Source organism: Leptolyngbya sp. FACHB-541, assembly GCF_014695875.1.
GTDB lineage: Bacteria > Cyanobacteriota > Cyanobacteriia > Elainellales > Elainellaceae > JAAUTN01.
In genome coordinates this window covers 57,672-99,944 of the sequence record NZ_JACJPC010000149.1, presented here as the reverse complement: position 1 = coordinate 99,944, position 42,273 = coordinate 57,672, and the positions used below count along the sequence as shown (strand labels likewise).

Annotated in this window: 42 protein-coding genes, 1 tRNA gene and 1 other RNA gene (1 of these 44 cut by a window edge); 25 read left to right on the top strand and 19 right to left on the bottom strand. The window is 49.5% G+C overall.

Features of this window, described 5'->3' with window-relative positions; all coding sequences use genetic code 11:
* From H6G00_RS33965 to H6G00_RS33955, 3 genes are all read left to right on the top strand, one after another.
* Positions 1–531: FAD-dependent monooxygenase (locus H6G00_RS33965; RefSeq protein ID WP_190800101.1), on the top strand; the 531-nt coding region annotated here is incomplete at its 5' end.
* A 62-nt stretch (positions 532–593) separates the two neighbouring features.
* Positions 594–1,667, top strand: coding sequence for a phosphate ABC transporter substrate-binding protein PstS (gene pstS, locus H6G00_RS33960; protein ID WP_190800100.1), 1,074 nt, complete (start codon positions 594–596; stop codon positions 1,665–1,667).
* 95 nt (positions 1,668–1,762) lie between these two features.
* On the top strand, positions 1,763–2,698 hold the full coding sequence (locus H6G00_RS33955; RefSeq protein WP_190800099.1) for an IS5 family transposase: 936 nt from the start codon (positions 1,763–1,765) through the stop codon (positions 2,696–2,698).
* 81 nt (positions 2,699–2,779) lie between these two features.
* On the opposite strand, the gene H6G00_RS33950 is transcribed toward H6G00_RS33955, so the two are convergent.
* Positions 2,780–3,937, bottom strand: a complete 1,158-nt coding sequence (locus H6G00_RS33950) for a hypothetical protein (protein ID WP_190800098.1) — start codon at positions 3,935–3,937, stop codon at positions 2,780–2,782.
* A gap of 208 nt (positions 3,938–4,145) precedes the next feature.
* On the opposite strand from H6G00_RS33950, the gene H6G00_RS33945 reads away from it, so the two are divergent.
* The gene (locus H6G00_RS33945) at positions 4,146–4,484 is read left to right on the top strand and encodes a thioredoxin domain-containing protein (RefSeq protein ID WP_190642913.1); all 339 of its coding nucleotides are present in this window, start codon (positions 4,146–4,148) and stop codon (positions 4,482–4,484) included.
* Positions 4,485–4,556: 72 nt separating this feature from the next.
* Positions 4,557–5,738, top strand: coding sequence for an LL-diaminopimelate aminotransferase (locus tag H6G00_RS33940; protein ID WP_190800097.1), 1,182 nt, complete (start codon positions 4,557–4,559; stop codon positions 5,736–5,738).
* Positions 5,739–5,742: 4 nt separating this feature from the next.
* Here the strand turns inward: H6G00_RS33940 and H6G00_RS33935 are convergent, their stop codons facing one another.
* The 3 genes from H6G00_RS33935 to H6G00_RS33925 form a co-directional block, all read right to left on the bottom strand.
* The gene (locus H6G00_RS33935) at positions 5,743–6,624 is read right to left on the bottom strand and encodes an aspartoacylase (protein WP_190800096.1); all 882 of its coding nucleotides are present in this window, start codon (positions 6,622–6,624) and stop codon (positions 5,743–5,745) included.
* Between the two features lie 243 nt (positions 6,625–6,867).
* Positions 6,868–7,497 carry a protoporphyrinogen oxidase HemJ gene (gene hemJ, locus H6G00_RS33930; RefSeq protein WP_190686413.1) on the bottom strand — a complete coding sequence of 210 codons (630 nt, stop codon included), beginning with the start codon at positions 7,495–7,497 and terminating at the stop codon, positions 6,868–6,870.
* A 147-nt stretch (positions 7,498–7,644) separates the two neighbouring features.
* Positions 7,645–7,869, bottom strand: a complete 225-nt coding sequence (locus H6G00_RS33925) for a DUF2811 domain-containing protein (protein WP_190642909.1) — start codon at positions 7,867–7,869, stop codon at positions 7,645–7,647.
* A gap of 1,036 nt (positions 7,870–8,905) precedes the next feature.
* Here H6G00_RS33925 and H6G00_RS33920 point away from each other — a divergent pair.
* Positions 8,906–9,232: an MgPME-cyclase complex family protein gene (locus H6G00_RS33920; RefSeq protein ID WP_190800095.1), complete on the top strand. Its 327-nt coding sequence runs from the start codon at positions 8,906–8,908 to the stop codon at positions 9,230–9,232.
* Between the two features lie 6 nt (positions 9,233–9,238).
* Positions 9,239–9,976: a hypothetical protein gene (locus H6G00_RS33915; RefSeq protein ID WP_199318871.1), complete on the top strand. Its 738-nt coding sequence runs from the start codon at positions 9,239–9,241 to the stop codon at positions 9,974–9,976.
* 146 nt (positions 9,977–10,122) lie between these two features.
* On the opposite strand, the gene H6G00_RS33910 is transcribed toward H6G00_RS33915, so the two are convergent.
* The 3 genes from H6G00_RS33910 to folD all read right to left on the bottom strand — a co-directional run bounded on the left by H6G00_RS33910 (position 10,123) and on the right by folD (position 12,654).
* Entirely contained in the window at positions 10,123–10,575 is a 453-nt protein-coding gene (locus H6G00_RS33910; protein ID WP_190642907.1) for a divergent PAP2 family protein, read from the bottom strand.
* Between the two features lie 26 nt (positions 10,576–10,601).
* On the bottom strand, positions 10,602–11,504 hold the full coding sequence (gene crtE / locus H6G00_RS33905; RefSeq protein WP_190800094.1) for a geranylgeranyl diphosphate synthase CrtE: 903 nt from the start codon (positions 11,502–11,504) through the stop codon (positions 10,602–10,604).
* A 274-nt stretch (positions 11,505–11,778) separates the two neighbouring features.
* Positions 11,779–12,654, bottom strand: coding sequence for a bifunctional methylenetetrahydrofolate dehydrogenase/methenyltetrahydrofolate cyclohydrolase FolD (gene folD, locus H6G00_RS33900; RefSeq protein WP_190800093.1), 876 nt, complete (start codon positions 12,652–12,654; stop codon positions 11,779–11,781).
* A gap of 365 nt (positions 12,655–13,019) precedes the next feature.
* Here folD and H6G00_RS33895 point away from each other — a divergent pair, with 365 nt between their 5' ends.
* The 4 genes from H6G00_RS33895 (at position 13,020) to H6G00_RS33880 (ending at position 14,785) form a co-directional block, all read left to right on the top strand.
* Entirely contained in the window at positions 13,020–13,457 is a 438-nt protein-coding gene (locus H6G00_RS33895; protein ID WP_190800092.1) for a hypothetical protein, read from the top strand.
* Positions 13,454–13,891: an NUDIX hydrolase gene (locus H6G00_RS33890; RefSeq protein ID WP_190800091.1), complete on the top strand. Its 438-nt coding sequence runs from the start codon at positions 13,454–13,456 to the stop codon at positions 13,889–13,891. Before H6G00_RS33895 ends, H6G00_RS33890 begins: the two co-directional genes overlap by 4 nt.
* A 21-nt stretch (positions 13,892–13,912) precedes the next feature.
* Entirely contained in the window at positions 13,913–14,635 is a 723-nt protein-coding gene (locus H6G00_RS33885; RefSeq protein ID WP_347278263.1) for a SprT family zinc-dependent metalloprotease, read from the top strand.
* A gap of 58 nt (positions 14,636–14,693) precedes the next feature.
* Positions 14,694–14,785, top strand: a tRNA-Ser gene (locus H6G00_RS33880).
* 90 nt (positions 14,786–14,875) lie between these two features.
* Here the strand turns inward: H6G00_RS33880 and H6G00_RS33875 are convergent.
* The 3 genes from H6G00_RS33875 to H6G00_RS33865 form a co-directional block, all read right to left on the bottom strand.
* A complete protein-coding gene (locus tag H6G00_RS33875; protein ID WP_242042659.1) occupies positions 14,876–15,976 on the bottom strand; it encodes a polysaccharide biosynthesis/export family protein in 1,101 nt (366 codons plus the stop codon).
* A gap of 16 nt (positions 15,977–15,992) precedes the next feature.
* A complete protein-coding gene (locus H6G00_RS33870) occupies positions 15,993–16,193 on the bottom strand; it encodes a hypothetical protein (RefSeq protein WP_190800090.1) in 201 nt (66 codons plus the stop codon).
* Between the two features lie 239 nt (positions 16,194–16,432).
* Positions 16,433–17,836 carry an undecaprenyl-phosphate glucose phosphotransferase gene (locus H6G00_RS33865; protein WP_190800089.1) on the bottom strand — a complete coding sequence of 468 codons (1,404 nt, stop codon included), beginning with the start codon at positions 17,834–17,836 and terminating at the stop codon, positions 16,433–16,435.
* A 768-nt stretch (positions 17,837–18,604) separates the two neighbouring features.
* Here H6G00_RS33865 and H6G00_RS33860 point away from each other — a divergent pair.
* Positions 18,605–19,195 (top strand): VOC family protein, encoded by a 591-nt coding sequence (locus H6G00_RS33860; protein ID WP_190686430.1) that lies wholly within the window; start codon positions 18,605–18,607, stop codon positions 19,193–19,195.
* Positions 19,196–19,287: 92 nt separating this feature from the next.
* Here the strand turns inward: H6G00_RS33860 and H6G00_RS33855 are convergent, their stop codons facing one another.
* The gene (locus tag H6G00_RS33855; RefSeq protein WP_190800088.1) at positions 19,288–20,631 is read right to left on the bottom strand and encodes an ATP-binding protein; all 1,344 of its coding nucleotides are present in this window, start codon (positions 20,629–20,631) and stop codon (positions 19,288–19,290) included.
* 357 nt (positions 20,632–20,988) lie between these two features.
* Here H6G00_RS33855 and H6G00_RS33850 point away from each other — a divergent pair, with 357 nt between their 5' ends.
* Both H6G00_RS33850 and rpsU read left to right on the top strand, forming a co-directional pair.
* Positions 20,989–21,297: an RNA-binding protein gene (locus H6G00_RS33850; protein WP_190642898.1), complete on the top strand. Its 309-nt coding sequence runs from the start codon at positions 20,989–20,991 to the stop codon at positions 21,295–21,297.
* Positions 21,298–21,487: 190 nt separating this feature from the next.
* Positions 21,488–21,670, top strand: coding sequence for a 30S ribosomal protein S21 (rpsU, locus tag H6G00_RS33845; protein WP_190642980.1), 183 nt, complete (start codon positions 21,488–21,490; stop codon positions 21,668–21,670).
* A gap of 94 nt (positions 21,671–21,764) precedes the next feature.
* Here the strand turns inward: rpsU and H6G00_RS33840 are convergent, their stop codons facing one another.
* Together H6G00_RS33840 and H6G00_RS33835 are read right to left on the bottom strand one after the other, a co-directional pair.
* Entirely contained in the window at positions 21,765–25,019 is a 3,255-nt protein-coding gene (locus H6G00_RS33840) for a glycoside hydrolase family 15 protein (protein ID WP_190800087.1), read from the bottom strand.
* Positions 25,020–25,054: 35 nt separating this feature from the next.
* On the bottom strand, positions 25,055–25,204 hold the full coding sequence (locus tag H6G00_RS33835) for a hypothetical protein (RefSeq protein WP_190642896.1): 150 nt from the start codon (positions 25,202–25,204) through the stop codon (positions 25,055–25,057).
* Positions 25,205–25,479: 275 nt separating this feature from the next.
* Here H6G00_RS33835 and H6G00_RS36440 point away from each other — a divergent pair, with 275 nt between their 5' ends.
* The 3 genes from H6G00_RS36440 (at position 25,480) to rpsN (ending at position 27,041) form a co-directional block, all read left to right on the top strand.
* Positions 25,480–25,611, top strand: a complete 132-nt coding sequence (locus H6G00_RS36440; protein WP_277882027.1) for a hypothetical protein — start codon at positions 25,480–25,482, stop codon at positions 25,609–25,611.
* A 219-nt stretch (positions 25,612–25,830) separates the two neighbouring features.
* On the top strand, positions 25,831–26,595 hold the full coding sequence (locus H6G00_RS33830; protein ID WP_190800086.1) for a WecB/TagA/CpsF family glycosyltransferase: 765 nt from the start codon (positions 25,831–25,833) through the stop codon (positions 26,593–26,595).
* 143 nt (positions 26,596–26,738) lie between these two features.
* Complete coding sequence (rpsN, locus tag H6G00_RS33825) at positions 26,739–27,041, top strand: 30S ribosomal protein S14 (protein ID WP_190642894.1); 303 nt, start codon at positions 26,739–26,741, stop codon at positions 27,039–27,041.
* 162 nt (positions 27,042–27,203) lie between these two features.
* On the opposite strand, the gene H6G00_RS33820 is transcribed toward rpsN, so the two are convergent.
* Positions 27,204–29,417 carry an AAA family ATPase gene (locus H6G00_RS33820; RefSeq protein WP_190800085.1) on the bottom strand — a complete coding sequence of 738 codons (2,214 nt, stop codon included), beginning with the start codon at positions 29,415–29,417 and terminating at the stop codon, positions 27,204–27,206.
* A gap of 282 nt (positions 29,418–29,699) precedes the next feature.
* Between H6G00_RS33820 and H6G00_RS33815 the strand changes: the two genes are divergently transcribed.
* Together H6G00_RS33815 and H6G00_RS33810 are read left to right on the top strand one after the other, a co-directional pair.
* A complete protein-coding gene (locus H6G00_RS33815; RefSeq protein WP_190686446.1) occupies positions 29,700–30,389 on the top strand; it encodes a Bax inhibitor-1 family protein in 690 nt (229 codons plus the stop codon).
* Positions 30,390–30,859: 470 nt separating this feature from the next.
* Complete coding sequence (locus H6G00_RS33810; RefSeq protein WP_190800084.1) at positions 30,860–32,008, top strand: WD40 repeat domain-containing protein; 1,149 nt, start codon at positions 30,860–30,862, stop codon at positions 32,006–32,008.
* 15 nt (positions 32,009–32,023) lie between these two features.
* On the opposite strand, the gene H6G00_RS33805 is transcribed toward H6G00_RS33810, so the two are convergent.
* Complete coding sequence (locus H6G00_RS33805; RefSeq protein ID WP_199318870.1) at positions 32,024–32,509, bottom strand: NUDIX domain-containing protein; 486 nt, start codon at positions 32,507–32,509, stop codon at positions 32,024–32,026.
* 223 nt (positions 32,510–32,732) lie between these two features.
* On the opposite strand from H6G00_RS33805, the gene mgtE reads away from it, so the two are divergent.
* A complete protein-coding gene (gene mgtE / locus H6G00_RS33800; RefSeq protein ID WP_190800083.1) occupies positions 32,733–34,076 on the top strand; it encodes a magnesium transporter in 1,344 nt (447 codons plus the stop codon).
* An 81-nt stretch (positions 34,077–34,157) separates the two neighbouring features.
* On the opposite strand, the gene H6G00_RS33795 is transcribed toward mgtE, so the two are convergent.
* Both H6G00_RS33795 and H6G00_RS33790 read right to left on the bottom strand, forming a co-directional pair.
* Positions 34,158–35,651, bottom strand: coding sequence for an ATP-binding protein (locus H6G00_RS33795; RefSeq protein WP_190800082.1), 1,494 nt, complete (start codon positions 35,649–35,651; stop codon positions 34,158–34,160).
* Positions 35,648–36,331, bottom strand: a complete 684-nt coding sequence (locus H6G00_RS33790) for a response regulator transcription factor (protein ID WP_190642888.1) — start codon at positions 36,329–36,331, stop codon at positions 35,648–35,650. Before H6G00_RS33790 ends, H6G00_RS33795 begins: the two co-directional genes overlap by 4 nt.
* Before the next feature lie 172 nt (positions 36,332–36,503).
* Between H6G00_RS33790 and H6G00_RS33785 the strand changes: the two genes are divergently transcribed.
* Positions 36,504–37,115 (top strand): hypothetical protein, encoded by a 612-nt coding sequence (locus H6G00_RS33785; protein WP_190800081.1) that lies wholly within the window; start codon positions 36,504–36,506, stop codon positions 37,113–37,115.
* Between the two features lie 164 nt (positions 37,116–37,279).
* Here the strand turns inward: H6G00_RS33785 and H6G00_RS33780 are convergent, their stop codons facing one another.
* Positions 37,280–37,645 (bottom strand): helix-turn-helix domain-containing protein, encoded by a 366-nt coding sequence (locus H6G00_RS33780; protein ID WP_190642886.1) that lies wholly within the window; start codon positions 37,643–37,645, stop codon positions 37,280–37,282.
* A gap of 113 nt (positions 37,646–37,758) precedes the next feature.
* On the opposite strand from H6G00_RS33780, the gene H6G00_RS33775 reads away from it, so the two are divergent.
* Together H6G00_RS33775 and H6G00_RS33770 are read left to right on the top strand one after the other, a co-directional pair.
* Positions 37,759–38,784, top strand: coding sequence for a zinc-binding alcohol dehydrogenase family protein (locus tag H6G00_RS33775; RefSeq protein WP_190642885.1), 1,026 nt, complete (start codon positions 37,759–37,761; stop codon positions 38,782–38,784).
* Positions 38,785–38,924: 140 nt separating this feature from the next.
* Entirely contained in the window at positions 38,925–39,347 is a 423-nt protein-coding gene (locus H6G00_RS33770; protein WP_190800107.1) for a response regulator, read from the top strand.
* A gap of 24 nt (positions 39,348–39,371) precedes the next feature.
* Here H6G00_RS33770 and ssrA read toward each other — a convergent pair.
* Positions 39,372–39,759: a transfer-messenger RNA gene (ssrA, locus tag H6G00_RS33765) on the bottom strand.
* A 191-nt stretch (positions 39,760–39,950) separates the two neighbouring features.
* On the opposite strand from ssrA, the gene purC reads away from it, so the two are divergent.
* Together purC and H6G00_RS33755 are read left to right on the top strand one after the other, a co-directional pair.
* On the top strand, positions 39,951–40,685 hold the full coding sequence (gene purC / locus H6G00_RS33760; RefSeq protein ID WP_190800106.1) for a phosphoribosylaminoimidazolesuccinocarboxamide synthase: 735 nt from the start codon (positions 39,951–39,953) through the stop codon (positions 40,683–40,685).
* Between the two features lie 181 nt (positions 40,686–40,866).
* On the top strand, positions 40,867–42,273 hold the 5' portion of the coding sequence (locus tag H6G00_RS33755; protein ID WP_190800080.1) for a BamA/TamA family outer membrane protein. The gene runs 894 nt beyond the window's last position; only the first 1,407 of its 2,301 coding nucleotides appear in the window; the start codon lies at positions 40,867–40,869; its stop codon lies off the right edge, out of view.

Genomic DNA, 42,273 nt, shown 5'->3' with positions numbered 1-42,273 from the left:
CAAGAGAACTTTCCTGTGATTGGGCAGTTGATGTCACCAGAGGAAGCAGAAGCGTTCTGGCAGCGTCCAGTGGGGCAGGCGTTAACGGTACAGTGCGATCGCTTCCATGAGGGAGACAGTATTTTGCTGATTGGAGATGCCGCTCATGCTGTCTCACCTTCGCTGGGGCAGGGGTGCAATGCTTCACTAGAGGATGTCCTGATTCTTGAGCGGTTGTTGGAGCAGTATGAGGATGATTGGGCGCTAGTTTTACCTGCCTTTTCTGAGCAAAGAGTCCCCGATGCTCATGCACTCAGAGAATTGTCAAATTACTCGTTTCCGCGCAAGAAGCGGTTGTTCATTGAGTTTTTGTTGCGATCGCAGCTCAGTCGATTTCTACATCAACGGTTTCCACGGTGGGTGAAGCCATTTGTGTTTGATTTGGTGGTTGATTACGATTTGCCCTACTCCCAGGTGTTGAGCTTGCACCGAGGCTGGATTAACAAGGTGAAGCGATCGTCACCTCATCCTCATGAAACACAACTGTCGTAGGTTGATACAGCCAGGCCTTACGCAAATGCGACAAATTCAACTCATTTACCCCGAAATTTACTATGTTGACGCAATCTAAACTGTTTCGCCTAATAGCTCCAATTCCATTGATTTCACTTATCACAGCTTTAGCCTCCTGCTCTACCCAACCGACTCCTTCTGTTTCTCTTGAGGGTGCAGGAGCTAGCTTTCCGGCTCCCCTCTATGAGTTGTGGTTTGACCGATATCACCAGCAAAATCCCCAGGTTGAAGTGAGTTATGAAGCGGTGGGGAGCGGTGCAGGAATTGAACAGTTTCTCAATCAAGAGGTTGATTTTGGCAGCACTGATGTACCTTTGACAGCCGAAGAAATTGCTCAATTTCCAGATGAGCGAGGTAAACCAATTCAAGTGCCGCTTGCCAGCAGCGCTATTGTATTAGCGTATAACCTGCCAGGTGTAGAAGAATTTCGGCTCTCGCGTGAGACATACTGCGGCATTACAACAGGTGAAATCACAAACTGGAATGACTCTGCGATCGCCCAAGATAACCTGGAAGTATCACTTCCTAATTTACCGATCACATTTGTGCATCGTTCAGATAACAGCGGCACTACATTCAATTTCACCAATCACCTGGATCAGGTTTGTCCTGACTGGACAGCAGGTGTAGGGCAGATAGTCGAATGGACGGTAGGCAATGCGGCTCCTGGTAATGTAGGCGTCGCAGCCACCATTCAGCAAACCCAGGGGGCGATCGGTTACACCGGATTTGCTTACGCTGAACGTACTCATCTGCCAATGGCAACGCTAGAAAATAAAGCAGGTTTCTTCATTGAACCTTTGCCTAATGCAGCCGAAGATGCCACAGAAAATGTTGAAACAACCGATGATCTGGTGACTCTTTCGCCCGATCCAGAAAGTGCAGATGCTTACCCCATTATTGGTTTAACGTATCTGTTGCTCTATGAGAATTATCCTGATCCAGCCCAAAAAGCGGCACTGCAAGACCTGATTGAATGGGCACTCATGGAAGATGGCAGAGCGCTTGCTGATGCAGCAGGATATGCGCCGCTGTCCCGCCCTGTTGCTGCTAGGGTGCTTGACCTGGTTAATACAATGCAAACGGTTATATCGCAAACATCTTTTAGAGATTAACGATTGTGCATCAAAGGAAATGGCGTTGTTGCACAAAAGAGGGGTTGCGGGCGGGAGAGACATGGTAAGTTTCAATTACCACACCAAAACCTGCCATGCAAGCTCAATACCGCATCCGCAACTGGTCTGAGTATAACGCTGGACTCAAAGGGAGGGGAAGCCTGACCTTGTGGATCGATGAATCGGTTCTGGCGCAATGGGTCGATCCAGACTTGAGTGGCAAGCCAGGTGCGTCGAACTACTATAGTGAGTTAGCCATTGTGACGATGGCGACGGTGAAAGCGGTCTATCGTTTGGCGGGGCGGCAATGCCAAGGATTTCTAGAGTCTATCTTCAAGTTGATGGGCATCGAGTTGCAGGTTCCCGACCACAGCACGTTATCTCGACGGATGGGCAAGCTAGAGGTTGACATTCCTGTACGACCGAAAACAGGAGCACGGCATGTCGTTGTCGATTCAACCGGGGTGAAAGTGTATGGAGAAGGAGAATGGAAAACCCGTCAGCATGGAATCAGTAAACGTCGTACTTGGCGTAAGCTGCACTTGGGCGTTGATGAATCAACTGGAGAAATCTTAGCGGCGGTTGTGACGACCAACAACTATCAGGATGGCGAAGTTTTGAGTAACCTACTCGACCAGATTGAGGACGAGATTGAGCAAGTTTCAGCCGATGGAGCCTACGACCACCGCCACTGTTACGATGAGATTGCCGAACGTGATGCAAAAGCGGTCATTCCGCCTCGTAAGGCTGCGGTGATTTGGCAGCATGGCAATTGCAAAGCGCCGCCTCATCCCAGAGACGAGAATCTCAGATATATTCGCAAACATGGGCGTAAGAAGTGGAAGCGCGATGCCAATTACCATCGACGCTCTTTATCCGAAACCACGATGTTTCGCTTCAAGACGATCTTTGGCAGCAGGCTGAGTTCGCGCACCTTTGACAATCAGGCAGTCGAATTGTTCATCAAGTGTGCTGCACTTAATCGCATGATCCAAATCGCTAAACCTAATAGCTACGAAGTCAAAGCTTAATCGCAAGTTTCCACAAGGAGGGATCTGTGCCTCTTCTCAATCATGCAACAAAGCCCTTTGCTTCACCTAACCTACGGCTGTTTACACCAGTGTTTTCTCATAGATTCGGTAGGTTTTGTAGACTTTTGCTCCGGTCGCTTCAACGACTTTACGAGAAGGAGAATTATCTTCGTAGACGTATCCTAGTTCTGCTTGCTTGTAAGGTTTGCCTTTTTGCACGCCACTCTGCATTCCCAGATGGATCAGAGCTAGAGGCACCATTCTGCGGCGGTGTTCAGGTAGGGCGCAAATGACGATGACCCGTGCTTGGTTGATCTGACGGCGATACCAGAGCAGTTTGAGAATGCCTAGCCAGTTGAGCTTGCCGCCAACGTGCTTGAGCGCAATGTTGTAGTCAGGCAGCGCCATGAAGAAGCCGACCATTTCCCCTTCGTATTCAGCAATCCAAAAGATGTCGGGATCAACTACGGTTTTGAGGTCTTCTGCCTCTTCCCTGAATTCTTCTAATGTCCGGGGCGTGGAACTGTAGTTGTTGGCAAAGGCTTTGTTGAACAGATAATAAATTCCCTCGACATCCTGATCGAACGCTTCGCCTTTAAGATTGACCCGACGAAAGCTCACTCCTGACTTAGCAGCAATACGATAGCCTTTTTCATACTCAGTTGGAAGGGGGCGATCGAGGGGCAAGTGATAGGAATAGGCATCGATCGCTTTTTGCCAACCATCCTGCTCAATGAATTGGGGGTAGTAGGGCGGGTTGTAGGGCATCATGATCGTCGGCGGTGAGTCAAAGCCATCTACCAGCAGCAGGCAATTGTTGTGGGTGGAGAGGTCGATCGGTCCTCTCGCTTTGGTCATCCCTTGCTCTCGGAGCCATTGGCAGGCAGCTCGCAAAAGAGCCTGGGCAACTGCCGAATCTTCTACGCACTCAAAAAAGCCAAACAGTCCAACGTTCTTGCCTTCCCGCTCGATCAAACGCTGGTTTACGGATGCCACGATGCGGCCAACGACTTCCTCACCGGATTCGCCCTTCACTGCAATAAAAGCTTGCAGTTTGCCGTACTGAAGAAACGGATTGTCTGGCGCAAGCTGCTTGGCAACGCTACTGCGGAGGGGGGGCACCCAGTTTGTGTCGTGAGCATAGATCTTTGCAGGAACGTCTAAAAACTGCTCGATTTCTTCTGGGGTGGCGATCGCTCGAACTTGAACAGCCTTGGATGAAGTACTAGTTTGAGTCACGTCAGTTACCAATAGTTTCTATAGTGTTTTGAACATTCAGCAGGAGAGCTTCCAGTCTGGGTGAGGGGATGTAATAAAGATGCCTTAGTGTACGGGTAAAAGCGGTACAACGTAGAAGTTTTTTATCGATTTAGTCCCAGTTTTGACCCGAAACGACGGTCTGACGGTTAACCTAGATCAGGTGGTGATTGAATTATTGTGACCTAGCATGAGCAACACTGTCCTTTCGATCACAGATCCTGAGTTTGACGCAGAAGTTTTAAGCGCCACACAGCCTGTGTTGGTTTACTTCTGGGCTTCGTGGTGTGGCCCTTGCCGCTTGATGTCGCCAGTAGCAGATTGGGCGGCCCAAACCTATGGCGATCGCCTCAAGGTCGTCAAGATGGAAGTCGATCCCAACCCGGAAACTGTAGCAAAGTACCAGGTTCAGGGAGTTCCTTTTCTGGTTCTGCTAAAGCAGGGCGAAGTCCTCACTTCGACAGAAGGGGCAATGAGTAAGCAAAAACTAGAAGCGTTTCTCACGCCTTACTTACCCACAGCGGCTTAAGTAATAAGCCAGTCCGTGTAGGTCCGGACTTGCCCATCCTCCTACGCTATCAATCTGGGCTACAACAAGACCATGCAATTTGCCAAACGTTTGGAACCGCTGCAAGCCAATGTGTTTGCAGACATGGATCGGGCTAAAGCCAGAGCTAAGTCTGCAGGTCAGGATTTGATTGATCTGTCGTTAGGGTCTTCTGACTTGCCTGCATCAGAGCATGTATTGGAGGCGATCGCCACTTCCCTGCGCGATCCTGACACTCATGGCTATCTGTTGTTTCATGGGACTCGGTCGTTTCGGCAAGCTGCGGCACAGTGGTATACCCAAAAATTTGGCATCGCCGTAGATCCAGAAACCGAAGTTTTGCCGCTCATAGGTTCCCAAGAAGGGACAGCACACCTGCCGCTAGCGATCCTAAACCCGAGAGACTTTGCGTTGCTGCAAGATCCTGGCTATCCTTCCCATGTCGGGGGCGTATATTTGGCAAGCGGTCAAATTTATACGATGCCACTGCTGGCAGAAAACGGATTTCTGCCCATCCTGGAAGACATTCCTGAACCTGTGTTAAGCCAGTCGCGGATGATGGTGTTGAGCTACCCGCATAATCCGACGACGGCGATCGCTCCCCTCTCATTTTTCCAAAAAGCCGTTGCCTTTTGTCAGCAGCACAACCTGGTACTGGTTCACGACTTTCCTTATGTTGACCTGTACTTCAACGGCAGTGCTCCCCCCTCCGTTCTCCAGGCTGACCCGAATAAGACTTGCTCAATCGAATTTTTCACCCTGTCAAAGTCCTATAACATGGGGGGCTTTCGAGTGGGCTATGCGATCGGCAATAAGGAATTAATTCTGGCGCTACGGCAGGTAAAAGCCGCTGTGGATTTCAATCAGTATCGCGGCATTTTGAATGGGGCGATCGCTGCTCTCACTGGACCGCAAGCCGGGGTGAATGTCGCAGTTGAAACTTTCCGTCAGCGTCGGAATGCCTTCATCGCTGCCCTGCACCAAATTGGCTGGCAGGTGCCCTGTCCTGACGCGACGATGTACATCTGGGCAAGACTGCCAGAACCCTGGGTGCAAGACTCCATCCAATTCTGCACCCGTTTAGTGGAAGAAACAGGCGTTGCCGCTTCTCCTGGGGCAGGTTTTGGTAAGTCGGGTGAGGGGTATGTCCGATTTGCCCTGGTGCATGAACCAGCGATTTTAGAATCTGCTGTGGAGCGCATGGCAAGGTTTTTTAACCAATATAAATACCACTAACTGCTTAGCTAACTTGGAATTGCTGTTTTTGGGTTAGGTACATTGCAATTCCCTTCTCGTAATAAGCAGCTTCGTTGATGAAAATAGGGTAGACGGTTGTGCTGCCTTGATAGGCGATCGCATCTCCGTCAAATGTTAAAAACATTGGGTCACCAGGATTCAAGGCCTCATAGTCTTTGAACTGAAGCCGAGGATGAATCATCGCTTGAATCTCACCGTTTTTGCCCTTAGGATAATCGACTGCATTGGCATGTTGGTAAACCGTTAATGATGTTTCTTCTAGTGAAACTGTGTTGCTGTTGTACTGTTCTAAGTAATCCAAAATTGCACAAACTAATACTTCAGTTTTTTGAAACAGTTCTGCGTGTAGTGTTCCGTGGGCAACGGGTCCGACTTCAATCCCGACTCCATATCTAGCAATTGATCGCAGTGAATCTTGACTGCGACCCGAAGCAGCAGAACTGTAAACTTTGAGCTCAGGCTGTCTGTAGCTCAGGTAAGCTGCCAGCTTTAAAGTGAAGCAGTCAAGATTATCTAAAATCAGCATCAACCCTGCATTAGAGTCAGTGCCGTGCTGATCAATGGCAAAGTCCACAGGCGTTTGTCCTGCTTGTCCAAACTGGTTCTTGATCTCTCTGGCTCGTCGAACCTCATAGTCAAGATCCGTTTCCTTCCCCTCTGGAATATCAAAACATCGATTCAAATCTTTATCGATGTAGCGTACCCCTGCTTCTATAGCTCTGGGATTGCCTAATACAGTTAATGTCTCAAAGCTTGGTCTATGGATCAGTTCGGGACGTCGCTCGTACTTTCTAACTGCATAAATCCCATTTAGCTCGTTGCCGTGCGTTCCACCTGCAATTAACACCCGTTTGATTTTGTTCATTTCTATCCTTACTGTCCTAGCAAGTGTGATGAAGAGTTTTGCTTAGCTAGACAACAGGATATGGGGAAACACACATGACGGAATAACCTGTAGAGCCTCAGTAGCCTCACTCCAGATCAAAGATTTAAGGGGGAAATGGTAAAACCATTTCCCCCTTAAATCTTTTGATTGGGTTTAATTAACTGCCTCAGCTTTTTCAGCGATTTGAGTGTTGGTAGATGCGCTCTAGCTCATCGTAAAAGGTTAGCCAGCCTGCACTTCTGATGCATGACCGTTGTTTGCGCTGACGTTAGCCATGCTGCTCATGCTTGCATCAGCCGTAGCATCTAGCTTCTCCTTGTCTAGCCGCCGCTTGCGGGCGTAAAGCTGAATAATTGCCGCCATTGCCACGATCAGAGCCAGAACACCCCAAGCCGTCACATCCGTAGGCAAATTATTCTTAAATACCGCAAGCAGCACAATCACTACCAAAAACACTGTGGGAACTTCATTGAGCCATCGCATTTGCTGACTACCTAGAGCAAACTTGTCTGCGGCCATTTGTTTCATCAAACGAGCGCAGTAGTGGTGGTAGCCAATCAGCACAGCGACAAGGCCCATTTTGACGTGGAGCCAGGTATCTCTGAGGAGTTCAGGGGCAGTGACTAGCATGGCGATCGCCATCACTACCGTTAACACCATACCTGGCGTAGTAATCAGCTTATAGAGCCGCTTCTCCATGATCTGGTATTGCTGTTGAAGAATGCTACGGGCTGGCTCTGGCTGCTCATTTGCTTCGACGTGATAGACAAACAGACGCACCAAATAGAATAAGCCAGCAAACCAAACCACAACGCCAACAATATGAAATGCTTTGAACCAGAGATAATTCATGGGTCAGATCCTCTATAGCTGCTACAGCCAAGACCTAATTGTATCGAGTCAATTGCAGTCTTTTAAGGGGCAGCGCCAATGCCTTAAATAAGCTTAACGAGAGAAGCACTCAGACAAGCATTCAGTCGGAATGCCTTAAGCTACGCCTCAGACAGCGTGCTTAAACAGCGTATCTAGATAAACTCTGGCGGCACGACGGTAGCTCCGAGACGACTCGACGCTGTCGCTATTGCCATTCTGTAACAAAAACAGTGAGAGAGCAGCAGAAAACACCCGGTCTTGATCCCAGTCGGGATGGGTTTCCAGGTAGCCTTGGAGCGATTCATGTAACTCTTCAGGGATTTCTGCCAAGATGCTGACGGTTGCGTTCATAGAAACCTCTGGTAAGTGGGCGAATGGACAAAAACACCTGCCTGTGGCGCGATCGCCGCCATAGTTGCAGCTAAAATCAGCGCCAACGCGACTCTAAGCTAAATTTGAAACTTTCCCGCAAATAATCCACAGATAATCCACAGGCAGATCCAGACCGGCTCAAATCGGAGCGCTTTTTAGGTAGGTCGCATCATTGTGCGCTAGAGGGGGGTAGGCTTGTCAATGCTGCAAAATGTTGCGATCTTCTTCAGATAAAAATAAGGTTTACGAGACAATCAGGGTTTCAGGGCATTTCTTGTTACATAACTTCATCATAAGACGGTGGTTTATGAGAAAGCTGCTTTTTAAGACTGAAATCCCCAACAACACGGCAAGTCCTTATGCTCTCGTTAAGGGCTGTGGAAAACCTTAGCCAATCTGTGGAAAAACCTCAACCCACTTGTGGAAACAGTGTGGAATGCGTGGGGAAAATCAAGCCAAAAGATAAGAATTGCAAAAAGTTGAAAAGTCAGAAGTTGCTGAATCTTGTCCGTGTTCCTTGCTTCTGCTAAAACCCAATCTGCAAGCGAGGAATGCTCCTAGAATAGATCAAGTGTTCTGTTGTGTCTATGCCGAAATAGAACACTTGATCTATAAGGGTTGCGATTGACAAAGGACATTTCTGAGAAAAATTCTGTCCGCGCAGAGGTGAGCGAGTGTTCGCTCCTTTCGGAGCTTTGCTATTTGAAGCAATTTGCTAGCTTTTGTTGCTTGTGCTTTACCTTACATTTCCTCAGAGAGAGGGATTATTGCTTTTCCACTATTGCTTTTCCACAGACACTTGGAGTTTTGCTTATGCTGCGATTAGGGGTGTGAGGGGTGATCTGAAAGCAGCCGATTTTGATAATCTTCTAAAGGTGGGTTGTTCTTGAGGAAGCAAGGTTCGGCACTGCTTTCTCAAAAGTTTGCTTTTTAGGGTGAACAAGGTTGAATAGGGCAGATACCGTAACAAAATCACCCGAGTTGATTACTGAATGAGTGGTACTGAGATTTAGGTATGCAGACTTACTATTACGCTTTAGCCAGTCAAAAATTTTTGTTGGAAGAACCCATTGACGAGGTGTTGCGGGAGCGGACACGCAACTATCAGGATCAGGGGAAAGAAATCGATTTTTGGCTGGTTCACCAGCCTGCCTTTTTGCAAGCACCTGAGATGGCAGCGATCGCTGCTAAGTGCCCAAAACCTGCTGCCGCAGTTGTTTCAACCAACCCGCAGTTGGTTACCTGGCTGAAGTTGCGACTGGAGTATATAGCAACGGGTGAGTTTCAGTCTCCCTCTGCGACGATTCCTGATCCGCTGGCTTCTCTGGCTTCTGTGTCTTAAACCGTCATGGGCGACCCAATCATGCGCCAAACTCCAATAAAGCTGCCAATCAAGCTGTGTGTCTTCTCAGTGAAGGTGGCGCTTGCTGCTGTAGTTGCGGGGATCACCTTCACGGGAATCAGTATCACGGGGATTAAGGGGCAGAGGGCGATCGCCCAGTCTGCTCCTGCCTGTGAGCCACCTGCGGCAGGAGAATATCTTCTTTTGGTCGTCAGCGAATCTGGACAAACACCAGAACAGCTTCGGCGTACCTTACCGCCTAACGCCTCCACAACGGTTTGCCGCTATTTGGACAACACAGTTACTCGCGTCGGTGGCTTTACTGATGCTGAGGTTGCCAACTCGTGGGCGCAGTATTTGAGTGACCTTGGCGGAATGCAAGCATTTGTTGCCCGTCCGTCTGAAGCGGCTTCAACTCAGGCACAAGCTCCCAATACGCAGCCTCCTACTGCTGCATCTACTGAGGCACTGTCTTACAATCCCCAGCCTCTAGCCGCAGGCTATGCAGTGCTGGTTGACTACTTCAATCGTCCAGAGGTAGCAACTGATGTGCAGCAGGCATTAGGTAGTCAGGTGGGGCTGGTTTCCTATGGGCAGCGTCCTTACCTGTTAGCGTTGCATACCTCCGATGCGGCTGTAGCAAATTCTGTATTGCAGCGATTGAGCGATCGCAACTTCTTAGCATTAGTTGTTGATAGCCGTCGCGTCGTTTTGTTGACCCCAGCGGTCGCCTCCGTGGATTGAGCGATAGACAGCGCTAGTCCCCTCAGTTCGGACAAGAAACAAGGGTAGAGCTTAAGCCCTACCCTTGTTTCTTGCCCTGATAGATTTTGAAGCGTGAATGGAAGGCCCCCCCGCCGCGCTTCCATTCACGCAGAAGGTTTAATGAATCAAGCTGGGCCAGCTAACCAGGAGATCGTGATGCCTAACAAGCAGCCGACAATTACCTGAACGGGAGTATGTCCTAGCAGTTCCTTGAGGCGTTCTTCGGCAAACTCGGTGTCGCCCCGAAACAGTTCGTCCACGATCTGGTTGAGGATGCGTGCCTGTTTGCCAGCAGCCTGACGGACTCCGGTTGCATCGTACATGACGATGATGGCAAAGATTAGAGCGATCGCAAATTCGCTGCTCTCCCACCCCATTAATTGTCCTACCCCAGTTGCCAAGGACGACACCAGAGCAGAATGGGCGCTGGGCATTCCGCCAGTTTCAACAAGCGTGCGAAAGTTAACCTTGCCGTGTCGAGCAAACTCAAAGACTAACTTGAGCACCTGAGCGATTAAACAGGCGATGACTGCGACCAGCAGTACGTGATTATCCAAAATTGCACTAATGTCCTGCATGACGGCATCCCTCCCTTAGTGAGTCCTTAATAAGTTCGGGCAGTAATGTAGTCGGCGATCGCCATCAAAGGCCGAGCGCTTTCTCCAAAAGGCTCTAGCTGCGCTTTAGCATGAGCGATTCGCTGTTCTGCCTGACGCTTTGACTCCTCAATGCCCCAAATGCTGGGATAGGTCACTTTTTGAGCCTGCAAATCTTTGCCCACTGATTTGCCCAATTCCTCTTGGGTTGCCGTAATATCCAGCACATCATCCACAATTTGAAAGGCCAGCCCAATGTCTTGAGCATAGCTGGAAAGCCTCTGAACATTAGCTTCTGACCCGCCTGCTAACACTGCTCCGCATACTACAGCGGCTTCGAGCAGCGCTCCTGTTTTGTGGCGATGAATAAAATCAAGCGTTTCCAACGCGACATCGACCTTGCCTTCAGACTCCAGGTCAACCACTTGACCCCCAACCAGTCCGGCTGCACCCACCGCTCGCCCTAGCCGTGAAATGACTTGCAGAACTTGCTCAGCAGGTACTCCTTGAGTTTGCAGGGCAATGAACTCAAATGCATAAGCTAACAAACCGTCTCCCGCTAAGATCGCAACGTCTTCCCCATAGACCTTGTGATTGGTCAGCTTGCCCCGGCGATAGTCATCGTTATCCATCGCAGGCAAATCGTCATGAATCAGAGACATCGTGTGGATCATTTCTAGGGCACAAGCCGTTGGCATTGCCATTGCAGTACTCCCGCCCAGCAGTTCACAGGTTGCCAGACAAAGAATTGGGCGCAGACGCTTGCCCCCTGCCATGAGAGAGTAGCGCATTGCTTCATAAATCTTTTCCGGATAGACGACTGCAATGGACTGGTCCAGGGCGGATTCTACACGAGCTTGTTGGGCGGATAGGTAAGTAGAAAGGTTAAACTCTGACTGAGATAAATTCATGGCGTTAGTCACGGCTAGCCCTTGATTCCTCACACTTCTGATTCAACTTAAAATTTCCGTTTGTGCTACGAAAGTTTTGCACAGTTTGCGCTCAAAATTATCAGAACTTACGCATTCACGAAAAATAGGGGCTTAAACTCCTAGTTAGCGTTTGGACTGCTCGAATCTGGAATTCTGTCTGCGTAAGTTCTGATGGTCGTAGCAGCCACTTAGGAAGATTTTACGATTGCAAGTGTCTGCAAGGATATAGCTAGAGATTAATCTCCGCTTAATCTCAGGGGTGTAACTTGCGGCGGTAGCTCCATACGGTGTTGTATAACAACATGGCAACCGTCATTGGACCAACTCCACCGGGAACGGGCGACAGCCACTTGGCTACCTTCTGGACGTTGTCAAAATCTACGTCACCTACCAATCGGGCTTTGCCAGTCTCGTCTACGATCCGATTGGTGCCCACGTCGATCACTGTTGCACCGGGCATAACCATGTCTGCTGTGACGAGATTGGGATGACCGGCGGCTGCAATGAGAATGTCCGCGCCCCGGGCGATCGCCTCCAAATTTTGGGTACGCGAGTGGGCAACCGTTACTGTTGCATTCGCATTCAGCATCATCAGTGCCAAAGGTTTGCCAACCAGCGTACTGCGTCCGATAATGACAACGTGTTTGCCTGTCGGGTCGATTTCATGCGCTGCCAGCAAACGCATAATCCCGGCTGGGGTACAGCTTCGCAAGCCAACTTCAGCGCGTACCAGGCGTCCCAGGTTGAGCGGGTGCAGCCCATCGACATCTTTATCAGAATCAATCTGACTCAGCAGTGCAACAGCATCAAGATGACTGGGCAAGGGAAGCTGAATCAAAATGCCGTCTACTGTTTCATCTTGATTAAAGTCGTGGATAAGTTTTTCTAGCTCCAGTTGAGTCGTTTCTGCTGGCAGATGTTTGCCTACAGAGGCAATGCCAACTTTTTCACAAGCCCGCTCTTTGCCTCGCACGTAAGATAGGCTAGCAGGGTTATCTCCTACCATTAGCACTGCTAGCGCCGGGGGACGGCCCATCTGGGGCTGCAAGGTTTCGATCTGTTGAGTTAACTCAATGTGTAACTGTGCGGCAAGTGCTTTGCCATCTAATATGCCAGCTCTACCAGTCATGTCTTAGCTCAGTGTCATTGTGAATGGGAACAGTCGTGCAAGTTGATACAACTAGACGCTCAAGGTTTACAGCTTAAATCCTTCACCGTAGTAATTTTACGTTCGTAGATAGAAGCTGCTTAAAAAAACATGCCCTGGGTAGATAGAAGTTTCTCAGAAACCGTGTTTCAAATTGTTAGCTCTCATACCAATTTTCTTTAAGTCCGCATATTTTGGAACGTGTCCCGCATAGGTGGAGCCTGTTTCAAAATATGCGGTTTCATGTAGAAGCGGTATTCAGTTTATTTTTGGGTTTTTAGCAATGCAGGCATAATGTTTCGCAGATGCGGTTGCTGATAAGGAGAATTTCTAAGCAGGTGATACGGTTGGTTAGAGTACGAGTTTGGCAATTTAGCATTCTGCTGGGGTTAATTGGGCTGTCGGGTTGTGCGGGTTGGTCAGAGGCAATTTGCTTGAATGGACTGCAGCCAGGACGAGTTAGACCGATTGAGCGGATTCAAACTTGCTCTGCAACTAACCAGCTTGTGCGGCTGCAGGGCACCGTGGGCGATCGCGCTCCTTTGCTAAACGGGCAAGTCTACCAGCTTCAAGACCGCACAGGAACAGTCTGGGTTTTGACTTCTGATACAACCCTGGAAACTGGGGATCAAGTTTTAATTCGAGGACGGGTCCGATATCAAAGTATTTCTCTAGCTGGGCGGGAGCAGGGAGAATTTTATGTTGAAGAATTAAGCCAACTCGAACGCAGCGCAGCGGGTTCTCGTAACTTTGATCCTCGTCCTTCAATTCTTACTGCTTTATGAAGCAAGCTGAAAAAGATAGCCGTCCGGCTGTAGCGATCGCCATTCTCTATCAAGACAATCAGTTTCTCATGCAGCTTCGCGACAATATTCCAGAGATCATTTACCCTGGTCACTGGGCTTTTTTTGGCGGACACCTGGAGCCAGGAGAGTCACCTGAGGTGGCAATGCGGCGCGAATTGCTAGAAGAAATTGGCTACAGTCCCCCCAGTGTGGAAGAATTCAAGGATTATGCGGATGCTCATGCGATTCGGCATGTCTATCACGCGCCTCTCACGGTACCTGTCGAGACCCTGGAGCTAAATGAAGGGTGGGATTTGGGGTTGTTTACCGTAGAGGATATTGTGAGGGGCGATCGCTACTCAGAACGCGCTGGGCAAGTGCGCCCCTTAGGAAAACCGCATCAGCAAATTTTATTAGATTTCCTCAAACGTTAGCCTTGTTAAATTCTTAAAATTGTGGAACTTGCGTATAGTATCCGGGAAAGCGTTAGAGCCAAACACGTTTCGATCAAGATTTCCCTACGGGGTGAAGTAGAGATCGTTGTCCCAAAAGGATTTGACCAGCGACGTGTTCCTGAACTTCTTCAGCGGCGGCAAGACTGGATCGCTAAAACAACCGAACGAATTGCGACGGAACGGCAGGCTACTCCGGCTGAGCCAACTGGAGCATTGCCCGACCAAATTGAGTGGCGATCGCCCCCCCTGACCTGGACGGTTGCCTATCTTCCGTCTGACGCGCCCAACCTATCGCTCACGACTCAAAAAGCGTCCCATCAACTCATACTACGTGGGCCAACTCATCATCTAGAAGCCTGTAGGCAAGCCCTGAGACAATGGCTCACCCGCCAATCCTACTTTCATCTGGCTCCCTGGTTAAAACGAACTAGCAAGGAGATTAGTCTGCCCTATAGCCGCGTTTCTGTGCGAGGACAAAAGACCCGCTGGGCAAGCTGTTCTAGCCAAAAGTCAATTAGCCTCAACCACAAACTGCTGTTTCTGCCGCCTGATCTGGTGCGGTACGTGTTCATCCATGAACTGTGCCACACGGTTCATCTCAACCATTCCGCCAAATTCTGGGCACTCGTGGAAAAGAAGGAGCCTAACTATAGAGCGCTGGATGCTGAGCTAAATAAAGCTTGGCGCTACATTCCCGCCTGGGTCGAGCAATCTTTTGAGTAAGGATGAAAAGACCTACCAGTTCTTTTCGCAAATCTGTTATTATGATGTTTCGTCACCTGGAGAGGTGGCTGAGTGGTCGAAAGCGGCAGATTGCTAATCTGTTGTAGGAACAGTAATGCCCTACCGAGGGTTCGAATCCCTCCCTCTCCGTTTGAAATTAGGTACAGCGGCAACCATACAGGTTAAGCAAAAGGAATGGGTAAGGGCTTAGCCCTTACCTATTCCTTTTGCTAGCTTGCCTTAAAATATTGCTTCCAGAATTCTAACGATGCTTGTGATGGGCGAGAGTAAGAAGCCTGCGGTATCGGAGAAAGAGGCTAAGCTAGAACGCTCTACAATTACCGTGTCATTGCTGCGAAGGGGCGGATTTGCTTCCGGGTCAGCCGCCTGAGCCAGGTCAACTTCGATCGTTTCACGGGCAACGGTGCCGTTGGGGTTTAGCCGAACCAGTTCAACGTCGCCTTCACTGGCGCGATTGTTGAATCCGCCTGCTGCTAAAATGGCCTGGTTTAGCGGTGTGTTAGGCGGAACGGCGATCGCCCCTGGCTGAGCCACTTCACCAACCACATTCACCGTAATTGTGTCAGGCGAAAAGCTAGCAGAGGAAATTTCTGTGGCTTCAGCAGGGCTGAGAGCAGTTGCCGTGGGAATGACAATAGTGTCACCGTCTCGCACGACTAAATCTTGGCTGATGTCGCCTGTTCTCAGCAGTTCCCACAGATCAACCTCTAGTTCCTGACTGGAACCGCCCAAACGAGGGGCAGGACGACGCACCAGCACTTCACGCACATTGGCATCTTGGGTAATGCCGCCCGCAAGCTTGATCACTTGCGTCACGGTTGGAATGCCTGCAATCTCTTCCTCAGAAACGACGTAGGTGCCAGGACGCTGCACCTGTCCGGCGATCGCAATATTGATTGCCCCCGCTTCCAGCAACGTGATCGTCACAAAGGGACGGCGCACATAGACTGCATAGCGATTTGAAATTTCAGCAGAAGCCTGGTCGATGGTCAATCCACGCACGGGCACAACGCCAATTCGAGGCAGACTCAACGTCCCGTCTGACAAAACCTGATATTCACCGCTGTATTCAGGCACTTCAAAAAGGTCTAGCCGGACGCGATCGCCAGAACCCAGCGTGTAGTCTTGCAATGATTGAGCTGGATCAGCCGGAGCAGGCGCACCTGATTCTTGTGGGACAGCGGCAGGAGGGGTTGGGTTAGGAGCAATCCCGCTGTTTGAAGGGATTTGGGCGATCGCCGAGGGAACCTGGCTCAACACAACTAAACTGCTCAGGGCTATGCCCATCAATTGCGTTGTTCGCTCCAAACTCCTAACCATTCAACCCTCCAGAATGTTACTGAGTCATTTCAGCTAAGCCGACCGCACGAGACGCTAACTCAATTCGGCGTGCGGCATTAGCCCAATCTGTCCAAATTTCACCAATCAAGTTCAACTCTTCGCGAGTGATTTTTTCAGCGGCTTTTACAGCCTTCTGAGGTTCGACGCCTGCCTTGATTAATTGTTCCTTGTAGGATTGCTTCAGGGTGTCAATCATAGGTTCGTCATTCAACTCCGTGGATGGATTTGTGTGGGCTAGATGCCATAGCTGTTACCTCTTTGGAGGTACCGATGAAGCAGACTATAGCAGTGGAAAATGTTAAGAGATGTAATGTATCTAACAGGGAGCACAAGAGCTTAGCGGTTTAAGGGAGAAACTGCTTTAAATCTGTCTTTAGACATAGAGCAACAGATTGCTTTGGAAGACTCACAGAACCGCTATTTCTACTAACTGCTTTAGTAGGCGTTACGGCTGTGAAAAAAGACAAAAGCAGTTCTAAAGATGATGCTCAAATCTAGCCCTAAAGACCAATTCTTCAGATATTGCAAGTCGTATTCGACGCGCTGCTTCATCTTGTCGAGTGTATCTGTTTCTCCTCGAAAGCCGTTGACCTGTGCCAATCCGGTGATCCCAGGTTTGACTTTGTGACGCAGCATATAGCCGTTAATTAACTTGCGATACTGTTCGTTGTGATAAACCGCATGAGGACGCGGTCCAACGATGCTCATTCTCCCTTGCAGGACATTGATGAACTGTGGCAGTTCATCCAATGAAGTGCGACGCAAAAATCCTCCAAATTTTGTGATTCTGGGATCATTTTGCTTTGCTTGAACGACGTTTTCGCCATTCTCCATTACCGTCATTGAGCGAAATTTGTAGACGGTAATTTCTTGTCCGTTTAAGCCATAGCGCTGCTGCTTAAACAATACCGGTCCAGGTGAAGAAAGCTTTACGCCAATCGCAATGGTTAGCATTAGAGGCGACAGAAGGGCGATCGCTAAACTTGCAACAATAATGTCGATCGCCCGCTTCAAAACAGACTGTACTCCTGAAAAAGGAATTGTCCAGGCTGCAATTAAAGGAATGCCATTAATCTCGTGCGTTCTGTCTCGCATCAAACTAAATTTGAGAACATTTGGCACAAAATAAACGCAGGCAGTTGTGTCCTGTAGTTCGCGCATCAAGGTGTTAAGCATTTCCTCATTCTTCATCGACGTGGCGATGTAAACTACGTCAATGTGATGCTTGCGAACGTACTCTGGCAGTTCCTCTAGAGTGCCAATTAGCTTACTGTTCGTAAGTTTTGGCTGAGAGGATATGACCTGGTCAAAGAAGCCATGCAAGTTGATCCCCAGTTTGGGGGAGTTGCGAATTTGTGCCGCTAAATCTAGCCCTGATTCGCTAATGCCCGCAATTACCGCTGTTCGTGTGTTGCAACCCAAGGTTGGAAGCTGATGTAAAAGTGCCTCCAAGTTTAGGTGAAAGACATACAACCCAATTGGAACAGATAATGCCCAGGCTAGCAACAGTTCGCGAGAAAAGTAATTTGAGCTATGGGTTAGATACCCTAATAGAAATAGCAACGCTAAAATGATTCCCCAACCCAGCAAAATCCGGGAAGATTTAGCGATTAGCTCATCTTTTTGATCGGCGCGATAGAGCCCTGTTGCTTTGAAAATGGAAGGTGCTAGCAGAAATGTCAAAGCCGCTAGCAGAATGTAAGGCGTGGTGAATGGTACACCATACAACTGATTCCAAATGGACAGTAAAGCGATCGCTACAATCGGGTCACATACTCGCTGTAAGGGCAGTAATGTAGAGCTATAGTCTCCTAGCAACTTCAAATTATTGGCTTGCATTTAGCAACTCCTACACTACGCAGAATCGTGATAGCTAATCGGTCTTTACCGATGGATTTTTTGCTTGATTCAGGTAGATGTCCTGTGACTAACAGCATCTCATTAAAGATGCTTGCTCTAGATTTGATAGCAGATGAAAAAGATAGGAGGTTGAAAAGTCGCTTACTTGAATTGACGGGTTTGTTTTCCCTTAAGTTCCAAATTCACACCCAGCGCATCAATTCATGCTGTTCTAACTTTTCACAATTTATGGGTTTCCTAGTCCTTGCTATTACCTATGAAGTATAACGACTGAAATCGAACTCTATCCTGTGTCCAAACTCACACTTCATGAAAACTTAAAGAATTACTTCATGAAAACTTGACAGTAGGTTCTGGTTTTATGACCCTAATTTTCAGAACCTTTTCAAAAGTCACCCCAAAGCATATTAGAAACGGTTAAAACCTATACCAAATCTGGCTTTTTAGAAGGTTTTTAGCTGCTTAACTATTCATCCTTCCAAGAATGCTAGCGATCCGGATCGGATGAGATTAAAGATGACATTGGTAAACTAGAAGAAGGCAAAATTGATTTACCCAATCAAGCTGCTAGGCAAGTGGTCATCACTGAACGAAGTTGTAGGGTGTGTTGGGCGAGTCCACAACGCACCGTCCTTCAGGGCTACGAAAAGATGCGCTACGCTACTGCTAACGCATCCTACGATAAAAAGGCCACCTGCTTAAGGTTTCAGCTTTAACCCGTTGATCCTATTTACTCCTAATCCGTTCATGGTTCTATCTTTTAGTGTTATGCCACTTTTGCCCTCAGCCCTTGCTGCGCTCTGGTCTTTGCCGTTAGATAGCTTGATGTCCACTCAAGGCATCATGGTGATGCTGCTGGTTGCCTATGCTGGGGCGATGTGGATGTTTTTAACCAGTGCACCCAAGGTTCACACGGTGATGGTGTCCGACTTGGAACTGGCAAAGCAATTTTATGAAGGGCTGCTTGACCTGGCGGTTGCTGATGTGCCGCTGCATTACTACTACAACTACGAGCAAACGTTAGGAACGGCTGGAATTGACCCTTTTTACATGTCTGCTGGGGCGATGGGTCAGCCTGCAACGCAGCAGGCAAACAGCCCAGATGGCTTGTGGTATCAGCTCAAGAAAAATACGCAGCTACACATCATTAGCGGAGCCAGCTTAGGACAAAAGGACCGTCAGCGTCACGTTTGCTTTGACCACGATTGTCTGGAGCAGGTGTTGCTGCGGGTGCAGTCACGGGGCGTGAGGTACAAAATTCGGCGAGAAAAGCCGCTTAACTTTTTGGTTAAAGATATAGATGGCCGCGTGATCGAGATGGCAGAAATCTCCAACTAAATTAGACGCCGTTACGCTAATACCGTTTCTACAGAAACGAGCTACAGATGGAAGGGCATCCCGCTTCGCGGGATGCCCTTCCATCTGTAGCTCTAATTTTTGAAAGTAGGATAACTGCCGTTGGGGAGGGTGACGGTGAAGGTGGTGCCCTGGCTAGGTTTGCTTTCGACCTGGATTTGTCCCTGGTGATTTTCTACGATGACTTTGGCGATCGCCAATCCCAGTCCTGAACCCGTCGTTTTTGCAACTTGATACCCAGCGGAGGGTTTAGCGTGAGTTCGCGCTGGGTCAACTCGATAGAAGCGATCAAACAAATGAGGTAGCGCTTCTTCAGGAATGCCAACGCCTGTATCTGTGACTTGAATTTGAAGTTGATTCAGTCCGTGGTGCTTTGCGTGCTGAAGCCTAACCTGGACTTCGCCGCCCGATGGGGTGTACTGAACGGCATTGCTGACCAAGTTAGTAAATAGCCGAGTGAACTGATCGCGATCGCCCTGAGTTTTGTATCCTGAAGTTCCTTCGTCAGCAATCTGGAATGAGAGCGCAATCGCTTTTTCACTGGCGATCGCCCCCTGTTCTTCCAAAACTTCTTCGATTAGCTCGTCCAAAGCGATGGGATCAGTGCGTTGAGTCATTCCCCCATCTTGTCGAGCCAGAAACAGCAGGTCATCTACGAGCCGTCCCAGGCGGCGAGTCAACCGTTCAACCACTCGTAACTGACTTTGGAGCAGATGCGGGTCGGGGTCGGGATCGGTCAAGGCAACCTGCACGTTGGTTTGAATCACCGCGATCGGATTCCGTAATTCATGGGATGCATCAGCGGTAAACTGCTTAAGCCGCTGGTAGGAGTCGCGCACGGGAGCGATCGCCAACCCCGATAGCAACCAGCCAATTGCTGCCACTGCCCCCACCATCAGCGCTGTTCCCAGGCTCAAATCAACAATCAGCTGGCGACTTGGTTTTGTGACTTCAAACCAGGGATGGCTGACCCGCAAATAGCCCAACACCTGCCGCCCAATCTGCACTCGCTGAGTCAACTGACGCAATAGATGGTCGGCCGTCAGGTGGATCGTTTCGCCATCGCTGGGATGCAGTGGAATGTCGAGCGGGCTGGAGAGGGTAGACCAGAGCAGTTCTCCGGTTGGGCTGAACCATTCTAGATCAATGTGGTCGTCCTCAACCGTCGCCGCATTGTCGCGAAAGCTGGACTCGACGTTAATTCTTAAGGGTGCTTCAAGGGTTGTCCCGTCCCAGGGCGAACGTTCAATCACAAGCGATCGCTGTACTACCTCCACGACATGGTTGAGCGTATCGTCTACCCGTTCTACCAGCGTACTGCGGACATAGAGATAAAATCCGCTGGCAAACAGCAGCAGTAGTACAGCTGTAACTGCGGTATACCAGAGCGCAAGACGACGACGAGTGGCTTGAAACATGTTATGGTTTGTGAATTCTATCTCGCTGCTTTTATACTCCGATATTTCACCTCGCTCTAGCTATTGAGGGAAACAAAGAAGGGTAAAGGTAGCTTTTCAGCTTAAAGATCAAGCTCTTGGTCAGCGGACAGTCTTAGAGAACAGCAAACTGACTGCTCAAATCTACGGATGCTGCTCATTAAAATTGCTCACACGGCCTGTCAATTAAAGGACACAGAGCTTTACATATCTATATAGTTATGCCTGCATCCGGCTTGATCCTGTGCTAGAGTTACATCGAGCATTAAGTTCGGTTGATAAGGCTCGTTTTCATATCTCCGAATCTCAATCTCTACACACTCGATTTGGAGATTTTCCATGTCTATTTACGTTGGCAACCTTTCTTACGAAGTAACTTCTGAGGATGTAAGTGCGGTTTTTGCCGAATACGGAACTGTTAAGCGTGTTCAGTTGCCCACTGACCGTGAAACCGGGCGCATGCGTGGTTTTGGCTTTGTCGAAATGTCTTCTGATGCAGAAGAGGCAGCTGCAATCGAGGCTCTAGATGGTGCTGAGTGGATGGGGCGTGACCTGAAAGTCAACAAAGCTAAGCCTCGTGAAGAAAGAAGCCCCGCAGGTGGCAACCGTAGAAACAACAACCGGGATGGGTTTTCTCGTCGCTACTAAGTTCTAAATCCTTTCGACTAATGCTATTCGCCTTGTTAAGGCGCTAGCTCTAAGCTGTTTGAGCAAGCGGGGTAGGCTTCTTGTTCTACCCCGCTTTAAATTTTTAAGCCTTTGCGAGATCCTATCTGTTTTCCATTGAGATGGACTTTAGGTGAACCAGGCGACTAAACCATACGCAGAAGGAGACGGCATGACTCAAGTTATTGTTGGTGAAAATGAAGGGATCGAGTCTGCTCTACGTCGATTTAAGCGGCAAGTTTCTAAGGCAGGAATTTTTTCAGATATTAGAAGATTGCGCCATTTTGAAACTCCCATCGAGAAACGTAAGCGCAAGGCGATCGCCAGAAGACGCAAACGCCGGTTTACTCGTTAATCATTTTTGCTCGTGATGAAACTCCAAATCAGGTGCGAAAGGCGCATCCTCTTCAGAGGATGCGCCTTTCGCATTTTTTAGTGTTCTGGCTGTATTACTGCTTCTGCCCTAACTCGCTCAGGAATCGTAGTGCTTTGGCGACGTAGCTAGCGCAAAGGTAAGGTGAGCTTTCATAGAACGACCGCCACGCACTTCCTTTGTTTTCGTCATAGCGATCGGTCTGTTCCGGGTTTTTGTCCAGCCAGGCTAAGCGAACTGCGTGTCCAATCAGCACATCCAGGACGACATACTCCTCAATTTGCAGGTCGGGGTTGCGGTCGGCGATCGCTGCCAGTTCCATCAGCGCCTCAATATTGACGTGACGATATTCGGGAGCCTCCATCTTGTTGAGCAGATGTTCAATTCGCAGGGCAAAGTTTTTTTCACCCGGTGTCATTTCAGCCAGAATCAGTTCGCTATCCAGGCGATTCCGCCGATCGAGCTTATCGCCGATAACGAGTCCCTTTGAGTGTTGTAGAACCTGCCACACCTTGGGGTAAAAGTTTCGGGGAACGCGGTTAAGCGCGCCATCACGCTGTCGCTGTCGCCACCAGCTATCGGTGGGTGGTTCCACTTCCTTGGTTTCTGGAGAAACGACCCACTGAATATCGCTTTGTTGCCTGACGTGCAGCGACTCTCGCTGAAACAGGGTTTGGTTTAACCCGGCGTATCCTTCCAAGACTTGACGTAAACGGGTTTTGACCTCAAACGGGCTAAGCTGCATCAAATGCTCGTATGCTTCGTCCTGGGCCATGTTTAGCTCTCGTGCCAGTTCGCTGGTGATCAGCAAAATCAGGTAGCCAACTCGTAGGGTCAGCAGCCCATTAAATAGATGGGGATCAGTTTTGATCAAGATGCCCAGGTAGATCAGGATTTCTTGGGTGAGGGAGCGATCGCGCACATCCTTCCCGCAAAACTCCCGAATCTTGTCCATCACCTCGGTGTGCGACATAGGGCGATCGATCAGCGATGCTTCACTGTAAGCTTTGCCTACCGTGATTTGCTTTTGCCGAACGACGATATCTGTCACGGCATCCGACAAGCCAATATCTACTTTGTTGAGCAAGCCAGCTGCCCGCCGAATGATCGCCCAAAGCTGTACCTGTCCGGCTTTGGTATAGACTTCGTTAAGCAAATCGGCGACTGTGACTGACTGACCCGGACCCGCAAATCCTGTATCAAACTCTAAGCCTCGCAGTTGCGTCAAACTATCCAGCAGTTCAATTTGTTCGTACAAATTAGTTGCTTGACGCAGGCTGCTAATCAAAAGCTGAATGTTGGTTTCACACTCCAGCGTAAATTCCTGCGTGCTGCTCAGCAGCCAGTTTTGGTCCGGATTAAAAATCAAATACTGAGCGAGAGGCAAGGCATCCTGAACGGGTGATTGCATGAATTCAAGGCTATGGACGTAGTCCACTCGTTCTGTGCCAGCCGTCAGCATAAGCTGTCGCAGGTGCCCTAGTTTGACTGCAACGCCATTACATTCCCCGTCACGCAACTCCTTAATTAGCTCTAGCAGAGGAGCTTCGTCGATTGATTCTTGACCAATCTCAAACATGTCATGGGTCAGCAACAGGGTGACAACTGGACGACCTAACTGATACCAGTGGCGCTTGATGTAAGCCAGTTCTCCTTTGATTTGGGCAACTAGAAAGTGGTAGTCCAGCGTCAGGTAAAACTGCTGCTGATCGAGGAAAGCAGGCAAAAACACAGCTGTCTCGCCCTGGAGCCGAAAAATTCTAGAAGTGGTCAGGCTGCGAAGACGGCGCACTGGGCGACCGCTCAACCCCAACGGGTCATTGCGCCCTACCTGGGCGTAAATTATAGACAAGTCTTCCGCTTGACGCACCTGAACTGGCTCTACCTGCTTGGGGGTTTGAGTGGCAATGCCATAGGCAGCCAGTTCTTGTTGTAAGGATTCGTCCTCAGCGAGCAACGCAATTTGCACCAGCGGTTCGCGGTGTTCTTCCAGGCGCAGGTGCCGTCCTAGCGGGTCAATATCGCCGATCGCCAGTAGCCCTTCTCGCAAAAACTGCCCTAGCAGATACAGGCTTTGGGCCCAGACCAGCGGCAGGTTTTCGTTGGGCTGGCGGGGTTGGCTATGGGGAATAGCGCGTTCGGCAGCAATGTTGTCGGCGGGCACGTAATATAGCTCTGGCAATAGCTGTATCCCGTCCACGTTGACCAGCAATCCTTCTAGCCGTTTTTGGTAATCTTCGGACTGTTGGCGATCGCCCTGAAACAGCGCATCCAGCAGCAGGTACGTAAAGAACAGCGGCCACTCACACTCGATATGTTCAAACTGCTTCAGTTCCCAGGGTTCGTAGTGCAGACGACTGACATCTTCTAGCACGGTCTGGTGCCCGTCTCGCAAAAACCGCTTACAGCCGTACTTGCCCTGAAGCTTGCTGACAACTTGATTGCGAGTCCGCTCTACCAATGCAACATTCTCAACTGCAAAAGCCGGAAACCCAATCACGCTCAGTAGCGCCGCATCGACTTCTTTAGAATTGGACTCTCTGGGCAGCAACGACTCCAGCGTGATCCGGGCACGGGCGATCTCATCGGGCAAAACGTGAATGACCGATGCCTGGCTCCCCTGCACGCCAAACAGATTTAGCCCGTTCATTGCTTCTAGTGCGGCTTTTGCCATGCCAACCGAGCTAGCGTTGAGTTCAGCCTTGCCATGATTAATTTTGTTGCCCCGTTCCCAAATGCCATAGTCGGGAGTCCGGTAGGCGCGACCGATGTAGTAGACCAGGTTTTGAATGAAGTTGACCTCATCCAGAGTGAAAATGATTTTCAGCCCAGAAGCCGTCATTTGCGCCAGCATCAACAGGTACAGCGAGGTTGCATCCAGTTGCAAATGTCCCCATTCGTCATCCCCAACCACCGTGTCGCCCGTTGCTGTGTCGTATTTAGCGTGAAGGGAGTCTAGCGTTGCCTGGGTCTGTTTGAACCGCTCTACTTTGTCAGCCTGCCGCATCATGGCAAACAGCAATCCGCGCATGAGTTTGACGACACTATGTTCTAGCTCGTAAGTGTGCCCTTGGTCTTCGTCCACTTTGCGGTAGGCTAGCGCCAACCCCCAAACCGCCAGAATGCTGTAGACGTTATCTCGTACCCAGGCATCCGTATAATCCCCGTGGATGTTGACTGCCGTGCTTGCAGGCAGCAGCCCGGATACTGGGTTTTGGCGAGACAAAATAACGGCTTTAACCTCCTGGTAATACCGTTCTAAGCGGGTTTTGAGTGACCCAAAAACGGCTGGCTGAGTGGTTTGAGCAGGCTGGGAGGTTGTAGTTTGCATATTCTGATGTTTAGAGGTGAAGTCTAAGCTCTGGTTTAAGGGTTGAGTTTTCGTTCGCGAAGCGCACAAAAACCAGCTCTCTCAATCAGGGTTAAACCACGTCCTACGTGTGATGAAGTGGTCAGTAGGCGAATGCTCGGAGGCAAAGGGCGATCGCCCTTCATTGCCACAAAAACATTCCTCATGATTATGGCTTGTTTAAGCCCTCGTTTAAGCCTCATTCACTACTTAAGACGGAAGCGGAAGATAAATGATACTCCGAGCTTAATTAATTCTTCAGATCTTTATTTAAGGCTGCCCAATTTGCCCGTATCTTTACGGAAAGGTTGGTAGGCTGAAAAAGTAAATCTCTGGGCAAAAGATTTGTTAGAGCGATCGGTCAGAGCAGACTGCTGGAGCAACTCTAGCCCAGCTTCAGAAGCCTAACTTCTGAGAATTGTTAGAACGTAGGTGAATCGCCATGTCTCGCCGCTACAACGATAATCAGGCTCCGCTAGTCAAAATTGTTTACTCTAAAGTTGAAGTGAACGGCAAAGTTGAACTTGTTCCGCTAGAGCTATACGCTGACGGCACTCTACAGCGCAGCGCATAGCTGATTCACAATTGATCTTGACGACTGAGAAAGCAACATTCAGTTCCCAAGCTCATTCTTTTAGCAGCTTTAGATCTTTCAAAGTGTCTATCTCCCCAGGGCAGTGTAAACCGCCCTGCTTTTTTTTGGCGAAATTTTCTGCCTTAAAATCCCGGTCAATGGTGATAAGCTGCGAATTGGCAATTTGTAGTGGCGATCGCAAGGTGAAAAGGAATGGGTATGCCTGAGTCGTTTCAAATGCCCAAGCAGTTAACGGTGCTGGGGCTACCCGTGCATTTGTTGGACGATTATCCAGGTTGGCTAATTCAGCGGCTAAACCAGCGAAAGGGCGTACACGTGGTGACGCTAAACGCAGAGATGTCGATGACAGCAGAGCAAAATGCTGCTCTGGCAACGGTAATTCGACAGGCTGATTTGGTGATCCCCGATGGGGCTGGAGTAGTGTTTTACCTGGGGCTTCGGGGTAAGCGAGTACGCCGTCTTCCAGGAATTGAGCTGGCAGAGGCTTTGTTGCGGCGATCGCTTCCTGCTCCAGCCGATTCATTTTCGCCTTCTCGCCCACTCAAAGTCTTTTTCTATGGCGGCGCGCCCGGTGTGTGTCAGTCTGCTGCTGAAGTTTGGCAACAGCGAGTGCCGGGTTTAGCGCTCGTAGGCACTCAACACGGCTACCTTACGCCCGAAGAACAGCCCCGATTTCGCCAAACGCTCAAGGACTTGCAGCCTGACATCATTTTGGTTGGGTTGGGTGTGCCGCGCCAGGAAATGTGGATTGCTGAACACCGCCATCTTTGCCCCGAAGCAGTGTGGATTGGCGTTGGCGGTAGTTTTGATATTTGGTCAGGCACCAAAACCCGCGCCCCAAAATGGCTGCGAGAAAATCACCTGGAATGGGTTTATCGGCTATATCAAGAGCCCTGGCGCTGGCGGCGCATGATGGCTTTGCCTAAATTTGCGCTGCGGGCGCTAGTGCATTCTCGTAGCTGAGCCCCTTACTCAACTGGACAAATACCGAGTAGCTAAATTGCTATTTTTAGGGTGAATGGGGCACACCCTAAAAATATGCGGTCTTGGAAAAAATTGGTATATGATAAGAAATACTGTCTTAAACGGGGATAACAGAATTTTTCATGGCTAAAAAGAGCATGATTGAGCGGGAGAAGAAGCGCAAAAAGCTGATCGAAAAATACGCTCAAAAGAGACAAGAACTAAAAGAACAGTTTGACAGCGCGGCTACTCAGCAAGAAAGAGTCGCAATTCATCGTCAAATCCAGCAGCTTCCGCGCAACAGTGCCCCCAACCGCCTTCGCAATCGCTGCTGGCTCACAGGCCGTCCTAGAGGCTATTACCGTGATTTTGGGCTTTCTCGTCACGTTATTCGAGAAATGGCTCACCAAGGTCTGTTACCTGGTGTGGTCAAGTCTAGCTGGTAGTTTCCTTTCAGCAAAACAGCTTGAAGCTGCACAGGACAAGCTAAAGCACAAAGCTCAAACCCAGCAGTGCTGTAGTAGGTAGAAATAAAACATAAAATCCCCAGGCTCCTTGAGAATCTGGGGATTTTATGTTTAGGGTGGAAAAACCAACTGCTTTAAAAACTAATGGCTAGCTTGAATAAAGGCGATCGCCCCTTCCCACTTCACCACTTGATTGAGTAAATATTTTGTAAATAACTCACGCACGGTTCTCACTTCGGACTCACTTAAAAAGTTGAAAAGGTGATCTGCATAGCTGGGGCGTGATTCTCCCGGTCGAAACCAGCGTTCCAGTAAGTGAGAGGTAATGCGAATGTCGGTTTGGGGCTGTTCGACCTGGATGTCAACAGTTAGGTTTGCGGTGTGAAAGAGTGATCGCAACTCATCCACATCCCAATTCACCATTGGATCAGATGGGTTAGTGTAAATACTTTCTTCTGCTTTAATCAGTCGATTCAACAGTTTTTTAGTGAACCGTTCAGGCTCTAGCAAGCGGTAAAGCCGCTGGGTATGGCGGGGAATGGTTTCTGCTAAAGTGAGTGACCCATCAGGTTGAAGTCGTTCTACCAGTGAGTTGAGAATGAAGGGGCGATCGCTCTCTTGCAAAAGAGCATTGCGTCCAAGAATATGGTCAAACCGAATATCGGGATACTTCTCTAGCGCCTGCGGCAGGTCAGCTAATGAGGATCGCAGCACAATCGGACGTGAGAGTTCGGGTAAAACAGATGCCTGTTCTTGCAGTGCTTCAGCATCGTCAAGGGTGCGAACGCAAGCATATACGCCACCTTCGGGGACTCGGCGCAGGGCTTCCCAGGTGAGTAATCCGCTACCTGCGTTTAAGTCTAGAATCAGGTGATGGCGTTGGGGTTGAGCGAGATGAAAGAGGCGATCGCGCACCAATCCTAACTGTTCTCCCACTTGGCTCAAAGTCCGCTGTAGCCAACGATCCTCGGTAGAGTTTGTCGGGCTAAAAGTGAGAACTTCGGGTAACGCTACGCCAATTCCTTCTACCAGTGAGGCAAGCTGTTCTTCTCGTCGTCGGGCTACCTGCTGCTGAATTTCTTCCTCATAGCCCTGGTTAGAGGGCTGGTAAAACACCTGTCCTTGAAGGCTGTTGGGCAAATACTGCTGCGCTACCCAATGTTCTCGATAGGAGTGAGGATAGAGGTACCCAGACCCGTGCCCAAAGCTGTGCTTATCGCGGTTTGCGTCTCGCAGATGCAGCGGCACATCCTCTTCCCGTTCCCGCTCAACGGCAGAGAGGGCATCAAAAAATCCCATAACACTATTGGATTTGGGTACCGTTGCCAGATAAAGTGTTGCTTGCGCTAATGGATAGCGTCCTTCGGGCATTCCCACCCGATCAAACGCTTGGGCACAGGCATTCACGATCGCCACTGCGTCAGGAGCCGCCAGTCCGACATCTTCGCTAGCGAGAATTAACATCCGCCGAAAGATAAAACGCGGATCTTCTCCGGCGTAAACCATGCGTGCTAACCAATACAGTGCTGCATCTGGGTCAGAACCGCGCAGGCTTTTGATGAAGGCGCTGATCGTATCAAAGTGAGCATCCCCTTCTTTGTCGTAGAGGACTGCCCGCTGCTGAATCGACTCCTCGGCTACCGATAGGCTAATGGGAATCACGCCGTTTTCATCGGCAGGCGTGGTTTCAACTGCCAGTTCCAGCGCATTCAGCAGGGCACGGGCATCGCCGTTAGCTACGTTAACCAAGTGATCAATCGCATCGGGGTGAAGCTGAATCGTGAGTTTGCCGTAGCCGCGATCGCCATCCTGCAACGCCTGCATCACAACTTGCCTCAAGTCATTCTCATCCAGCGGCTTAAGCTGGAAGATGCGCGATCGGCTCACCAGTGCCTTATTTACCTCAAAGTAAGGATTTTCTGTGGTTGCGCCGATTAGAATCACCGTGCCGTTTTCTACCCAGGGCAATAGGGCATCCTGCTGCGACTTGTTAAACCGATGCACTTCGTCCACAAACAGAATTGTTTTTTGCGCATACATGCCGCGTTTCTCCTGGGCTGTGGCGATCGCCTCTCGAATCTCCTTCACACCCGCCAGCACCGCATTGATTGAGATGAAATGAGCCTGAGTCGTGTTGGCAATAATCCGCGCCAGAGTCGTCTTTCCCGTTCCTGGCGGACCATAAAAGATGAGTGAGGAAAGCTGGTCTGCCTGAATTGCCCGTCGCAGCAGTCGCCCCTGCCCGATGATGTGATCCTGCCCAACAAACTGATCTAGCGTCCGGGGACGCATCCGGGCGGCTAGAGGGGCTTCGGTTTCGATCAGCTGCTGGCGCTGTTGGTCAAACAATTCCATGCCCAAAGGGATGCCGGATTGCAACAAGTACTAGTATCGGGGAAAAGCTGCCCAGAATTCAGGTTCAGCTTGGCAGAACTGACGGATGTGTAATGATTATCGACGCTGCTGTTCTTTTTAACCTAAAAGTAGGGTATTACTGTCAGTTTTTGACCAGCTCCGCCAAGTTGCTCAGGCGTTGCAGGAAGGTGTGGCTCAGTTCAAAATCAGCCAGTAGTCCAGTTCTGTTTTGCTAAACTCAGAGTAAATTTTCAGTATCTTTCCTCGCACAGGAGACTTGTCATGCTGACTGTTGCTCAGGCACGACCTAATGAAAGAGCCAAATTTATTCAGCAAACTTATCTGCATCTTGCGGGAGCAGTCGGAGCGTTCATTCTCGTAGAGTTCTTGCTATTTCAGCTTGGAATTGCTGGAGCCATTACCAATCTGGTTGCATCTAGTCGCTTTAGCTGGCTGCTGATTTTGGGTGGGTTTGCGCTGTTGGGCTGGTTTTCGCGCAGTCTGGCAGCCAAAGCTGATTCCATTAGCACGCAGTACACAGGTTTGGGAATCTATGTCGTAGCAGAAGCCCTAATCTTTGCGCCAATTCTCTACCTTGCTGCCTTCTTTGCTGATCCGACTGTTTTGCCAACGGCTGCAATTTTGACACTGTTCCTGTTTGCAGGTTTGACGCTGATTGCCTTTACGACGCGCACCGACTTTACTTTTCTGGGCGGCATTCTCAAGATTGGTGGACTGGTGGCGATCGGGCTAATTGTGTGTAGCGTGATTTTTGGCTTTAACTTGGGGCTGTTCTTTTCAGTGGTGATGGTAGTTTTTGCGTCGGCTGCGATTTTGTATGACACGTCTAAAGTAATGCATCACTATGCCACTCATCAATATGTTGCTGCGTCGTTAGAACTGTTTGCGTCTGTTGCGTTGTTGTTCTGGTACATCCTGCAAATTGTGATGTCACTTTCTTCGCGCCGTTAGCCATGCGGGGTAAAAAAAGGGAGGCAGGGCTTTACCCTGCCTCCCTTTTTTTGTTTTTACTTGGTTCTTAAGCCGAAGTTTCTTCCATGTTGGAGGGACGTCCTTGGGGGGTTCCCCCAACCCCCCAGCAGGGGACGTGCTCGTCCCCCAAACCCCCTCCGCAAGGGATTGGGGTTTCGTGGCAGGACGCGCTTCGCATTAGTGAGTGGCAGGGGACTGCTGAACGTTTAACAGCAAATAGTGCTCAACAGTAGACTTCCTGCGTGAATGGTAGCACGGCTCCGCCGCGCTACCATTCACGCTTCAAACAGTGATTCATGCAGGAGGTCTAGTGTTATGACTTTGCGGGAAGAAAAGGCGATGGGAAGATGAGAATAGTGTGAAAAGTTTTACAACACTAAACTGTTTCACGAAACCTGAACACTCGGCTTTGATTCTTTAAAGGTAGTACGAGTTCCGGCTTTGAAATGATGATAGGACAAATTTTTAAGCGATCGCCCCTCCTCTTCACAGGTTTAGTAGGTCTGATGGCGATCGCCACCGCAAGCTGCACTGCCATTCCAACTGCACGAGAAAATGGTGGTCAAAGCACAGTGGCTACCGTAATGGTAGCGGATTGGCAAGAGGCACAATTGCTGCACACCTTACCCGGACATTCTAATAGCCGTTTGATTGATGTTCGCTCTATGACGATCAGTGCAGATGGTTCATCGCTGATCAGCGTTGGCATGAGTGGCAGCGAACCGAACGAGGAGGGATCGTATGACGGCGAAGTGAGAATATGGAATTTGGAGTTGGGTGAACTGACTTCTACAATACCTGGGCTGTTTGATGAAATGTCTGTTGTGACGGTGGGGGCTGATCGCCAAACCTTGGTGGTAGGCGATCGCTCTTACAACATTCAGCTTTGGAACCTGGAGACGGGAGACAAGCTTCAGACCCTACCCAACATTGGCTATCTGACTGAACTACTCATTTTGAGTCAGGATGGGAAAACGTTAATTACTGCCAATCCAGACGATCAGACGGTGCAGGTGTGGGATGTAGAAAGCCAGCAAGTTAAACGAAGTTTTAACGCAGCTCATGAGGCAATTGTGATTGAGGGAAGCGATCGCTCTGTAGAAGTTCCCGGTAGGCTTTCCAGAATTGCTCTGAGCGATGATGATGGTAAAACACTCGCCACTACAGGATTAGACAAAATTATCAAGCTCTGGAATCTGGAAACAGGGGAACTCATTCTCACGTTCCCAACTGATCATGAGTATCCAATTCATGCACTCACTTTCAGTCCCGATGGTGAGACGCTGGTAAGCGGCAGTTCTGATAACACCGTTAAACTGTGGAGTCAGGAAGGTGAGCTTTTGCACACCCTCACCGGACATTCGGCAACTGTTCTCTCCCTGCAATACAGCCCCAATGGAGAGGTTTTAGCCACTAGCGATTTGGATAGCACAGTCAAACTGTGGAATCCGACAACCGGTGAGTTGATTCAAACACTAGCAGAAGAACCTGTGCGAGAGGGTGGAACAAGCACTTCTCTCACTTTTAGCCCTAATGGTGAAATCTTGGCAGGTGTAAACTACGACGGCACGATTAAAGTGTGGCAAGTATCTCATTAACAGAGAGTCTCAAGGTCAAGCATTCAAATTAATCATCGAACTTGCCTGCTGCACAATTTGCTTTTCACCTTTGAACGCCAGAAGTTCTAACGCCTGCTCAAGGCTGACCCATCGTGCTTCATGGACTTCGTGATCGTGGTCCTGGACATCACCACTTTCGTAAGCTAGCAGGAAGAAGTGAACGAACTTGTGAAAGCGCACTCGCTGCCCCTCCAGATCGCCAATGTACCAGTATTCAATGACGTCGATGGGCTGAATCAGCTGGGTTTGAATTCCCGCTTCCTCTCGCACTTCTCGCAAAGCTGTTATTTCTGGAGTTTCGCCTAAATCTACAATTCCTTTGGGCAGCTGCCACCGCAATTTGGTTCCCACAGAGACAATCACAATTTCAGCCGTCGCTGCTCCAGGACGAAATGCCACCCCGCCCGCTGAGACTTGCTGAACGGTCGAAAGTTTGCTTCTTTCCGGTTTGGACTGCTCCATCGAATTAAAATTCACCACTGCTTTAAAGTACTTAAGGAAGAGACAAACAACTTCTGCCGGATGAGGGCTACCAATTTGGGTATTCGAGAGAGTAACATAAAAATTAGCAATGCCTCTTTAGGCATTGATGCCGAGTTAATCAGTTTTATGGACCGAAGTCCATCACTTAGTACTATTGTTCATCTCCCCTAACCTGGTGAGCTAAGTCTCCCTGCGCGGGGGAGGCTTAGGAGGTTGTGTCATGCTCACTCAGGACGCTCGCGATACGCTGCTGGATATTCAAGATTTTAATCGGCTCAAGCTAGAGCTAAATTATTTACCCGCTGTTGATGTGGGCGACTACATTACAGAACTTCCCCCAGAGCGACAAGCGATCGCCTTCCGCCTGCTCAACAAAATCCAGGCAACTGAGGTATTTGAATACCTGCCGCCAGAGGTGCAGGAATCGCTGATTAGCTCTCTTCAAGACGCGCAGGTGCATCAAATCATCGAAGCAATGCGCCCTGACGACCGGGCAGAATTGTTTGACGAACTGCCCGCTAGAATCGTGCGGCGGCTGTTGGCTCAAATGAGTTCTGGAGAACGCCAGGCAACCGCCACGATTCTCGGTTACCCAGAAGGCACCGCCGGGCGGGTAATGACGACGGAATATGTACGGTTGCGGCAGGGCTTGACTGTGGGTGAGGCACTGAGCAAGATTCGCCAGTCAGACCAGGATAAGGAAACGGTCTACTACGCCTACGTGACGGATGATGAGCGGCGGCTGGTGCGAGTGATATCGCTGCGCCAGCTTTTGTTCTCCATTCCCGATGCGCTGATCCGAGATGTGGCAAGCGATCGCGTCATTAAAGCCTACACCACTATGCCTCAAGAGGAAGTGGCGCAACTGATGAAGCGCTATGACTTGCTAGCGCTACCTGTGGTTGACCGAGAAGATCGTCTGGTGGGCATTATCACTATCGACGATGTTATCGACATTCTCGAAGAAGAAGCCACCGAAGATATCCAAAAACTCGCAGGTGTGAGTGGTGACGAAGCTGCCCTCTCCCCTCCCGCAGTCACCATTCGCAAACGTCTGCCATGGCTCTTGGGCAACATTGGGCTATACATTGGCGCGGCTAGTGCGATCGCCCCTTTTCAGCAGGTGATCTCCGTTGTGCCTGTGCTAGCGGTGATCATGCCCATCCTCTCTAACACAAGCGGCAACGTTGCGATTCAAGCGCTTTCCGTCACCGTGCGCGGACTAGGAATTGGCGAAGTCACTCCCAAAGACACCCTCCGTATTCTTCGTAAAGAACTATTGGCAGGACTGGGAACTGCTTTAGCATTAGGTTTCACTTTAGCAGTTCTATCTTTGATCTGGTCTGCTCCCCAAGAACGCTGGGTTGGTGCAGTCGCAGGCTCTGTCATGGTGATTAATGTATTTGTCGCTGCGACTGCCGGAACGCTCCTTCCAATGGGACTCAAGCGGTTAAACCTTGACCCCGCTTTGATTAGTGGCCCGTTACTCACTACTACTCTGGATGCGATCGGTTTTTTGACCTTCTTGGGGTTGGTTTCAGTCACGCTGGACCTTTTAGGGTGAGAGCGATCGCACCAAAGAATTATCATCTCATCCTATTACTCAATCACTTTTGCAAGAGATTCAAGCTCAGAATGGATAAAGTTAGGATGAGACTTCTGTAACGTGCGGTGCGATCGCCAAGCTTAATGTAAACGAAGTTTGGTTCGGTGCGTCTGGATCAAGCGTGAGATCGCCACCATGAGCGCGGGCAATTTCTCTGGCTAAGCTAAGTCCCAGTCCGGTTCCGTCAACTTTGCGGGTGTGAGCCGGGTCGCCACGGTGAAAGCGATCGAAGATGCGGTGACGGTCAGCGGCAGAAAGCTCTTTTGAAGCATTGCTGAATGTGACTAACACCATTGTGGACTGTTGCTTGGCATCAATCCGCAACCAGCCAGTCGGCAGGTTATATTTAATGGTATTGCTCAAAAGGTTTTGTAGCACCTGAATGAGTAAGTCGCGATCGCCCCAAACCCTTAGACCATCAGCAATTTCAGTCTGCACAGTGAGTTCGGGTGCAAGTAATTCCAAATCATCAACCATCTCAACCAGAATTGCAGACAAATCTACCTCAGCTTGATACAGGCTCATCTGTCCGGCATCGGCAAGGGAAAGCAACAGCAGTTTTCGCACAATCTCACTTAAGCGATGCGCCTCATCAAACAAACTGCCCAACCGCTGCTGCATCTCTGATCCTGCTTCAGCTTGTTGTAGCGTGCGATCGAGTTCACCTTGTAAGATCGTGAGTGGCGTTTTTAGCTCGTGGGCAGCATCGGCACTAAACCGAGAAGCCTGCTTAAAGCTGCGCTCCAGCCGCTCTAACATCTGATTGAAGACCTGGATCAATTCCACAAATTCTACATCGATCGCCTGACTGGAAAGTCGCTGGTCAAGTCCTTTTGCGGAAACATGTTGGATTGCATCAGTGAGTTGGTGAATCGGACGCAACGCTTGACCTGATAGCGTCCAGGCTCCTACCGCTACCAAAATTAACACTACAGGAATTGAGATCAGAAAAATATTGCGGATAACGACCATTTCCTGATCGATACTTTGCAAACTCACCGCGATCGCCACCTCAGATTGAGGAAATCGAATCGCACCAATACGCCAGGCTCCGCTAGTTTTGTATCGAGTTGCAAAGGGAAAGTTTGACAATCGGTCAGTTAGGGGGCGATCGCCCCTCATTCTTCTATCCTGATTGGGAGGTACTGTTTCAGGTAAATCAGTCGGTTCGGGCAACAGTCGAAATAGCGCTGATGCATCCAAATCCGCTGTCCAATTTGCCGACTGGTACAGCACACTGTTTCCCTGGGTAACCTGCAAAGCCACTAAACCAGTGCCCAACTCGCGGGATAGCATCGATTCATAGAACTGCCAGCGTTCTTCTTCTCCCAGGTGATGGGTTCGTTCTGGTGTACCGCGATCGCCATCGGGCAAACGCACGGATCGCCTCAATTGATTTTCAAGGCTGGCATCCAAACGGCTGACTTTTGCATCGTAAATTAGCTTCCAGGAGACGACGCTAAATCCAACTAGCCCGCTGCCTGCCAGCAACACCAACAGCAGCGCCAGCCGTAGGCGAAATGACCGCTTCATGACTGAGGATCAGGTTGACGGAACCGATAGCCGACTCCGCGAACACTTTCGATCCAGCTTGGGTTGCCAGTTGGGTCAACTTTTTTGCGAATTCGCTGAATGCAAACGTCCACCACATTGGTGCTGGGATTAAAGTTATAGCCCCAAACATGCTCCAAGATTTGCGTTCGGGTGAAGACGCGACCGGGCGATCGCATCAAATATTCCAACAGATTAAATTCGCGGCTGGTGAGTTCAACAATTTGCTGATCGCAGGTGACTTCGCGAGTAATGCGATCAAGCTTCAGTGTCCCAACGGTGAGTAAATTTTGGCGTTCTCCGATGCTGCGGCGTACGACGGCATGAATTCGGGCAACCAGTTCTTCTACAAAAAATGGCTTGGCGATGTAGTCGTCGGCTCCTAAGTTCAATCCTTCCAGGCGATCGTCGAGTTCATTGCGGGCGGTTAGCAAAATTACGGGCACATTTCGCCCTGCCCGACGCAAACTCTTGAGAATCGACAGCCCATCCTTGCCAGGAATCATGATGTCTAGCACCAGCACATCGTATTCGTGGTCGATGGCGCGATCGCATCCTTCATTGCCGTTGTCGCAATAGTCCACGATAAAGCCATGTTCTTTGAGTCCGGCTTGAACAAAGTCTGCAATTTTTACTTCATCTTCGACTAACAAAACGTTCATACAATGCCCGGTGCCACTTCTCAAGTATAAAGTTGCCCATCTTGAGTTCAAATTACAGTTTTGTAATTTTTGTCAGCCCTCATTTGTCATCTTCAACAGAGTTAATCAAATTAGGCACTGAAGGAACTGATTCAGATATGCCTATCACGTTCACACCAAAAAGGTATTTCTCATGATTCGATTACTCATTGCATCCTCACTGTTAGTCGGCACTATGGGTTTAACGCTGTACCAAGCCAATCCAGCTACTTCACTTGAAATGGGGGCATCTTCAGAGGCGATTACCCCAACGGGGGAAGTGCTTCGCATCGCCCAAGCTACTCCACAAGAGCCGAGAGAAGGACGGGCTCGTCGTCAAATTGATTTTGCCGCTGCTGCTTCTGAGCTTGACACTTCTGAAGCCGAACTGCGAGAAGCTTTGGGAATTTCTGCGGATTCATCCACTGAACCAGGACAACGTCAACGACTGGACATTCCAGGAGCAGCCACCCGCCTGAATGTGACAGAAGAACGTTTAGTTGAAGCCCTAGGAATTCCACCCCGTCGACCCCGTCCTGATTTTGCCGCTGCTGCTGCAACATTGGGTGTGACTGAAGATGAGCTGACAGCAGCTTTGGGCATTCCCGAGAATCCACCAGCGGAGGGCGAGCAAGCAGGTCGTCCACCTCGCCCTGATTTTGTCGCTGCCGCAGAAACGTTAGGTGTAACTGAACAACAATTGAGGGAAGCGCTAGGAGTTCCAGACTGTCAGCAGGAGGGCGATCGCCCCACCACCAACTCCTAGCTTTGTCGTTAAAGATTCCATGAGAAGCTTGAGAAGCTGCACATCGCACTACTAACATAGGGGTTTACAGCAATTTCCATTTGTATAAACCACAAACCCCTGTGGGGGCGGTTCACGAACCGCCCCTACGCTATAACTTGCCGATCAGTATAATTTATCTAAGGTTATGCGGACTCATCTTTGGATAATTGTTTTTGCTGATTCAGTCGATTGATGTATTGCTCCCCCCAGTCGCGCATCAGTAGCACAATTGGCTCCAGGCTTTGTCCCAACTCAGTGAGTGAATATTCAACTTTGGGCGGCACTTCGGCATATACTTTCCGATGCACTACACCGTCTGCTTCTAGCTCCCGTAGTTGCAGTGTCAGCATTCTTTGAGTACACCCTTGGGATAAGCGCTGTAACTCATTAAATCGCTTAGTACCTGACAACAAGTGAAATAGAATTACTCCTTTCCACCGTCCTCCAATTACATCCAAAGTGGCATCAACGGGACAGCCGTAGTTGCAATCATACTGGCGATTTTTCATAGTATAACTTTTGATACTACTGCTCAAAAATGTGCGTACTTGGCAATTCTTAAAGTACTTCACATAATCAAATCATAGTACTCAAGCACAGCCACAGTTTTTAGGAGTCATTTATGAAAGCGATCGCCATTGATCAAGCCAAATCTGCCACTGAGACAGACTGTTTTGCTGAAGTTACTCTCGATCTGCCTCCAGTGAGTCCAAGAGACCTATTGGTTAAAGTGAAAGCAGTTTCCGTTAACCCAGTCGATTACAAAGTCAGACGTTCTGTTCAACCTGGGTCTGCTCCTAAAGTATTAGGTTGGGATGCAGCCGGAATTGTAGAACAGGTAGGCAGTGAAGTAACTCTGTTCAAACCAGGAGATGAGGTGTATTACGCAGGCAGCATTATTCGCGCTGGAAGTAATAGTGAGTACCAGGTGGTAGACGAACGGATCGTCGGCAAAAAGCCTGCTAGCCTTTCCTTTGAAGAGGCTGCTGCCCTGCCTCTCACCACGATTACTGCCTGGGAAGCATTGTTTGAACGGTTAGGAATTGAGCCACAAAAAACTCCAGCAAATGAGGCAAGTAAACTGTTGATCATCGGTGGGGCAGGAGGCGTTGGCTCGATCGCCATTCAACTAGCAAAACAAGTGGCTGGGTTGACCATAATTGCAACTGCATCACGCCCAGAAACTGTTGATTGGTGCGTAAGGATGGGTGCTGACTACACGATTAATCACCGTGAGAAGCTTATATCAGAGCTTGAGAAGCTTGGCATTCCGCAGGTTGATTACATCTTGTGTTTGAATGACACAGACGGACATTGGCAGAACATGGCAGATGTAATCAAACCTCAAGGAAAAATTTGCTCCATTGTTGAAACAGCGCAACCCTTAGATCTGAATTTGCTGAAAAACAAAAGTGTCACCTTTGCTTGGGAGCTAATGTTTACCAAGCCCATGTATGAAACCCCGGACATGCAATCTCAGCATGACCTGCTCAATCAAGTCGCAACTCTGGTCGATCAACAAGTAATTAAAACTACTCTAACTGAGAATTTTGGGCCGCTGAATCCTACTAACTTGGCAAAAGCTCATGCCTTGTTGGAGTCAGGAAAGGCGATCGGGAAAGTTGTTCTCTCTGAAATTGCAACCTAACCTAGAGACTGGTATGGCTCAATAACTATTCAGCATTTTGGCGGAATCGGAAACAAGATGCTAGGAAATAGACTTTAGGGATTCAATTCGATAAATTGAAAGGCACCCCTCCAGTCGTTTCAATGGGTTAGATAGCTGTGATGTCGTCAGAGAGCTATCGGATTTTAATCGTAGATGATGTAGCAGATAATCTATTTCTGCTACAAAACTTTTTGGAGTCAGAAGGGTACACCGTTGACGTGGCTTCTAGTGGGGCGATCGCCCTCGACAAAATGCAGGCTTCACCCCCCGACCTGGTGTTGCTCGACGTAATGATGCCTGAAGTCAACGGATATGAGCTAACCCGAAAAATTCGACGCGACCCCAGGCTGCACGCTCTTCCAGTTGTGCTATTCACAGCCCACATTGAATCTTGCCGCATCAAAGGTTTAGCGGTAGGAGCAAGCGACTTTGTGCGAAAGCCAATTGACTTTGAAGTATTGCACGATATCATCAAAACTTTGTTAGAGCGCAAGAGCGCCAGAAAGCCCTACGACTTTTCTCCGCCGCCAAACCTCTTCTAAGAGGATGAAAACTATTAAGCTAATCAATGGAGCTGACGGGAGTCGAACCCGTGTCCGCTCTGGGTATTAATACTTCGCTCACTCACAGGTTTAGCTTCTCTAGCCCTCGAAGCGGGGATTATCCATTATCCCGGATAACAGGATTCTCTGGTGAAGTCTTAGCCAGTAGGCAACCAGAGGTACCTAACCGGAGCATCCGTTGGGGTTTAGTCTACAGTCCTTAACGGAGTCAAACCGTAGACGCTCGAACCTATAAGAGGTTTTTAGGCAACAGCTAGAGCTGGCTTACGAGCAAAAGAAACGATGTTGTTCGCATCTACTTGTTTTTGAGCCTTAATTCACGAGAGTGGACTCCCTCTCGACCTGTATCACAAAGTAGCGTTCGCCAAAACGTCGAAACCGTTACAGCCCCTTGCATCCTTTCAGTATAGCTCGATGTCCGTCAAACGGGTAGCTGAGGCAAGCGCTCAGCCCCACGGAACCGCAGTCCGCTAGATCTGTCCGCTAGAATTGTTAAGTTCCTTCATTCGAGTGATACCAGGTTGGGGTAAAGTAATGCTTTCCCTGACTTTTTGTTTTGAGAAAAATCTCAACTATCTCTACATGGCTGCTCACCAAAAGCTATACGAAGGCAAAGCGAAGATTCTCTACGCGACAGATGATCCCAACGTTTTGCTGTCTTCTTTCAAGGACGATGCGACTGCTTTCAATGCCCAGAAGCGAGGCAGCATTCAAGGCAAGGGTGAAATCAACTGCGCCATTTCTAGCCATCTATTTCAGTTGCTAGAAGCTCAGGGAATCGCCACCCACTTCCTTGATTGTCCTTCTGCAAATACGATGCGGGTTCGGGCGGTGAAGATTCTGCCGCTAGAAGTTGTCGTCAGGAACATTGCCGCTGGTAGCCTCTGTCAACAAACTGGACTGGAGCTAGGCACTGTCCTGGAGCCGCCGCTGGTTGAGTTTTACTACAAGAATGATGCGTTGGGTGATCCTCTATTGACGAGCGATCGCCTGCTCCTCCTAAACCTAGCAACCTCAGAACAAGTCGAACAGCTTCGAGCCAAAGCCCTCAAAATTAACCAAATCCTTACTGATTTCTTTCAGCAATGTGGAATTACATTGGTGGACTTCAAACTAGAGTTTGGTTTAGACCCGTCTCAAAATTTGCTGCTTGCAGACGAAATTAGCCCCGATACCTGTCGTTTGTGGAACCAATCCGACCCCGACCCCAAACAGCGCGTTATGGATAAAGACCGTTTTCGTCACGATTTAGGAAACGTCGAAGCAGCTTATCAGCAAGTTTTAGACAGAATCCTGGCTAAAGCCGCTCAAATTTAGCCCCTCAACCCGAATAGGCGAATGTTGTTTCATCAATGCTGTAAAATTTCTCCGATTGCTCAGCATCGTTTGCTCAAGATCGTTCGACTTTAAAACGATTGGTTCCTCTGCCTGATTCTCTGTGTCCTTCACCTGCAATGGCAGGTCGTGGTGTGTGGAAGTGCTAAAAAACCCAAACAATATGCGTCTCTCTCCAGTTTTACTGGCAGTCTTTACTGCCTCTGCTGCTCTTGGTCTATCCCGTCCTGCCCAATCGCAAACGTCTGAGGTAGCTCCAGCTACCGGACAAAGCAACGGTTCTGAGATCATTGCACAGACAAATCAGTCTGGTTTGTCTACTTCCGTTCTGTCTGCCTTGCCAACGGTGAGCGCCCCAGAACCCTCCATCGCAAATCTTTGGGCGCAGTCTCCCACATCTCCCCCCATAGCAGACCCTCCGGCAGACGCAGGCAGTCCGCCACCCAACACCCAAACGCCAGTACAGGAAACCCCAAACCAGATTCAGTTTGACATTACGCCGTCTTCGGAGGGCGATGACTCGCTGGATGAGACCCCAGAGACTCCTAGTGTGCCTTCAGAAGACGCGCAGCCTGAGCAAGATGCCCCTCCTCCTGATGTTTCTCCAGCAGATGATCAACCTGGAGCTGAGGAGGATGCACCACCCGCAGGCAGCCCGCCTGCTCCTGCCCCCGACGCAGAAACTTCACCCGCTGAGCCGCGTGTACTCGTCGCAGAAGTAGCAGTAACCGGTGCTGAGGGCGAGCTGCAAGACGTGGTTTATCAAGCGATTCGGACGCAGCCAGGACGCACAACTACTCGTTCACAGTTGCAGGAAGACATCAACTCAATTTTTGCAACGGGCTTTTTCTCAGACGTGCGAGCCGTGCCACAAGATACCCCATTGGGTGTGAGAGTCACGTTTGAAGTAGCACCTAACCCAGTCCTACAGGAAGTTCAAGTTCAAGGCAATCAGGTATTGCCCCAAACGGTAGTAGACGAAATTTTTGCTGAGCAGTACGGCAGCATCCTCAATTTAAGAGAGTTTCAGTTTGGCATTGAGGAGCTTAACCAGTGGTATCAGGACAACGGCTATGTATTGGCTCAGGTCATCGATGCTCCTCAGGTTTCGCCCGATGGAACGGTAACGCTGCTGGTTGCTGAGGGTGAAATTGAAGACATTCAAGTGCTTTTTCTAGGCGAGGATGGCGAGACTGAAGACGAAAACGGGGAACCGATTGAAGGCAAAACCAGAGAATTTATCATTACTCGTGAGTTTGAGTCGCAATCGGGAGACGTGTTTAACCAGACCGCGATCCAGTCAGACTTGCAGCGAGTTTTTGGCTTAGGAATTTTTGAGGATGTCAGGGTTTCACTGAATCCAGGCGATGATCCCCGCAAGGTAGATGTGGTCGTCAATGTGATTGAGCGCAATACAGGCTCCTTGGCAGCAGGGGTTGGTTTTAGCTCGGCTAGCGGTTTGTTTGGCACGGTCAGCTATCAAGAGCAAAACCTGGGCGGCAACAACCAGCGGCTCGGAGCAGAGGTTCAGCTTGGAGAACGGGATGCTCTATTATTTGACCTTAACTTT

Bases quoted from the DNA above. Each gene is read 5' to 3' on its own strand.
- pstS (WP_190800100.1), top strand. From the start codon at position 594: ATGTTGACGCAATCTAAACTGTTTCGCCTAATAGCTCCAATTCCATTG.
- H6G00_RS33955 (WP_190800099.1), top strand. From the start codon at position 1,763: ATGCAAGCTCAATACCGCATCCGCAACTGGTCTGAGTATAACGCTGGA.
- H6G00_RS33945 (WP_190642913.1), top strand. From the start codon at position 4,146: ATGAGCAACACTGTCCTTTCGATCACAGATCCTGAGTTTGACGCAGAA.
- H6G00_RS33940 (WP_190800097.1), top strand. From the start codon at position 4,557: ATGCAATTTGCCAAACGTTTGGAACCGCTGCAAGCCAATGTGTTTGCA.
- H6G00_RS33935 (WP_190800096.1), bottom strand. From the start codon at position 6,624: ATGAACAAAATCAAACGGGTGTTAATTGCAGGTGGAACGCACGGCAAC.
- hemJ (WP_190686413.1), bottom strand. From the start codon at position 7,497: ATGAATTATCTCTGGTTCAAAGCATTTCATATTGTTGGCGTTGTGGTT.
- H6G00_RS33925 (WP_190642909.1), bottom strand. From the start codon at position 7,869: ATGAACGCAACCGTCAGCATCTTGGCAGAAATCCCTGAAGAGTTACAT.
- H6G00_RS33920 (WP_190800095.1), top strand. From the start codon at position 8,906: ATGCAGACTTACTATTACGCTTTAGCCAGTCAAAAATTTTTGTTGGAA.
- H6G00_RS33915 (WP_199318871.1), top strand. From the start codon at position 9,239: ATGGGCGACCCAATCATGCGCCAAACTCCAATAAAGCTGCCAATCAAG.
- H6G00_RS33910 (WP_190642907.1), bottom strand. From the start codon at position 10,575: ATGCAGGACATTAGTGCAATTTTGGATAATCACGTACTGCTGGTCGCA.
- crtE (WP_190800094.1), bottom strand. From the start codon at position 11,504: ATGAATTTATCTCAGTCAGAGTTTAACCTTTCTACTTACCTATCCGCC.
- folD (WP_190800093.1), bottom strand. From the start codon at position 12,654: ATGACTGGTAGAGCTGGCATATTAGATGGCAAAGCACTTGCCGCACAG.
- H6G00_RS33890 (WP_190800091.1), top strand. From the start codon at position 13,454: ATGAAGCAAGCTGAAAAAGATAGCCGTCCGGCTGTAGCGATCGCCATT.
- H6G00_RS33875 (WP_242042659.1), bottom strand. From the start codon at position 15,976: ATGGTTAGGAGTTTGGAGCGAACAACGCAATTGATGGGCATAGCCCTG.
- H6G00_RS33870 (WP_190800090.1), bottom strand. From the start codon at position 16,193: ATGATTGACACCCTGAAGCAATCCTACAAGGAACAATTAATCAAGGCA.
- H6G00_RS33865 (WP_190800089.1), bottom strand. From the start codon at position 17,836: ATGCAAGCCAATAATTTGAAGTTGCTAGGAGACTATAGCTCTACATTA.
- H6G00_RS33860 (WP_190686430.1), top strand. From the start codon at position 18,605: ATGGTTCTATCTTTTAGTGTTATGCCACTTTTGCCCTCAGCCCTTGCT.
- H6G00_RS33855 (WP_190800088.1), bottom strand. From the start codon at position 20,631: ATGTTTCAAGCCACTCGTCGTCGTCTTGCGCTCTGGTATACCGCAGTT.
- H6G00_RS33850 (WP_190642898.1), top strand. From the start codon at position 20,989: ATGTCTATTTACGTTGGCAACCTTTCTTACGAAGTAACTTCTGAGGAT.
- rpsU (WP_190642980.1), top strand. From the start codon at position 21,488: ATGACTCAAGTTATTGTTGGTGAAAATGAAGGGATCGAGTCTGCTCTA.
- H6G00_RS33840 (WP_190800087.1), bottom strand. From the start codon at position 25,019: ATGCAAACTACAACCTCCCAGCCTGCTCAAACCACTCAGCCAGCCGTT.
- H6G00_RS33835 (WP_190642896.1), bottom strand. From the start codon at position 25,204: ATGAGGAATGTTTTTGTGGCAATGAAGGGCGATCGCCCTTTGCCTCCG.
- H6G00_RS36440 (WP_277882027.1), top strand. From the start codon at position 25,480: ATGTCTCGCCGCTACAACGATAATCAGGCTCCGCTAGTCAAAATTGTT.
- H6G00_RS33830 (WP_190800086.1), top strand. From the start codon at position 25,831: ATGCCTGAGTCGTTTCAAATGCCCAAGCAGTTAACGGTGCTGGGGCTA.
- rpsN (WP_190642894.1), top strand. From the start codon at position 26,739: ATGGCTAAAAAGAGCATGATTGAGCGGGAGAAGAAGCGCAAAAAGCTG.
- H6G00_RS33820 (WP_190800085.1), bottom strand. From the start codon at position 29,417: ATGGAATTGTTTGACCAACAGCGCCAGCAGCTGATCGAAACCGAAGCC.
- H6G00_RS33815 (WP_190686446.1), top strand. From the start codon at position 29,700: ATGCTGACTGTTGCTCAGGCACGACCTAATGAAAGAGCCAAATTTATT.
- H6G00_RS33810 (WP_190800084.1), top strand. From the start codon at position 30,860: ATGATAGGACAAATTTTTAAGCGATCGCCCCTCCTCTTCACAGGTTTA.
- mgtE (WP_190800083.1), top strand. From the start codon at position 32,733: ATGCTCACTCAGGACGCTCGCGATACGCTGCTGGATATTCAAGATTTT.
- H6G00_RS33795 (WP_190800082.1), bottom strand. From the start codon at position 35,651: ATGAAGCGGTCATTTCGCCTACGGCTGGCGCTGCTGTTGGTGTTGCTG.
- H6G00_RS33790 (WP_190642888.1), bottom strand. From the start codon at position 36,331: ATGAACGTTTTGTTAGTCGAAGATGAAGTAAAAATTGCAGACTTTGTT.
- H6G00_RS33785 (WP_190800081.1), top strand. From the start codon at position 36,504: ATGATTCGATTACTCATTGCATCCTCACTGTTAGTCGGCACTATGGGT.
- H6G00_RS33780 (WP_190642886.1), bottom strand. From the start codon at position 37,645: ATGAAAAATCGCCAGTATGATTGCAACTACGGCTGTCCCGTTGATGCC.
- H6G00_RS33775 (WP_190642885.1), top strand. From the start codon at position 37,759: ATGAAAGCGATCGCCATTGATCAAGCCAAATCTGCCACTGAGACAGAC.
- H6G00_RS33770 (WP_190800107.1), top strand. From the start codon at position 38,925: ATGTCGTCAGAGAGCTATCGGATTTTAATCGTAGATGATGTAGCAGAT.
- purC (WP_190800106.1), top strand. From the start codon at position 39,951: ATGGCTGCTCACCAAAAGCTATACGAAGGCAAAGCGAAGATTCTCTAC.